Source organism: Streptomyces sp. NBC_00873 (genome assembly GCF_045207415.1).
In the GTDB taxonomy this organism is placed as follows: Bacteria; Actinomycetota; Actinomycetes; order Streptomycetales; family Streptomycetaceae; genus Streptomyces.
Genome location: NZ_CP108803.1, coordinates 5,379,611 through 5,437,281, shown reverse-complemented (window position 1 = coordinate 5,437,281; position 57,671 = coordinate 5,379,611). Strand labels below are relative to the sequence as shown.

The 57,671-nt window shown below is 69.7% G+C and carries 57 protein-coding genes and 2 CRISPR repeat arrays (2 of these 59 running past the window's edge); of the genes, 50 read left to right on the top strand and 7 right to left on the bottom strand.

Annotated elements, in window-relative coordinates:
- Positions 1–2,219: a CRISPR direct-repeat array (repeat unit 29 nt; unit sequence CGGCTCACCCCCGCCTGCGCGGGGAGGAC) (it extends 2,131 nt beyond the left edge of the window).
- 217 nt (positions 2,220–2,436) lie between these two features.
- The 15 genes from OH809_RS25230 (at position 2,437) to OH809_RS25160 (ending at position 18,659) form a co-directional block, all read left to right on the top strand.
- Complete coding sequence (locus tag OH809_RS25230; RefSeq protein ID WP_406515637.1) at positions 2,437–5,313, top strand: CRISPR-associated endonuclease Cas3''; 2,877 nt, start codon at positions 2,437–2,439, stop codon at positions 5,311–5,313.
- 72 nt (positions 5,314–5,385) lie between these two features.
- On the top strand, positions 5,386–6,948 hold the full coding sequence (gene casA, locus OH809_RS25225; RefSeq protein ID WP_406515636.1) for a type I-E CRISPR-associated protein Cse1/CasA: 1,563 nt from the start codon (positions 5,386–5,388) through the stop codon (positions 6,946–6,948).
- On the top strand, positions 6,945–7,655 hold the full coding sequence (casB, locus tag OH809_RS25220; RefSeq protein WP_406515635.1) for a type I-E CRISPR-associated protein Cse2/CasB: 711 nt from the start codon (positions 6,945–6,947) through the stop codon (positions 7,653–7,655). Before casA ends, casB begins: the two co-directional genes overlap by 4 nt.
- 55 nt (positions 7,656–7,710) lie before the next feature.
- A complete protein-coding gene (gene cas7e, locus OH809_RS25215; protein WP_406515634.1) occupies positions 7,711–8,877 on the top strand; it encodes a type I-E CRISPR-associated protein Cas7/Cse4/CasC in 1,167 nt (388 codons plus the stop codon).
- On the top strand, positions 8,874–9,749 hold the full coding sequence (gene cas5e / locus OH809_RS25210; protein WP_406515633.1) for a type I-E CRISPR-associated protein Cas5/CasD: 876 nt from the start codon (positions 8,874–8,876) through the stop codon (positions 9,747–9,749). Before cas7e ends, cas5e begins: the two co-directional genes overlap by 4 nt.
- Positions 9,746–10,411, top strand: coding sequence for a type I-E CRISPR-associated protein Cas6/Cse3/CasE (gene cas6e, locus OH809_RS25205; protein WP_406515632.1), 666 nt, complete (start codon positions 9,746–9,748; stop codon positions 10,409–10,411). The genes cas5e and cas6e overlap by 4 nt, the downstream gene beginning before the upstream one ends.
- Positions 10,412–10,415: 4 nt before the next feature.
- Positions 10,416–11,387 (top strand): type I-E CRISPR-associated endonuclease Cas1e, encoded by a 972-nt coding sequence (cas1e, locus tag OH809_RS25200; RefSeq protein WP_406515631.1) that lies wholly within the window; start codon positions 10,416–10,418, stop codon positions 11,385–11,387.
- A gap of 19 nt (positions 11,388–11,406) precedes the next feature.
- Positions 11,407–11,733, top strand: coding sequence for a type I-E CRISPR-associated endoribonuclease Cas2e (gene cas2e / locus OH809_RS25195; protein WP_406515630.1), 327 nt, complete (start codon positions 11,407–11,409; stop codon positions 11,731–11,733).
- A gap of 17 nt (positions 11,734–11,750) precedes the next feature.
- Positions 11,751–13,672: direct repeats of the CRISPR family, unit length 29 nt; unit sequence GTCCTCCCCGCGCAGGCGGGGGTGAGCCG.
- Between the two features lie 207 nt (positions 13,673–13,879).
- Positions 13,880–14,632, top strand: a complete 753-nt coding sequence (locus OH809_RS25190) for a hypothetical protein (protein WP_406515629.1) — start codon at positions 13,880–13,882, stop codon at positions 14,630–14,632.
- A gap of 113 nt (positions 14,633–14,745) precedes the next feature.
- Positions 14,746–15,156: a head decoration protein gene (locus OH809_RS25185; protein ID WP_406515627.1), complete on the top strand. Its 411-nt coding sequence runs from the start codon at positions 14,746–14,748 to the stop codon at positions 15,154–15,156.
- 16 nt (positions 15,157–15,172) lie between these two features.
- The gene (locus tag OH809_RS25180; RefSeq protein ID WP_406515626.1) at positions 15,173–16,222 is read left to right on the top strand and encodes a major capsid protein; all 1,050 of its coding nucleotides are present in this window, start codon (positions 15,173–15,175) and stop codon (positions 16,220–16,222) included.
- A gap of 1 nt (position 16,223) precedes the next feature.
- Entirely contained in the window at positions 16,224–16,553 is a 330-nt protein-coding gene (locus OH809_RS25175) for a hypothetical protein (protein WP_406515625.1), read from the top strand.
- Between the two features lie 70 nt (positions 16,554–16,623).
- Complete coding sequence (locus OH809_RS25170) at positions 16,624–16,944, top strand: hypothetical protein (RefSeq protein ID WP_389675782.1); 321 nt, start codon at positions 16,624–16,626, stop codon at positions 16,942–16,944.
- Between the two features lie 3 nt (positions 16,945–16,947).
- Complete coding sequence (locus OH809_RS25165; protein WP_406515624.1) at positions 16,948–17,772, top strand: hypothetical protein; 825 nt, start codon at positions 16,948–16,950, stop codon at positions 17,770–17,772.
- Between the two features lie 71 nt (positions 17,773–17,843).
- Positions 17,844–18,659, top strand: coding sequence for a hypothetical protein (locus OH809_RS25160; RefSeq protein ID WP_406515623.1), 816 nt, complete (start codon positions 17,844–17,846; stop codon positions 18,657–18,659).
- A 64-nt stretch (positions 18,660–18,723) separates the two neighbouring features.
- Here the strand turns inward: OH809_RS25160 and OH809_RS25155 are convergent, their stop codons facing one another.
- Both OH809_RS25155 and OH809_RS25150 read right to left on the bottom strand, forming a co-directional pair.
- The gene (locus OH809_RS25155; RefSeq protein ID WP_406515622.1) at positions 18,724–19,200 is read right to left on the bottom strand and encodes a hypothetical protein; all 477 of its coding nucleotides are present in this window, start codon (positions 19,198–19,200) and stop codon (positions 18,724–18,726) included.
- Between the two features lie 14 nt (positions 19,201–19,214).
- The gene (locus tag OH809_RS25150; RefSeq protein ID WP_406515621.1) at positions 19,215–20,462 is read right to left on the bottom strand and encodes a helix-turn-helix domain-containing protein; all 1,248 of its coding nucleotides are present in this window, start codon (positions 20,460–20,462) and stop codon (positions 19,215–19,217) included.
- A 213-nt stretch (positions 20,463–20,675) separates the two neighbouring features.
- Here OH809_RS25150 and OH809_RS25145 point away from each other — a divergent pair, with 213 nt between their 5' ends.
- From OH809_RS25145 to OH809_RS25105, 9 genes are all read left to right on the top strand, one after another.
- Positions 20,676–21,098, top strand: coding sequence for an ATP-binding protein (locus OH809_RS25145; RefSeq protein WP_406515620.1), 423 nt, complete (start codon positions 20,676–20,678; stop codon positions 21,096–21,098).
- A gap of 287 nt (positions 21,099–21,385) precedes the next feature.
- Positions 21,386–21,748, top strand: coding sequence for a hypothetical protein (locus OH809_RS25140; RefSeq protein ID WP_406515619.1), 363 nt, complete (start codon positions 21,386–21,388; stop codon positions 21,746–21,748).
- Positions 21,749–21,905: 157 nt separating this feature from the next.
- Entirely contained in the window at positions 21,906–23,021 is a 1,116-nt protein-coding gene (locus OH809_RS25135) for a radical SAM protein (protein ID WP_406515618.1), read from the top strand.
- Positions 23,018–23,215, top strand: coding sequence for a hypothetical protein (locus tag OH809_RS25130; protein ID WP_406515617.1), 198 nt, complete (start codon positions 23,018–23,020; stop codon positions 23,213–23,215). Before OH809_RS25135 ends, OH809_RS25130 begins: the two co-directional genes overlap by 4 nt.
- Before the next feature lie 79 nt (positions 23,216–23,294).
- A complete protein-coding gene (locus OH809_RS25125) occupies positions 23,295–24,110 on the top strand; it encodes a phosphotransferase family protein (RefSeq protein WP_406515616.1) in 816 nt (271 codons plus the stop codon).
- A gap of 52 nt (positions 24,111–24,162) precedes the next feature.
- Complete coding sequence (locus OH809_RS25120; protein ID WP_406515615.1) at positions 24,163–24,393, top strand: hypothetical protein; 231 nt, start codon at positions 24,163–24,165, stop codon at positions 24,391–24,393.
- Positions 24,377–24,649 (top strand): hypothetical protein, encoded by a 273-nt coding sequence (locus OH809_RS25115; RefSeq protein WP_406515614.1) that lies wholly within the window; start codon positions 24,377–24,379, stop codon positions 24,647–24,649. The genes OH809_RS25120 and OH809_RS25115 overlap by 17 nt, the downstream gene beginning before the upstream one ends.
- 91 nt (positions 24,650–24,740) lie before the next feature.
- Positions 24,741–25,574: a hypothetical protein gene (locus OH809_RS25110; RefSeq protein ID WP_406515613.1), complete on the top strand. Its 834-nt coding sequence runs from the start codon at positions 24,741–24,743 to the stop codon at positions 25,572–25,574.
- Positions 25,575–25,657: 83 nt separating this feature from the next.
- The gene (locus OH809_RS25105; RefSeq protein ID WP_406515612.1) at positions 25,658–25,891 is read left to right on the top strand and encodes a hypothetical protein; all 234 of its coding nucleotides are present in this window, start codon (positions 25,658–25,660) and stop codon (positions 25,889–25,891) included.
- 440 nt (positions 25,892–26,331) lie between these two features.
- Here OH809_RS25105 and OH809_RS25100 read toward each other — a convergent pair whose 3' ends face one another.
- The 4 genes from OH809_RS25100 to OH809_RS25085 form a co-directional block, all read right to left on the bottom strand.
- Positions 26,332–27,213 carry a GNAT family N-acetyltransferase gene (locus OH809_RS25100; protein ID WP_406515611.1) on the bottom strand — a complete coding sequence of 294 codons (882 nt, stop codon included), beginning with the start codon at positions 27,211–27,213 and terminating at the stop codon, positions 26,332–26,334.
- Between the two features lie 85 nt (positions 27,214–27,298).
- Positions 27,299–28,621, bottom strand: coding sequence for a UDP-glucose dehydrogenase family protein (locus OH809_RS25095; protein ID WP_406515610.1), 1,323 nt, complete (start codon positions 28,619–28,621; stop codon positions 27,299–27,301).
- Between the two features lie 85 nt (positions 28,622–28,706).
- Entirely contained in the window at positions 28,707–29,951 is a 1,245-nt protein-coding gene (locus OH809_RS25090; protein ID WP_406515609.1) for a hypothetical protein, read from the bottom strand.
- Positions 29,952–30,014: 63 nt separating this feature from the next.
- Positions 30,015–31,313, bottom strand: a complete 1,299-nt coding sequence (locus tag OH809_RS25085) for an aminotransferase class III-fold pyridoxal phosphate-dependent enzyme (protein ID WP_406515608.1) — start codon at positions 31,311–31,313, stop codon at positions 30,015–30,017.
- A gap of 980 nt (positions 31,314–32,293) precedes the next feature.
- Here OH809_RS25085 and OH809_RS25080 point away from each other — a divergent pair.
- The 3 genes from OH809_RS25080 to OH809_RS25070 all read left to right on the top strand — a co-directional run bounded on the left by OH809_RS25080 (position 32,294) and on the right by OH809_RS25070 (position 35,772).
- A complete protein-coding gene (locus OH809_RS25080; RefSeq protein ID WP_406515607.1) occupies positions 32,294–33,292 on the top strand; it encodes a hypothetical protein in 999 nt (332 codons plus the stop codon).
- A gap of 536 nt (positions 33,293–33,828) precedes the next feature.
- Positions 33,829–35,145 carry an ice-binding family protein gene (locus tag OH809_RS25075; protein ID WP_406515606.1) on the top strand — a complete coding sequence of 439 codons (1,317 nt, stop codon included), beginning with the start codon at positions 33,829–33,831 and terminating at the stop codon, positions 35,143–35,145.
- Positions 35,146–35,394: 249 nt separating this feature from the next.
- Positions 35,395–35,772, top strand: coding sequence for a nuclear transport factor 2 family protein (locus OH809_RS25070; RefSeq protein ID WP_024757633.1), 378 nt, complete (start codon positions 35,395–35,397; stop codon positions 35,770–35,772).
- 153 nt (positions 35,773–35,925) lie between these two features.
- Here OH809_RS25070 and OH809_RS25065 read toward each other — a convergent pair whose 3' ends face one another.
- Positions 35,926–37,047 carry an IS630 family transposase gene (locus tag OH809_RS25065; protein ID WP_406515605.1) on the bottom strand — a complete coding sequence of 374 codons (1,122 nt, stop codon included), beginning with the start codon at positions 37,045–37,047 and terminating at the stop codon, positions 35,926–35,928.
- A gap of 250 nt (positions 37,048–37,297) precedes the next feature.
- On the opposite strand from OH809_RS25065, the gene OH809_RS25060 reads away from it, so the two are divergent.
- From OH809_RS25060 to OH809_RS24950, 23 genes are all read left to right on the top strand, one after another.
- Positions 37,298–37,738 carry a DUF6093 family protein gene (locus OH809_RS25060; RefSeq protein WP_406515604.1) on the top strand — a complete coding sequence of 147 codons (441 nt, stop codon included), beginning with the start codon at positions 37,298–37,300 and terminating at the stop codon, positions 37,736–37,738.
- A gap of 4 nt (positions 37,739–37,742) precedes the next feature.
- Positions 37,743–38,162, top strand: a complete 420-nt coding sequence (locus OH809_RS25055) for a DUF6093 family protein (protein WP_406515603.1) — start codon at positions 37,743–37,745, stop codon at positions 38,160–38,162.
- 78 nt (positions 38,163–38,240) lie between these two features.
- Positions 38,241–38,624: a hypothetical protein gene (locus tag OH809_RS25050; RefSeq protein WP_406515602.1), complete on the top strand. Its 384-nt coding sequence runs from the start codon at positions 38,241–38,243 to the stop codon at positions 38,622–38,624.
- On the top strand, positions 38,624–39,052 hold the full coding sequence (locus tag OH809_RS25045) for an HK97 gp10 family phage protein (protein ID WP_406515601.1): 429 nt from the start codon (positions 38,624–38,626) through the stop codon (positions 39,050–39,052). The genes OH809_RS25050 and OH809_RS25045 overlap by 1 nt, the downstream gene beginning before the upstream one ends.
- On the top strand, positions 39,049–39,303 hold the full coding sequence (locus OH809_RS25040) for a hypothetical protein (RefSeq protein ID WP_406515600.1): 255 nt from the start codon (positions 39,049–39,051) through the stop codon (positions 39,301–39,303). The genes OH809_RS25045 and OH809_RS25040 overlap by 4 nt, the downstream gene beginning before the upstream one ends.
- A complete protein-coding gene (locus OH809_RS25035) occupies positions 39,304–39,747 on the top strand; it encodes a hypothetical protein (protein ID WP_406515599.1) in 444 nt (147 codons plus the stop codon). It begins immediately after the preceding gene.
- A gap of 149 nt (positions 39,748–39,896) precedes the next feature.
- Positions 39,897–40,382 carry a hypothetical protein gene (locus tag OH809_RS25030; RefSeq protein WP_406515598.1) on the top strand — a complete coding sequence of 162 codons (486 nt, stop codon included), beginning with the start codon at positions 39,897–39,899 and terminating at the stop codon, positions 40,380–40,382.
- 17 nt (positions 40,383–40,399) lie between these two features.
- Complete coding sequence (locus OH809_RS25025) at positions 40,400–41,008, top strand: hypothetical protein (RefSeq protein WP_406515597.1); 609 nt, start codon at positions 40,400–40,402, stop codon at positions 41,006–41,008.
- Positions 41,009–41,058: 50 nt separating this feature from the next.
- Positions 41,059–41,340 (top strand): hypothetical protein, encoded by a 282-nt coding sequence (locus tag OH809_RS25020; protein WP_356672409.1) that lies wholly within the window; start codon positions 41,059–41,061, stop codon positions 41,338–41,340.
- Positions 41,341–46,155, top strand: a complete 4,815-nt coding sequence (locus tag OH809_RS25015; RefSeq protein WP_406515596.1) for a phage tail tape measure protein — start codon at positions 41,341–41,343, stop codon at positions 46,153–46,155. It begins immediately after the preceding gene.
- A complete protein-coding gene (locus OH809_RS25010) occupies positions 46,155–47,054 on the top strand; it encodes a phage distal tail protein (protein WP_406515595.1) in 900 nt (299 codons plus the stop codon). Before OH809_RS25015 ends, OH809_RS25010 begins: the two co-directional genes overlap by 1 nt.
- A gap of 10 nt (positions 47,055–47,064) precedes the next feature.
- The gene (locus OH809_RS25005) at positions 47,065–48,006 is read left to right on the top strand and encodes a hypothetical protein (RefSeq protein WP_406515594.1); all 942 of its coding nucleotides are present in this window, start codon (positions 47,065–47,067) and stop codon (positions 48,004–48,006) included.
- 2 nt (positions 48,007–48,008) lie between these two features.
- Positions 48,009–49,097 carry a hypothetical protein gene (locus OH809_RS25000; RefSeq protein WP_406515593.1) on the top strand — a complete coding sequence of 363 codons (1,089 nt, stop codon included), beginning with the start codon at positions 48,009–48,011 and terminating at the stop codon, positions 49,095–49,097.
- Positions 49,098–49,100: 3 nt separating this feature from the next.
- Positions 49,101–51,638, top strand: a complete 2,538-nt coding sequence (locus tag OH809_RS24995; protein ID WP_406515592.1) for a hypothetical protein — start codon at positions 49,101–49,103, stop codon at positions 51,636–51,638.
- Entirely contained in the window at positions 51,635–51,844 is a 210-nt protein-coding gene (locus OH809_RS24990) for a hypothetical protein (protein ID WP_406515591.1), read from the top strand. Before OH809_RS24995 ends, OH809_RS24990 begins: the two co-directional genes overlap by 4 nt.
- A gap of 72 nt (positions 51,845–51,916) precedes the next feature.
- Complete coding sequence (locus tag OH809_RS24985; protein WP_326604269.1) at positions 51,917–52,279, top strand: hypothetical protein; 363 nt, start codon at positions 51,917–51,919, stop codon at positions 52,277–52,279.
- Positions 52,280–52,339: 60 nt separating this feature from the next.
- Positions 52,340–53,152 (top strand): hypothetical protein, encoded by an 813-nt coding sequence (locus OH809_RS24980; RefSeq protein ID WP_406515590.1) that lies wholly within the window; start codon positions 52,340–52,342, stop codon positions 53,150–53,152.
- An 18-nt stretch (positions 53,153–53,170) separates the two neighbouring features.
- The gene (locus tag OH809_RS24975; RefSeq protein ID WP_406515589.1) at positions 53,171–53,995 is read left to right on the top strand and encodes an N-acetylmuramoyl-L-alanine amidase; all 825 of its coding nucleotides are present in this window, start codon (positions 53,171–53,173) and stop codon (positions 53,993–53,995) included.
- Between the two features lie 7 nt (positions 53,996–54,002).
- A complete protein-coding gene (locus tag OH809_RS24970; protein ID WP_406515588.1) occupies positions 54,003–54,221 on the top strand; it encodes a hypothetical protein in 219 nt (72 codons plus the stop codon).
- Between the two features lie 2 nt (positions 54,222–54,223).
- Positions 54,224–54,487, top strand: coding sequence for a hypothetical protein (locus tag OH809_RS24965; protein WP_406515587.1), 264 nt, complete (start codon positions 54,224–54,226; stop codon positions 54,485–54,487).
- A gap of 148 nt (positions 54,488–54,635) precedes the next feature.
- Positions 54,636–55,199, top strand: coding sequence for a hypothetical protein (locus tag OH809_RS24960; RefSeq protein ID WP_406515586.1), 564 nt, complete (start codon positions 54,636–54,638; stop codon positions 55,197–55,199).
- A 230-nt stretch (positions 55,200–55,429) separates the two neighbouring features.
- On the top strand, positions 55,430–55,777 hold the full coding sequence (locus OH809_RS24955; RefSeq protein ID WP_406515585.1) for a hypothetical protein: 348 nt from the start codon (positions 55,430–55,432) through the stop codon (positions 55,775–55,777).
- Positions 55,778–55,804: 27 nt separating this feature from the next.
- Positions 55,805–57,671 carry the 5' portion of an LAGLIDADG family homing endonuclease gene (locus tag OH809_RS24950; protein WP_406515584.1) on the top strand. The gene runs 356 nt beyond the window's last position, so the window shows 1,867 of its 2,223 coding nt (coding positions 1–1,867); it begins with the start codon at positions 55,805–55,807; the stop codon falls past the right edge of the window.

The following is a 57,671-nucleotide window of genomic DNA, read 5'->3' as shown; positions in this document are numbered from 1 at the left end:
ACCCCCGCCTGCGCGGGGAGGACCAGGGCACCGGCCTTTACGTCCAGCCCGGTTTCGGCTCACCCCCGCCTGTACGGGGAGGACGGCGGCGTCGCAGCTCGCCGACAGCTTGCCCTCGGCTCACCCCCGCCTGCGCGGGGAGGACGTGGTCACCCCGTCCGGCGGGGTGCATCTGTACGGCTCACCCCCGCCTGCGCGGGGAGGACTACATCACCGTGGACGGAGAGAAGCGCCCCTTCGGCTCACCCCCGCCTGCGCGGGGAGGACTTCTGCTGCTCGGTCAGGGAGTCTTCCTGCACCGGCTCACCCCCGCCTGCGCGGGGAGGACTTGCTCCCCTTACCGGCGGCCGCGGCATCCGGCGGCTCACCCCCGCCTGCGCGGGGAGGACTTGTATCGAAGCACAGTGTTCGACTGGCCACCCGGCTCACCCCCGCCTGCGCGGGGAGGACTAAGAGGGTCCCGGAACTACCCGCACGTATCGCGGATCACCCCCGCCTGCGCGGGGAGGACGGTGTTGCGCGACCGCGGCCTCATCGACCAGTAGGCTCACCCCCGCCTGCGCGGGGAGGACTCGGACCGATGCATCGTGGTGTCCGAGGACGACGGCTCACCCCCGCCTGCGCGGGGAGGACGTGGTCCCTCGACGTGATGCCCGTCGGCAACGCGGCTCACCCCCGCCTGCGCGGGGAGGACTCCCACATGGTCGCCGAGAACGTCCTCACGGACGGCTCACCCCCGCCTGCGCGGGGAGGACTTCAAGGCCGTCACCGGACGCATCCCCAACGCCGGCTCACCCCCGCCTGCGCGGGGAGGACACCGGCGGCGCAAACATCCTCTCCGACCCCAGCGGCTCACCCCCGCCTGCGCGGGGAGGACGTCCTGGCCGTGGCCGCCGGATCCGCCGGCACTGGCTCACCCCCGCCTGCGCGGGGAGGACGTCGTACCGGGCGGACACCCGGGTGGACTCCAGGGCTCACCCCCGCCTGCGCGGGGAGGACACGAGCGGGGGCCGCCGGAACCTGGCTCGCCTCGGCTCACCCCCGCCTGCGCGGGGAGGACTGCTTGAAGAACGCGGTCAGGGAGGACAGGCGCGGCTCACCCCCGCCTGCGCGGGGAGGACGCGTACTCGTCCCCGCACTCCTCGCAGCCGTGCGGCTCACCCCCGCCTGCGCGGGGAGGACGTCCCGGGCCCGCTGAACGTGCACGTGGCGACCGGCTCACCCCCGCCTGCGCGGGGAGGACATGCGTCGATGTCGACACCATCGACACCAAGGCGGCTCACCCCCGCCTGCGCGGGGAGGACGACATTGTGAAGCGGCACAACCTGCCGGTCATCGGCTCACCCCCGCCTGCGCGGGGAGGACCGAAACTCGCGGTCGTGTGCGCTGCACCCCCGCGGCTCACCCCCGCCTGCGCGGGGAGGACACCAGCCATGGTTCCCCCCTGATCGTTGTCCGCGGCTCACCCCCGCCTGCGCGGGGAGGACACCTCGGTGGCGTCGTTGAGTTGCTGCTCCGTCGGCTCACCCCCGCCTGCGCGGGGAGGACGACATCGGATTCGTCCGCGACGTCGCCCTGCTCGGCTCACCCCCGCCTGCGCGGGGAGGACATGGCAGACATTACCGAGCAGGTCACCACCCGCGGCTCACCCCCGCCTGCGCGGGGAGGACGTGCGGTGGGCCAGGTCACGGGGTAGCGGCGCCGGCTCACCCCCGCCTGCGCGGGGAGGACATCCCGCCGAACCCCGGCACACACGGCGGCCGCGGCTCACCCCCGCCTGCGCGGGGAGGACCTCGTCCTCGGCGCCTCTTCCCTGTTCGCGTTCGGCTCACCCCCGCCTGCGCGGGGAGGACGTGATCGCGATGTCGGCGGCTGCCGCCTGCTCCGGCTCACCCCCGCCTGCGCGGGGAGGACCGCTGCTGACCAAGGCGCGCCTCAAGGACTGGCGGCTCACCCCCGCCTGCGCGGGGAGGACATAGCTGCCGTCGACTGGGCCCACGCCTCCGACGGCTCACCCCCGCCTGCGCGGGGAGGACGAGACCCACGGGATTGTTGCTGCGATCTTCAACGGCTCACCCCCGCCTGCGCGGGGAGGACCTCTTCACTCCAGCTGCTCATCGGCCAGGTTCCGGCTCACCCCCGCCTGCGCGGGGAGGACGACCGCACCCCGTCTGACCTGCGCCCTTCCCACGGCTCACCCCCGCCTGCGCGGGGAGGACACTTCCCGACCTGCGGCGTTAGGAAGGCTTTGCCTTTTCTTGACTACGATCATTGCGGCACATTTCGGTGCTCGGTGGTTGGCCTACATTACCGCCGACGACCGTCACGTCTGGTTGCGGTGCGGGCAAATCCGGGGTTTTTGGGTTGCGTTGTCGGTGGTGGCTGCTATCTCTGTATCCGCGGTGACTGTGCCGCAGGGGAGATGGGGGGCGCCGTATGCCGGTTTCGGCTGTGGATGTGCGGTTGTGGGGGAAGAGCAGGGGGCTGACGCGGTCGTACCCGGTGATCTGTCATCTGCTGGATACGGCGGCTGCTGCGGGGGCTTTGTGGGACATGACGTTGACCGACGAGGCCAAGGCGCAGGTGGCGCGGCGGCTGGGTGTGTCGGTGGAGGTGTGTCGGCAGTGGCTGTGCCTGTGGGCGGGGCTGCACGACATTGGGAAGATCAGCCCGCCGTTCCAGGCCATGGTGCCCGAGGCGTACAAGGTGTTGGCCGACAACCCAGCGTACGTGCACAAGCCGGGGGCAGAGCGGGAGAGGCTGCGCCATGACGTGGCCGGGCACTGGGCGTTGACGCAGATCCTGGCCGATTGGAACTACCCCCAGGCATCTCCCCCCTCCCGATCTCCGCATCATCAGGTCGCTCAGCTGCTGGGGGGCCATCACGGCTGCTTCCACCGCGCGCTGGAGGCCAAGCACCTGAAGAACCTCGAGGGATGGATGCCGGAGCTGGGCGGCCCCGGTTGGGCAGCCCAGCGGCGCGAGCATGCTGAGGCGGTGCGACACCTGGTGGGGGGCGACGGCGGGGTGCCGGCGTTGGAGCGGGCGTTGCCGGCTGATGTTGCGGTGCGGTTCCTGGGGATGATCGTGGTCGCGGATTGGCTGGTGAGCCAGGAGAGTTTGATCGAGGCCAGGTTGCCCGGCGAGGGCTGGGAGGCCGGGGAAGGAGAGTTGCAACGGCACTGGGACATTGCCGTCTCGCAGGCCCGGAGTGTCGTGGCGGCCGCCCGGCTGGGTGTGGCGCGGTTTCCTGCTCGTGGTTTCGGCGAGCAGTTCCCCTTCGCGCCCAACGCTTTGCAGGCATCTGTGGCGGAGGATCTGCCGGGGCTGACTGCTGGCGGGGGAGGGGGTTTGCTGCTGGTCACAGCGCCGACCGGTGACGGCAAGACCGAGACGGCGCTGCATGCGGCGTCGGTCATGGCACGGGCGTCGGGGGCGGGCGGCCTGTATTTTGCGCTGCCTACGATGGCCACGGCGGACGCCATGTTCGGCCGGGTGGCCGGCTTCGCCGAGTCGAACGTGGACGGGGCTCGGGCGCTGACGCTGCTGCACAGCATGGCGTGGCTGAGCGACGCCTACGGACAAGCCGCGACGACGCTTGGCTCCGCGGTCGACGGAGGTCTGGGCGCGACGGTGTCCGACGCGCACACGAGCACCGATGCCGGGCGGTGGCTGCGGGGCGCCAAGCGCGGCCTGCTCGCCCCGTTGGGCGCGGGCACGATCGACCAGGCGCTGACCGGTGTGCTGCCGGTCCGCTACAACGCACTGCGCCTGCTGGGCCTGTCGAACAAGGTGTTCGTGGTGGACGAGGCGCACGCCTACGGGCCGTGGATGCACAGCCTCCTGGTGCGGTTGCTGGAGTGGCTGGGGGCGATGGGCACACCGGTGGTCCTGCTGTCAGCGACGCTGGCGGGCCGTGCGGCGACGTCGCTGGTGGAGGCCTACCGGCGCGGTTGCGGTTTCAAGGATTCGGTGGCGGTGGAGCCGGTGTATCCGGGCTGGCTGTACGTGGACGCGGGCACCGGCGCGGTCTCGACCCCGCGGCCGGTGGCCAGCGGCAGGCCCCGCACCGTGCGGCTGCATGTCGAGAGCGTCGCATGGGACACCAGCCTCCGGGGCGCAGACCCGGTCGGGGACGGTACCCGAAGTGCGGCGCTGGCCCGGCACCTGGAGCCGGTGGTGACCGATGGCGGGTGCGCCCTGGTGTGCTGTACGACGGTGGCGGAGGCGCAGCGCACCTACCGGCTGCTGCAGGCCCGGTTCCCCGAGTTGGCGGCGGAGCCAGACGGGCTGATGCTGCTGCATTCGCGGTTTCCGGCGCAGCGGCGCAAGGAGATCACCGACGTCTGCGAGGTGGCGTTCGGCAAGCCCAGTTCCGATGACGCGCCAGGCCGGCGGCCGCGGCGGGCGATCCTGGTGGCCACGCAGGTGGTGGAGCAGTCACTGGACCTGGACTTCGACCTGGTGGTGAGTGATCTGGCCCCACTGGCACAGCTGCTGCAGCGGGCCGGCCGCTGCATGCGGCACGAGCGTGAGGGCCGCCCCGCCTGGGTGGGCCGCGATCCGCGGTTGGTAGTCCTGGAACCCACGGCGGATGGGCAGGTCGCGGTGCCGCGCACGTGGGGCACCGTCTACGACGTGGCTCTGCTACGCCGGACTTCAATGTTGTTACGGGAGTCGCAGACGACGGGGATCGCGGTGCCCGGTGATGTGCAGCGGCTTGTCGATGCCGTCTATGCGGAGGACTTCGCGGACCGGCTGCCGGCCGCGGCGGCCGCGGAACTGCGTCGGCAGGACGCCGAACGTGAGGCGTCGGAGCTGGCCGAGAAGCAGTTGGCGACGATGACGGCAGTGCCGCCGCCCACCGGCTTGGTGAACCTGGCCAAGTTGACCGACGCCGGCCTGGGCCTGCTGGACGAGGCATTGGTGACCACCCGGCTGGGCGCGGACTCCGAACGGGCTGTGTGCCTCTACCGGCAGCCCGGCGGGGAATGGACGCTCGATCAGGAAGGTGAAATCCCCGTTCCCGCCGCCGATGGTGCCGGTGACCGCACGCGGCTGGACAGGGGCGACGTCCGGGTCGTCATGCGGCAGACCGTGCCGGTCCCGGGCCGGTGGCTGGCCCAAAGCGGACCCGACCAGAACGTACCCGCGGGATGGGCAGACCAGCCGGTCCTGTCCGACTTGGTGGCCTTGCGCATGTCCCCGACCGCGCAGCAGCTGCTGGACGGCGATCCAGCCGACATCAGCTGGTCGTGCCGGGTCGGCGACCACACGCTGACGATGTCCGACATCGGACTTCGCCGCTCCTGAACCCACTACCGCTCGCGCCGCCGCTTCGTCCGGGAGCGGCGGTAACTCACCCATCTTCCCTTGGGGCACCCTATGCCTGTTGCTGACTTCTACGACCTCTGGGACCGGCCTGCGGTGCCGGTCCGCTGGGCGGAGCACGCGCCGCCCGATGACCGGCCCGAAGCGGTCGGGTTCCGGGCACTGTTGACGCGCGCTCACGAGATCGCCGGCATCGCGGTGCCGTTGCCGCCCGCGCTGTCGGCCCTGTATCGGGTGCTGTACGCGTTGACGGCCCGCGTCACCGGCTTGGACGTGTGGGACGGGTGGCACGAGCGCCGCTACGAGGTGCTGGACCAGGGCCGGTTCGCGGCGGATGCCGTCGACGCCTATGTCGGCCGCTACGGTGACCGGTTCCGCCTCTATGACCCGCAGCGCCCCTTCCTGCAGGACCCGCGACTCGTGGCAGAGTGCGACAGGCCAGCCGGGGTGAACAAGCTGGTGACGATCCGGCCGTCGGGGTCCAACCACTCCTGGTTCCAGCACGCCGTCGACTCGCGGCCCGACCACCTCAGCTCCGCGGACGCGCTGCAGCACCTACTGGTGTGGCGGTACTACGGGCCGGCCGGCAGATGCTCGGCCCGCACCGTCCGCGGGAAGAAGGAAGCGAACTCCGTCGCCGGGCCGCTGCGCAGCGCCCTGTCCTACCACCCGGTGGGCCGGACCCTATTCGAGACGCTGCTGGCGGGTGTCGTCGAACCGGACCCCTACGCGCACTCGGAGGCCGATCTGTGCCCGTGGGAGCGCGATGACCTGCCAGACCCTCTGAGCCTCAAGGACGTTGTCACCGGGCAGCTGTCCGGTCTGACCGCCCGCTCCCAGCACGCGCTGCTGCTGGTCTCCGACAACACCGGCCGCGAGGTGAAGGACGCTTACATCACCTGGGCGTTCCGCGACCGGCTGCCGCGGGATGACGACTTCCTGATCTGGCAGATCAGCCAGGCCGGCAACCCCTACGCCCGGTACGCGAATGCCGGGCGGGCGCTATGGCGGGACCTGGACGCGCTACTGCTGAAGGAGGTGCCGGGCACAGAGGTCCGGCGGCCTCGCGTTTTCGAGACGGCCGTGGACCTGGGGTTCGAGAACTTGCGGGTGCAGGCGCTGGGGATCGAGCAGGAGGGCCAGGCCAAGGACACCCAGCTGGTGTCCGCGTCGACGCCCCCGGTCCTGTCGCTGGCCGAGGAACGCGACCCAGAGACCGCCCGCATGGTCGCAAGCTTGCGGATCAGCGGGGAGACGGCCGGATCGCGGCTGAACCGAGCAACCAAGCAGGCCTGGGCGGTCTTCAGCAACGCCCGCAAGGCCGAGGACTGCGCCTGGTCGCAGACCGCCGCAGCCCGGTACTGGCCGGCCGCGGAGGCCGAATTCTGGCAGCGACTCGGCGAACGCCGCTTCGACGGCGCCGCGCGGTCCTTCCGGCAGATCGCCGAAGGCATCTACGACCACGTCACGCAGACCGCAGCCGGCACCTTGCGGGGCGCGAAGGCACGCGAGATCGCCCGCATCGAACTGTACGGGGGACGCCCCTCAAAGCCCGGAGCACCAACCCGGTCCCGCACCCCTGCCGCAACCGGCGGCGCCGAGACGGAGACACCGTGACAGACACCGACATCACCGCAGCCCCGGCACCCGCCATCGGCGCCAGCTCACCATCATCGTGGATGACGCAGGCCAGGACCTTCGTCACCCGCATCGAAGCGATCTGCGCCACCGACCCGGGCGCACGGGCCGCGCTGCGCAGCGGCCTGGGCAAACCGCTGGACGAAGTGCCGCGCATGCACCGCATCGTCGCCGCCTGGCTCCCGCCCTCCATAAGGGCCAACGACACCGACGCGCAGCGCGCCTTCTACACCGTGGCATCGCTGATCGCAGCCCAGAAGTCCGAGGTGCTGCGGACCGACCGCACCCCGCTCAACGGCAACGGTGAAGGCGGCGACCCGTCCGCTGGTCCTACCCCCTACGGCACCTCTCTCGGGCTGACGTTCGCCGCGGCGGTCTCGACGGACGGGCGCAACGGCCTGCGGGAGAACGCCGCCGAGACGAGGCTGAACCTGCTCACCCGGCAGAGCACACGGGGACTGCACCGCCACCTGCCCGCAGCAGTGCGGCAGCTGTGCGACAAGAAGACGCCACCGGACTGGGCCCAGCTCCTGGTCCACCTGCGGGCCTGGCCGCGCGACCGCAAGGAGATTGGCCGCCGCTGGCTCCAGGACTTCTACCGCGCCCGCAACAAGGCCACCCTCGACGCCGCCCGCGAAGCGGCCGACACCCTTCTGCCCGACCGCCCCACCGACGACCAGCCGTAGCCCTGCACCGGACGACCCGGACCGCAGCCCATCGCCCACGTAAAGGAAACCCGCCATGACCCAGCAGCCCACCGGCATCCCCGGACGCTTCATCTGCATCCACGTCCTGCAGTCCGTCCCCTACTCCAACCTCAACCGCGACGACACCAACTCCGTCAAGACCGTCCAGTACGGCGACCGCGAACGCACCCGGGTTAGCAGCCAGTGCTGGAAGCGCGCCGTACGCCGCTACTTCCAAAACACCATCGGCCAGCAGGCGCTGCGCACCCGCCGCATCGGCGAAGCCGTCGAGAGAACGCTGCGCGAGCAGCGGCAGTGGCCGACCGACCTGGCCCGCCGCGCTGGCCAGCACATCGCGGCCGGCTCCAGCATCAAGGCCGACCCGCCGTCCAACGACGACCCGGCCTGGAGCACCAACGCCATGGTCTACGTCCCCGCCACCGCCGTCGACGAACTCGCCGACCTCGCCGAGACCCACCGCGAACACCTCGAAGGCGCCAAGGACATGAAGAAGGGCGGCAAGAGCGTCCTGCCGGCCGCTGACATCGACCAGATCCTGCGCTCCCGCAACGGCGTCATCAACCTCTTCGGCCGCATGCTTGCCGAAATCGACGACGCCGGTGTCGACGGCGCCGTCCAGGTCGCCCACGCCCTGACCACCCACGGCACCGACGTCGAAATCGACTACTTCGCCGCCGTCGACGACATCACCGACACCTGGAGCGACACCACCGGCAGCGCCCACATGGGTAGCACCGAATACAGCGCCGGCGTCTTCTACCGCTACGCCACCATCGACCTGAACGACCTGCTGCGCAACATTGGCGGCGACGTGGCGGCAGCCCGGGAACTGACCGTCGCGTTCATCGAGGCGTTCGTGCTGTCCCTGCCCGAGGCCAAGAAGACCGCGACCGCCCCCCACACGATCCCCGACCTCGTCCACCTCACCGTGCGCAGCGACCGGCCCGTCTCCTACGCCGCCGCGTTCGAGCAGCCCGTGACCGCAGACCGCACCGGCGGGTTCGCCGCCCCCTCCCGTCAGGCCCTGGACACCTACGCGACCGCCGCAGGCCGACTGCTGGGCGGCCGAGGACTGCTCAACGCGGGCTGGGCCAGCCTGGAGACCAAGGACCTGAACGGCCTCGGCGCACGGGCCGACTCCTACCCCGACCTGATCGAGACCGCCGCCACCGCCGCACTCGCAGAGGGCAACCAGGCATGACTCCCGCCCACGACCCGGAACACGCGCCCGCCGGGATCTTGCTGCACCTGGCCGGGCCGCTGCAGTCCTGGGGCACCCACAGTGCGTTCAACGAACGCGACACCGCCCGCTTCCCCACCCGCTCCGGCATCATCGGCCTGCTCGCCGCGAGCCTGGGCCGACGCCGCGGCGAGCCCGTCGACGATCTGGCCCGCCTGTCGTTGACCACCCGCACCGACCGGCCCGGCGTGCTCCTTCGGGACCTGCACACCGTCGGCGGCGGCCTGCCCGCCAAAGGAACCGTCACCACCGCCGAAGGCAAGAAACGCCCCCCGGCCAAAGGCACCCTGTTCTCCCACCGCACCTACCTCGCCGACGCCGTGTTCACCGCCGCCCTCACCGGCAGCGACACGCTGCTGCGTGAGTGCGCCGAAGCCCTCCGGCACCCGGTCTGGCCGCCCTACCTTGGCCGCAGATCCTGCCCGCCGGAAGGCCCCCTGCTGATCGGCCTGCTCCAGGACCCGTTCCACCACCTCATCCGCCTCCCGCTGGCATGCACCAGCGGCCCCCAGCGGCAGCCGACCGGAACCTCACCGCAGCTTCCCGGCGAGCAGGTGGACTTCCACAGCGACGCCCCGCTGCACCGCCTCCCCGTCCCACCGGCCGACACCACCGCGGACCAACTCCTCGACGGCAGCACACCCGTCGGCGAGGTCACCGACGACCCGCTCGACCTGTCCCCGCGCCGCCGCACCTACCGGGCCCGCCCGGTCTACCGCCGCACCGTCCACCTGCCCGACACCCCGCGCGGCGGACTCGGCGCCGACTACCTCGCCGCCCTGCACACCTACCTGAACTCCACGACCAGCGAACTACAAGGAGGCGCGGCATGACGCTGTGGCTCACCCGCATCCAGCCCAACCTCCGCCACCGCGACGTGCGCCGCGACCTGGCCAGTGCGGTCGGCATGCACCACCGGCTGATGATGCTCTTCCCCGACGACCTGGGCCCCACCGCCCGTAACCACCTCGGCGTCCTCTTCCGCATAGAAGACGCCGGTCCCACCGGAAGCCCGCAGATCCTCCTGCAAAGCCACCAACGCCCCGACCCCAACCGGCTCCCCGCCGGCTACGGCACCACAACCACCAAAGACATCTCCGCGTTGATCGGCCTGCTCACCACCGGCCTGGCCGTTCGCTACCGCATCGACGCCAACGCCGTCCGCAAACCCGGCCACACCACCAGGGCCGCCACCGGCGCCAAAGCCGTCATCCCCCTGTCCGGCGCCGACGCCGACGAGTGGTGGGAACGCCAGGCCGAAGAACGATCCGGCCTGAAACTCACCAGCACCCACAGCACCCCACTGATCGCCGCCCGCGGCGAACGCCACCAGGACAAACGCCAGATCAAACACGCCCGCACCCGTTTCGAAGGGACCGCCGTCATCACCGACCACACCACCTTGCAACAACGGATCCTCGAAGGCATCGGCCGCGGCAAGTCCTACGGCTGCGGCCTCCTCAGCCTCGCCCCCCTCACCACCCCCGCAAGGTAACCCCATGCCCCAAGCGAGCTCGGCGCGGCGCAAACTCGCCGCGCCGACCGTCGCGATGCTCCCGCGCGTCGGCGACTCCCTGTCCTTCCTCTACCTCGACATCGTCCGCATCCACCAGGACGACACCGGCGTCTGCGCACAAGTCACCACCGAACAGCGCGGCACCGAACTGGTCTATCTGCCCACCGCAGCCCTCAGCTGCGTCCTCCTCGGTCCCGGAACCAGCATCACCGCCCGCGCCCTGAGCACGCTGGCCCGCCACGGCACCACCGTCGTCATCACCGGATCCGGTGGCGTCCGCGCCTACGCCGGCATGACGCCGGACTCCCTCAGCACCACCTGGCTCGAACACCAAGTCCGCGCCTGGGCCGACGACACCCAGCGCCTCGCCGTCGCCACCCGCATGTACGAACACCGCTTCGGCCACGGCACCGCCCCACCCGGCACAAGCCTCGCCCAGCTCCGCGGCCTCGAAGGTCAACGCGTCAAAGCCCTCTACAAACTCCTCGCCCAACAACACCGCATCGGCCGCTTCAAACGCGCCTACGACCCCCAGGCCTGGGACACCCAAGACCCCGTCAACCTCGCCCTGTCCTCCGCCAACACCTGCCTGTACGGCATCGTTCACGCCACCCTGCTCGCCATAGGCTGCTCGCCCGCCCTCGGCTTCGTCCACAGCGGCAACCAGCAGGCCTTCGTCTACGACATCGCCGACCTGTACAAGGCAGAACTCACCATCCCCCTCGCCTTCTCCCTCCACTCCAGCCACCAACCCGAAGCCGAAGCACGTCGCCGCTTCCGCGACGGCCTGCGCCTGTTCAAGCTCATGCCGCGCATCGTGACCGACGTCCAACGTCTCCTCCAGCCCGACACCAACATCGACGAACCGGACCCGGAAGAACAGCTCGTCGACCTGTGGGATCCCGTCTCCGGCATACTCCCCGGAGGAACCAACTACGCCGGGCATACACCATGACCAGCGCGGAAGGAGAGCCGTGGCCTCGATGATCACCCTCACCATGTCGGCGGTCCCCGACCACCTCCGCGGGGCACTCAGCCGCTGGCTCCTCGAAGTCACCCCCCAGATGTACGTCGGCACGGTCTCCGCAAAAGTCCGCGACCAGCTCTGGGAAGCCGTCAGCGCCTGCGTGGAAGAAGGCGTCGCCGTCATGGTCTACTCAGCCGCGAACGAGCAAGGCTTCGACCTACGCACGGCAGGCTGGCACCGCCGTATCCCCATTGACTTCGACGGCCTCACGCTGATCGGATTTCGCGAACCCGGCGTCCCCGATCCTGGCAAAGAAATGGCAAACCAGGTCTAACGCTGCAGGTCGCGAAGGTCCTCCCCGCGCAGGCGGGGGTGAGCCCTCGTGGAAGACAAAGCGAACGGCCCGGCGATCGTCCTCCCCGCGCAGGCGGGGGTGAGCCGTTGACGGCGTACCACCTGGCCTGGGACGGGGAGTCCTCCCCGCGCAGGCGGGGGTGAGCCGCAGATGGCGACACGGCGGGGTGTCTCGCCCGCGTCCTCCCCGCGCAGGCGGGGGTGAGCCGTTCCTGGGGATGTCGCGCCTCTTCGAGGTGTTGTCCTCCCCGCGCAGGCGGGGGTGAGCCGCGCTGGGCGCACATGATGGACCTGATGTCCAAGTCCTCCCCGCGCAGGCGGGGGTGAGCCGCCGGTCCGCGATCTCACGGTGATCCCACTTCAGTCCTCCCCGCGCAGGCGGGGGTGAGCCGTACGGGGGTGCCCTTACGGGTGCCCCCGTGGCGTCCTCCCCGCGCAGGCGGGGGTGAGCCGCCATAGAGGTTCCGGTGTTGAAGATCCAGGCGGTCCTCCCCGCGCAGGCGGGGGTGAGCCGAGCCCGCCCCGCACCTGGCGGCACTCATCACCGTCCTCCCCGCGCAGGCGGGGGTGAGCCGCCTGGCCGGCGCTCTGGTAGCGCGATCGCTCTGTCCTCCCCGCGCAGGCGGGGGTGAGCCGCACTGGTCGCTCTCTTTTTTGCGCGAGCAGAAGTCCTCCCCGCGCAGGCGGGGGTGAGCCGGTGGGCACTGCGATCCAGATCTACCGGCATGGGTCCTCCCCGCGCAGGCGGGGGTGAGCCGTCGTCTCCGTCATCCATGGCGACCCTGACTCTGTCCTCCCCGCGCAGGCGGGGGTGAGCCGCGCTGCCGGATCGCGTGAGCCTGCTGCGAAGCGTCCTCCCCGCGCAGGCGGGGGGGGGAGCCGAATCGACGCGCGGCGCCGGCGGGGGCGTCATGGTCCTCCCCGCGCAGGCGGGGGTGAGCCGGTGAACCTGGCGCAGCCGAAGGTCGTCGTGGAGTCCTCCCCGCGCAGGCGGGGGTGAGCCGCCGAGGAACTCCTTGAGCTCGTCGCCCAGTACGTCCTCCCCGCGCAGGCGGGGGTGAGCCGGCAGGTTCTTCGAGTACAACGGCTCCGACTGGGTCCTCCCCGCGCAGGCGGGGGTGAGCCGTTCGACGTGATGCTGTCCCACATGCCCGATGCGTCCTCCCCGCGCAGGCGGGGGTGAGCCGTGACCACGAACCCCGTCCACACCGCAGGCAACGTCCTCCCCGCGCAGGCGGGGGTGAGCCGGAGCCGATCTCCAACGACCAGGTGAAGATTACGTCCTCCCCGCGCAGGCGGGGGTGAGCCGCTGACCAGGGCGGAGATCGCGGGCATCTTCGGGTCCTCCCCGCGCAGGCGGGGGTGAGCCGGACAAGCTCTACGGGCGGCTGGCCACCGTGGAGTCCTCCCCACGCAGGCGGGGGTGAGCCGACTGGAGTGAGCCTGTCCTTGAGCGTGGTCGCGTCCTCCCCGCGCAGGCGGGGGTGAGCCGCTGAAAGTCCCGCACGTTGCGCCTGTCGGAGTGTCCTCCCCGCGCAGGCGGGGGTGAGCCATTCAAGGCAAGCCCCAGCGCCGACAGTTGGTCGTCCTCCCCGCGCAGGCGGGGGTGAGCCGTTCATGGACGGAGTCACCGGCGTCCTCCGTGAGTCCTCCCCGCGCAGGCGGGGGTGAGCCGTACAGGTGTGGCCGGTAGGGGTCGCAGAAGACGTCCTCCCCGCGCAGGCGGGGGTGAGCCGCTCGATCACGCGATCCAGCTCTACTTGTCCGGGTCCTCCCCGCGCAGGCGGGGGTGAGCCGAGGAGTGGGCTTCTGTGCTCAAGGATCAGAAGGTCCTCCCCGCGCAGGCGGGGGTGAGCCGACGTGGCGGGCGCCGAAGATGGGGTCGGTGAAGTCCTCCCCGGGCAGGCGGGGGTGAGCCGAAGGCCGCGATCGTGCCGCAGCCCTTCACCCGGTTCTCCCCGCCGACGCGGGGGTGTTCCGGCGGCCGAGGCAGGTGACAATGAAGCGGCCGAATTGGAAGGTCGGGAGCATTCTGGCCTCTACCAAGGAAGCGCCCGAATGTGGGTCAGGTATTGCCCAGTGAGGCGTGGGCTGGCTGCCTTCGAGCCGGGGGTCGTCGCGCGCGGGTGGTTACACTGATCGACGGCGCGGGGGCGCTGCTGCTGGAGGACGACACCGTTATGGCCCGCCCGCTGCCCGACCCGCACACCCCCATCGGTCACCGACGCGACGGCCGCCCGATCTTCCCGATCCTGGGCGCGGATCCGACCGACCCGTCCAACGACCTTCTCGGCGACCCCGAACAGCCGCCCTCCGCCTCGCCGACCGCGTCCGGCACCGTCGTGGACCAGGAGTCGCTGTCCAAGCTCCTCGCCCGCGAGAAGGAGCAGGGCGGCCGGTCCGCCGTCCGCAAGCTCGTGGAGCAGCTGGGCTTCGGCAAGGCCGAGGACCTGGCCGCATTCGTCAAGGCGCAGCAGGCAGCGGAGACCGCCCAGCTGACGGAGGTCCAGCGCCGTGAGAAGGCAGCCGTCGACGCCTCCGCTGCCGCTGCAGCCCGTGAAGCTGCAGCTGTCGCCCGTGAGAAGGCCGCGGTACGCCGCGCCGCCCTCGTTGCGCTCGGAGCCACCGGTACCGACCTGGCCGACGCCGAACGTCTCCTGGTCGTTGACGACGACGCCGACGAGCAGGCCGTCACCGGCGCGGCCACCGCACTCAAGGCGCGCCGGCCGGAGCTGTTCGGCAAGACGCCCACCCCGGCGGCGGCGCCTGGTGGTTCACCTGCCGGTGGGCCCCCGCAGCGCGGTAGCAACGTCCCGAAGCGGGGCGCGGCCGGCGCCGAGATGGCCCGCCGACGCGGCTACACCACCAAAACCACCTGAACTTCCCACCGGCGGGACAAGGCCGGACTGTGGGGACCACGCCCCTTCCCGTGGACGACGCCACCACCCGGTGAGCGGACGATCATCCGCCTGATCGCGTCCACGGAGGACACATGACCGTACAGCCGGTCACCACGACCCAGAACCTGACCGCCGACCGGTCCTGGCTGGCGTCGCTGCACGGCACCGCCCAGACCGACTCCATCACCCTCGACCTGACGACGTTCACCGCGAGCACCCACTACTTCGCGTCGACCGACAGCACAGTGCCGTTCAGCCGGTTCCTGTCCGGCATCCCCGTCGGCAAGATCACCGCGAGCGGCCTGTACGGCCTGTACGCCACCAGTGCCTCCGACGGCCGCCAGAACCTCGCCGGGTTCGTGTACGCCGAGGTGCTGTTCAACCCCACCCAGACCAAGGTTCCGGCCGCGCTGCTGTGGCACGGCTCGGTGAAGACCGCGAAGCTTCCCGTCGTTGTCGCCCCGGTCGTGCCGTCCGCCACCTGCCAGATCCGCTTCGTGTAAGGAAGGAGGCCCAGACATGACGATCGCAGACCTCATCAAGGGCGTCACCGTTCAGGACCTGACCACGTTCGCCCGCGAGATCCCCACCCCGGCTGACTTCCTGCTCACGCAGAAGATCTTCCCGAAGGTGGAGGTCCACGACGTGATGTGGCGGATCAAGAACCAGGGCCGCTACGTCAACGCCGCGAAGTACCGCAGCTACGACGCCAGCGTCGTACTGGCCGACCGCCAGGCGTGGACGACCAGCACCCAGGGCATGCTGCCCGCGCTGGGCCAGAAGCTGCTGGTCGGCGAAATGGAGATCCTGCTGCAGGAGGCGTCCCGCGGCGCCGACCAGGACCGCCTGATCGAGCTGCTGTACGACGACGTCGAGCGGCACGTCGAAGCGGTCAACTCGCGCCTGGAGCTTGCGGCCGGTGACGTTCTCACCGATGGCAAGTTCTCCCTGGCGGCGGAGAACGCCCTCACCATGGACGTCGACTTCCAGGTGCCGGCGGCGAACATGCCGACCGCACCGGTCCTTTGGTCCGACCCGACGTCGGATCCGATCAAGGACGAGCTCGGGTGGCTGGACTACCTCGACACCATCGGCGCCCCGTTCCCCGAGCTCGTCGTCACCAGCCGCCGCGCCTTCTCCTACCTGGGGAAGAACAACGCCTACCGGGCCGCGTACTACGGGTCGGTGAACCCGTCGACCACGCCAACGGCATCCCTGACACCGCAGCAGGTCAACGTGGTGCGCGGCAACTACGGGCTGCCGCCGATCGAGCTGTACAAGGGGCAGGTCCGAGTCGACGGCGCCACGGTGCGCCCGCTGCCGGACGACCGGTGGGTGATGGTTCCGCCGGACCGCACCAAGTGGGGCCAGACCATGTACGGCACCACGGCAGAGTCCCTCGTCCTGTCCCGTGGCAGCAACCCGGAGATCATCCGCGAGGACGCGCCGGGCCTGATCATCACCAAGGGCTCGCAGGACGACCCGCCGCAGGTGTGGACCAAGGGCGCGGCCGTCGCCATGCCGGTCCTCCTTGCGCCGGACTGCCACATCGTTGCGAAGGTGCTGTGACATGGGGCGGAGACTGGCAACAGCGGTGCACCTGGAGCACCCCAAGACGCACGAGCTCCTGATCCTGCAGCCCGGTGACGAGCCGGACGAGGACGTGGCCGAGGCCATCACCAACCCGGACGCCTGGGAGACGCCGGACGAGGTGACGGGTGACGACCTGGCGCCCGACCCCGGAACGGACCCAGAGCCGAAGCCCGATCCGCAGCCCGAGCCCGAACCCGAGCCCGAACCGGAGCCGGAACCGGCCCCCGAGCCGGAGCCGGAGGAGTCGGAGGCCCCGGCCAAGCCGGCCGCCAAGGCCCGGGCCCGCAAGGCCACCGGAGAGCAGTAACCCAAAGCCAGGCCCGGCCCGGCACCCGCTGCGGGGTGCGGGGCCGGTCCTGCTACCCGGAAGGACACCCGTGGACCCCGCAGTCCTCGCCTGGCTCCAAGCACAGCTCGGCACAGCCACCGACCCGGCCGACCTGCAGGCCCGGTACACCCGCCTCGGTGCGGCGAAGGCCGTTGCCTTGGAGGTGCTGGGCGAGCGGCGTGCCAGGCTGCTCGCGGACCCGCTGCAGCTGACCGTCAACGGTGTCGTCACCCTCGACCAGAGCAACAACCTCACCGGCCTGGAACGGCAGATCGCATCCGTTGAGGCCGCCACCGCCCCGGACGACCCCACCGGCGGCACCGAACTGGTCATCGCGCCACTGCGCCGCGCCCACCGCTGGCACCGGTAAGTCGTGGCCTACGAGTTCCCGCCGCTGACACCCGGCGACGCGAAGACTGTTGCGGCCCGGGTCGCCGCCGTCCTGCAGGACGCCTGGCAGCGCCTCACCGACCAGCAGACCGCTGTCCTGGCAGCCCTGTCGGAGTCGGGCCGCGCCCCGCACGTCGTCGCCCGCCTCGCGGAGTTCCAGGCCGCCATCGCCGACTTCCAGCAGCGTGTGGACGCCGAAGCCCGCGCGTTCGTCACCCGCCAGCTGCCGCTGCTGTACGAGCAGGGGGCGCAACAGGCCGCGAAGACGGTGGGTGGCCGGTTCACGTGGACGCTGCTGCACACCGAGGCGCTGCAGTCGCTCGCCGCTGACTCCTACGCGGATTTCCTGCGCCGCTCACAGGAGGAGCAGCGCATGGCGGCCGCGTTCTACCGCGCGGTGCGCGAGGCGGCACGACGTGAGGTGCCGCTGCTCGCGGCAGGGAACACCACGGCGCTGCAGGCCGCCAGGGCGCTCGCCGAGCGGCTGGCCGCCGAGCACCAGCTGCTGTACGTCATCTACCGGGGCGGCGCCCGAATGCCGGTGCAGGCATGGGCGGAGTCGGCGGTCCTCGCCAAGTCGGCCGTGGCCTACAACGCGGGCACCCTGAACAGGGCGCGGGAGGCCGGCGTGCAGTACATGCAGGTCTTCGACGGCACCGGGTGCGGGTGGACCAGCCACAAGGACCCCGACAAGGCCACAGGCACGCTCAGGACGGTCGAGGAGGCCGCTGCGTGGCCGATCTCCCACCCCCGCTGCGGTCGGGCGTTCGGGCCCCGGCCAGACCTGAGCGGGTCGTTGGGCGGCTGATCCTCCCCAAGGTGCGTTGGTTCGAGTGCAGCGCGAAGCTGGAAGCGGTAGAGACAACGCGGAGGCAGCTGATGGCAGCTGATGACAACGCTGATCGAAACCAACGCAAAGAACCCTCCCAAGAGGAGACCTCAACCTCAAACGCCTCCCAAGGGCAGAACGAAGACGCCGGCCGCGGTGATGAGGGAGACCCAGACGGCGAACGGGAAATCAATGCAGAACTCTGGAAGCAGCGGCGAGAGCAGACCTGGAAAGTTCCCAACCACTTCGGCTACCCGAAGTCGGTTCTTATGGCCAGCTCTGTAGGATCACCGTTCCTCGCTGGCTTCTCGCTAACCGCTGCGATCGTCTTGATTTCTGTGAAAAAGGACGACGCGCCGACTTTGGTGGACTGGTCGGTAGCGGCCTTCGTCGCTGCGGCAGGCTTGTTCATATTCGCTGTGCACGCCACCTACTGGGCTCGGGTCTACATCACGACTCCGAAGGAGATGCTGGACTGGTGGCCAGAAGGGCCGCAGCGAAACTATCTTCTCTGTCTGATTGAAGAGCAGCGAGCCCACTGGGACGGGTTCGATAAGTGGCACAGTCGCGCAAAATGGACGTATACCTTTGGCGTCCTTGCCCTATTCGCCGGATTGGCAATGGCTGCGTTTCCTGGGCGGGGTGCTACCTGGGGGTGGTGGCTGGCGTTCGTAATAGCTTGCCTTGCCTTCGCGTTCGAGGTCTTTTGGCAAATAGTCGTCGTTGAGTGTTGCCTTCGCTGGGAGGAAAAGGTGCGGACAGGTGGAGATGCACGACCATGGCATGTCAAATTCATCAGGCCCAAACCGCGTGCTCAGGAGCACATTGACGTGCCTACTCGCCTGGACGATGACGAAAGAATCTGACGTGTCGGCGTAGGTGCGTGGGGTCGAGACGCGGGCCGAGCCTGAGTCGTACAGTGCGCCGGGGTCAGTCGCGGGTGGCGCCCTCGGGCCACACGATGCGCACGGGGACGCCGACACGGTCCGCGTACGCGACGACGTCGGCGGTTCCGCCGTAACCGCGGGCCGGTTGGCCGTCCCATACGGCGATCATCTGGTCGGCCAGGCCCACCACGATCTCGCTGCCGGCCTGGTGGGCCTGCGAGTTGGACTCGCGCATCCCGGTGTGGTGGACGTCGGCGGCGCGGGATGTGAGCTCGTCGTAGACGGGGTGGTGCCAGTCGGGCAGGCTGTCGCGGTATTCGGCGGCGGGGATGACTACCTCGAGGCGGCCGCCGTGTGCGAGGACGGCCTGCGCGAACCAGGCGTCGGGGCCGTCGGCGATGCAGCTGATGCCCACCAGGTCCTCGGGTCGGCAGTCGGCGATCAGCTTGGTGAGTTCGTCGCGGACTTGGGCTTCGACCTCCGGCGACAGTCCACGGTGGCCCGTGATGCCCAGGCGCATAGCTGGCGTCCCCCTTACAGGTAGGTGTCGTGCAGCAGGGTGTCGAAATCCCGCACGATACCGGGCGGCGTGGCGGTGGCATAGGAGCGGCGGAAGGCGCGGGCGCGCTCGACGATGCGCCCGGACCGCAGTCGCACGCCGTCCTGGACGGCGCGGGTCGCCAGGGCGAACGCGGAGTCGACGCGGTCGGTGCTGAGGTGGCCGGTGGCGACGTCGAGGGTGAGCAGCGCCCGCTGCTTCTCGTGGCCGGAGGACAGGGCGGTCGCGATCTCCTGTGAGGACAGGACCCAGCGGGTGCGGCCGAGCCGGGCGCCGCACACGACACGGCAGGAGGCGACCTTCCGCTCGTCGAAGGAGAACACCCACGGCCACGGCGGCGGATCCTCGCGGGGGACGCGGGCGGTGTGCTGTTCGCAGGAGCGCAGCGCCCGTTCGGTGGCGCGTTCGTCGCCGGCCGTGGCGTGTGCGACGGCCTCGATGGAGGCGAGCCAGGCGGCGGCGATGGCGGGCAGGTCGGGGCCGAGCTGGCGGCGGGCGCGGGCGATCAGGCGCAGCCCTTCGGCGGTGTTGCCCGCTTCGACCTCGAACTGGGCGAGGCTGCCGGTCTGGTAGGCGCCGAGCAGTGGGTCACCGGCGGTGCGTGCGGCTTTGATCGCCGAGCCGTACCAGGTGCGGGCGGAACCGTGGTCGGCCATGTCCCAGGCGAGCCAGCCGACCAGCGATGCGGCCTCGGAGCCGACGGCGGCCATGCGGGCCTTGTGAGAGGCGTCGGGGGCCTGGGAGGCGACCCGCTGGATGAGCCGCAGGTGGGCCTGTGCGGTTTCGGCGAGGTCGCGGGAGCCGACGGTGGCGTCCAGGCGGCGAAACACGGTGGTGGCCACGCGCAGGGCGGCTGCCTGGCCGCTGTCCCATTCGGGGCGGGGCTGCAGTTGTGGGGGGAGGGCTGGCGTCGCGACGACTGCGGCGACGCCGTTGAGGAATTCGCGGCGTTCCACGGTGCTGTTCCCGTTCCGGTCGTAGTCGGCGAGGCCGACCAGATTCGGGGGGATACCGAGGTGGCTGGCTGCGCTCGCCAGGAGGCTCATGTTGTAGGTGCCGACGCCGCGGTCTTCGAGGCGGGACGTGGCCGACTGGGAGAGGCCGCATGCCTCTCCTAGTTGGCGTTGGGTCAGACCTAATGCTTTGCGGGCCTGCTTGATGACGCGGCCATAGTCGCCATCTCTTGCGGCGTCTCGGATTTGCTTGTTCCCGGACCAATCCATGCGTTCCCCTCCCACGCTACGTACGGTTCCACAGGACGTACCCGCCCCGTATGCGTCCTGTGCATATCCGCATGCGCTGACTGCATCGGAGATGGTGGTACGGCCCGGTGACGGGTTTCCTACAGACAGTGTCCGACGCAACGTCAGGTCGGCGCTGACCTCTTGGAAAACCCGACCGGGGCGCTGCCCCTTGAAGGGGAAGCGGTGTCCTCGATGACGACGACGCGCGACGAGTCAACGACCGACCAGCGGTGGCAGCTGTGGCTGACGCCGTTCCCGAAGACGGTGAGCGAGGCCCGCCGGCAGGTCCGTTCGGCCCTGACCGACTGGCAGGTGCCCGACGATGCGGTGGACACCGCCGTCCTGATAACCAGCGAGCTGGTCACCAACGCCATCCGGCACTGCGACAACCAGAACCTGGTGCACCTGCAGGTCACTGACGACGGTGTGGAGCTGCTGCTGGAGGTGTCCGACCCGAGCCGTAACCCGCCGCGGCCGACGGTCCCGTCGAGCCACGCGGAGGGTGGCCGGGGGCTGTTCCTGGTTCGTGCGGCCGCCTCCGACTTCGGGGCCCGGCACCGGGACCCGGTCGGCAAGACCGTGTGGGCGACCGTTCCCCGGACGCCCGCCCCTTGAGCCCCGGCCCGGTGGTGCGCCCCCCGTAGCGCCGCCGGGCCGGTTCCATCTGCCGCCCCGCGCGGCCTGACCCCAGGAACTCCGCCATGCACTTAATCAACCGAGTGGTAGGGCTCGCTGCCACCGCCCGGCGACACGCCGCCGCCCTGTTCATCGCAGCAACGTCCCTGTTCGTGCCGCCGATTGTCGTCTTGGCCGTAGATCCATGCCTGCACTCGTGCACGCCCTGATCTGGCTGTGGGCCCCTGCCCAGCAGTCTGCCCGTCCGAAAGGCAAGGGAGAGAACCGTGACCGCCGTCCCCGAGGAGCAGATGCCGTTCCGTGTGTCCTTCGACCCAGAGCGCGGGCAGCTGGTGCTGATGATGACGTTCGGCGTGCAGCCGAGGCAGCGGGTCACCAGCGAGCTGATACTCAGCGCGGAGGCGGCGGCGGTCCAGATCGCGCTGAACCGGCACGAGGCCCGGATGCGGGCGCACTTGGCGGACGCGATCGCGGAGGCGACCACGCGGTTCCGGGGGGCGGATCCTCATCGGCTGGAGGCTGCGGTGGCCGCGCTGTCGGACCCGACGTCGGCGGTGCCGATCGGTTCGATCCTCCGGGTGGACGGGGCGCCGGCGGACCCGCGCACGGTGGGGCCATCAGGGCCCTGACCTGCACTTTTATCGGGAAAAATCTTGCACCCCACCCCGAATGCAGCTAAAATAAGGGCTTAAGGAAGAGGGGAACCGCCCCTCTTCCTTCCAGCACCCGCCCGGCCGCGTCGCCTCCCCGAAGCGGCCGGGCGGGTTCACCGGCAAAGGAGGGGACATGCAGCACGCTCTGATCGCCAGCCCGTTCATGGACGGGCACCTGTTACTGCGCCCCGGCCAGCACAACGGGCTGCGCCTGGGCGCCGCCCGCTTCAAGGAGCTGGCCGACGCCCACCCGAACACCCCGGTCCCGCAGTGGGCCGCCGACGCCGTCCGCCAGGCGTGGGGCCTGGACCTGGCAGACCGCAGAATCGGCCAGTCGGTCCTGGTCCGCAAGGCGTCGCCGTACGGGTACGTCCGCGCGTCCTACGAGATCAACCTCGGCTGCAACTACGACTGCGAGTTCTGCTACCTCGGCGAGAAGCGGTTCGAGGGCATGAGCTGGGAGCAGCAGAAGCAGCTCCTCGGCATCATGGCCGACGCTGGCGTGGTGTACCTGCAGATCACCGGCGGAGAGGCGCTGATCGACCGGCGGTTCCCGCAGGTGTACGCCTACGCCTACGACCTCGGCATGATGATGCAGGTCTCCACCAACGGGTCCCGCCTGCACTCGGAGATGATCCAGGACCTGTTCCGGGGACGTCCCCCGTACCGGCTCACGATCAGCGTGTACGGGGCCACCGAGGCGACCTACGACGGCATCACCCGCCGCCGCGGCAGCTTTAAGCGGTTCGTGCGCGGCCTGGATACCGCCCGCGAGGCCGGGCTGCCGATGCGGATGAACGTGGTGGTGGCCAAGGAAAACCAGCACGAGGTCGCCGAGATGGAGGCGCTGGCCGAGAAGTACGGGCCGCACAACGTCTACGGCAACATGTCGCCGACCATCGGCGGCGACGGCTCGGTGCTGGCCACCCAGTCGATCCGGTACGAGAAGGCCCGCCGTGTCGTCAAGGGCTGCAACGCGGGCCACACCTTCTTCCACGCCGACCCATTCGGCCAGGCGTCGATCTGCAAGATCGGCCGTGATCCGCAGATCGACCTCATGACCGAAGGCGTGGAGGGTCTGCGACGCCTTGGGGGCATCGCGGACTCCCTGATGGAGCGCACCGGAGGCTGCTCCGGCTGCGCCTTGTCCGGCACCTGCCGGACCTGCAGGCCCTTGGCCAAGCTCTACCAGGAGGCCAAGGCGCCACTCGTCAGCTACTGCCAGCACACAGAGAGGGACAACACATGACCATCGTGATGGTTGAGATCGGCAAGCGGCCGCCCGAGGCGACGGCGGACGCGGACGCGGAGAGCCTCCCCCCGCTGGGGGCCGAGCTCCCCGGCACCGTCGGTGACGACGAGGTGATCATCGTGGGCGACCTGGACGGGTTCCTGGAAGCCACGATGTGCAACTGCAGCGCCAGCGACGACAACCCGTACTAGGAGTCCCGCGCGGTCGCCCCGGTGGTAGTTTCCGCCGGGGCGGCCCCGCCCGATTCGTCCGATAGGAACGGCGCCACACATGTCCATGTCGCGCATCGACTGGGAGCACCTTCCCGAGCAGGTCCACCACGCTGTGGAAGCCCATACCGGGCCGGTCCTCAAGGCCGAGACCGTGTCGGGCGGCAAGAACTCCCAGATCGCCGCGTGCGTGTTCACGGCCGAGCAGCGCCTGTTCGTCAAGGGCATGCCGTCCGATCACCCGCAGCACCCCTCGCAGCAGCGCGAGGCTGCGATCAACCCGTACGTGGCCCCCCGCATGGCGCCCACGATCCTGTGGCGCGTCCAGGACGGGGGGTGGGACCTCCTCGGGTTCGAGTACGTCAGCGGCCGTCACGCCGACTACGCTCCCGGCTCGCCCGACCTGCCGCGCGTCCTGCGGCTGGCGGGCGAGCTGGCGCAGGTCGACACCCCGCCGACGCAGGTGGTCCGCACCGTCGAGCAACGCTGGGCGGCGCACGCCGACCCCGGCACGGCCGAACGCTGGCGCGGCGGCCGGACCCTGCTGCACACCGACTTCGCGTCGCACAACGTCCTGCTCGGCGAGACGCGGGACTGGCTGATCGACTGGGCGTGGCCCACGGTCGGCCCGGCGTGGGTCGACCCGGTCGTGCTGATCCTTCGGCTGATGGAGGCCGGGCACACCGCGACGCAGGCCGACGCGGAATGCAGGGTCCTGCCGGCCTGGCAGGGCGCCGACTGTGAGGACGTGGCGTCGTTCTCGGCCGCGAACGCGCGGCTGTGGAAGAGCATCACCAAGCACGACCCCGAACCGTGGAAGCAGCACATGGCCCGCATGGCGGAGCAGTGGTGCGACTACTGGTCGGGCCTGGGCTGAACCACAGACGCCCGCACCGTTGCGGGCGTACCTTACGGAGGGGGACGAGGCAATGAAGGGGATAGGCATGCGGCTGGTGTTCGACAACGACGAGAAGTCGCCCATCCTGGAGCAGGCCGTGGAGGCCGACGAGGCGGGCAAGCCGCTGCTGGCGGCGTCGCTGCGCGGCATCGCCGAGAACGGCATCGACCTGTCCAGCGACTGGGAGACCAAGCGCATCGAGCTGTTCGCGGCTCACGGCATCGACGTGACCGGGACCGGCGGCGATGCCCGTGTCGCCTAAGCACACCCCCGGCCGACGCGCGCAGGTCGCGTTCACCCCGGAGTGCGAACCCGGCCTGGCAAAGCTGTCGGTGTCGGATCTGGTGCGCCTTGACCGGGCCATCGTCACGATCTCAATGGACCCGAAGATCGGGCCCGAACGCCCCACCCGTGAGGGCCACGTGCCGTTGCGGGAGTACACCGAAGGCACCACCCGCGTGGTGTACCACGTAACGGTCCTCGGGGCGATCGTCATCGTCGCCTACTTCGAGGTCTGACCAGCCCCAGCGCCGCCCCGCCTCCCGGTCCCCCCCCGTCCGGGAGGCGGGGCTCTTTCGTCCTGTGCCTCTGGCTCGGAAAGGAACACGAATGCCCTTGATGCAGCCGTCGGTGGCCTTGGCCAGCTGCGAACGATCACTGCGGGACCTGCTGACCATTGCCCTGCGGAACAAGATCGGCGCCGACTGGATCAGCCAGGTCTTCGATGCTGACGTCGTGACCAAGCTCCGCGACAAGCAGACGGCCGAGCAGAAGCGTCGTACCAGGCGTGGCGTGGTCGCGGTCTCTGCCAACTTGATCGAATACGCCGAGTTCACCCAGCTCACTCGGCTGATCAACACCCACTGGGAGAAGCTTGACGGGGCGCTGGGCGCCAAGAAGGAGATCACCGTTCTCCTGGACCGCTTCGAGGCCCTGCGTAACACTGTCGCCCATAGTCGCGAACTACTCCCTTTCGAGGAGGAGTTGCTGAGCGCGATAGCCGGAGAGATCAGGAACCGAGTGACCATACACATCAGCGGTCAGGACCCCGTGGGCGAGTACTTCCCGCGTATCGAACTGGTGCGGGACAGCTTCGGCAACAGCAGCGAGACTGCAAGCGAAATACAGCCGCACATGCTCGGCGTGATTTCCGATACGACGCTGCGGCCCGGTGACGTCGTGACGTTCACCTGCCGAGGGGTCGACCCGCAGAACCGGCAGTTGAACTGGGCGTTTCAGACGCCGGACGGCACCCGCCATACCCCCGACGATGCTCACGGCGACGCCATGGAGTGGACCTGGGAGGTCAAGCCGTTGCACATCCGCGCACGGGCGGGCCTGACCGTGTCTCTCAGTAGCGACGGGGAGTACCACCGTTTCGGCGGCACCCAGGAAGACGCTCTCGTGGTGTTCCGCTACGAGGTCCTGCCGCCCCTGACCTGACCTGAGGCAGGCTCTTCGTCGTCGAGGCGGCGTGAGCTGCGCGGCTCCGGTCGGTTGTCAGTGGCCCCGTTTACGATCCGGCCGTGGCAATCGACATCCCTGAAGATCTGATCTTGCTGGAACGGTCCGCGGTCGCGGAGCAGCGCAAGGCCCTCGCCGAGCCGTACACGGAGGAGGCGTGGGCGCCCTGGCGGGAGGCTGCTGCAGCGTTCCAGGCCGCGGTGACCGCGCATGCCGAGGCGGCCGGGGTGTCCCGGTACGAGCTGGAAATGGCCGTGAAGCAGGCCGTCCTGCATCCGGAGCCGGAAGACGACTAGCGCGGCCAGTGCGAAGCCCCGCCGGCGCTGAACGGGCGGGGCAGGTCCGAGTCGCAGCAAGCAGCCAGCAAGCGGGATGGGGCTTGGAGAAAACCCCATCACCGCAGGTCAGCGGCTAGCCGCTAAGACGGCCTGGAACGCACACTCCCTGATCTGGAAACGCTCAGCGGATCGCTGCAGGTCAGCGCGGATGATCTCGCCATTGTTCACAACGCGCCATCCCGATTGAGCGAGAACACCGCCCACTCAACGCACCGCCTGCACAGCGGTGTCGGCCTCCCCCTCGGGGCTGCCAACCGGTCATCTGTCCGCGCGCCGCGCTTGACCTCGTCGTACGGACGTCTGCACCCCTTGCAGTACACCTCCAGTGCCTCGACGCGCTGCCCGGCAGTGGCCTTGAAGGAGCCGCGGAAGTCTGCGAGCGCCCGCGCTCCGATGTTTCAACCACGGCCGAAGTCGTACAGGGCGAAGGTGGCGACGGGTCGGTAGCCGATCCGTTGGACGGCGGCGTTGCTGGAGGGGTTGGCCAGGTTCGTGAAGAGGAGTACCTGCTGGGGGCCGGCGGCAAGGGCGCCCCGGGTTACTTCGGCCATCGCGGCGGTGGCGTAGCCGCGGCCACGGAAGTGGGTCGGGGTGTAGGCGATGGCCAGGCGGATCTGCCTGGCGACTGTGGGGTTCACGCCGACGATGGAGACGGGGGTGCCGTCCGGGGTCTCCCAGAACGTGATCCCTCCGGCGGCGATGCGCGTGTCCGCCCATTGGCCGGGGTCCCTGGAGGGTGCTTCTCCGATGGCCTCGGAGAAGTCGCTGTACCAGCGGGCGACTTCCTCGCGGTCCCGCTCGCTCGCGATTCGGGCGTGGCCTTTCGGGAGCGGCTGGGGCGGGGTGAGGGTGTCGAGGCGGTACAGGCACTGGCGCTCATAGAGCGTCGACATGGCGCCCGTGTGGCGCTGCCATGCGTCGGCGAAGGCGGTGGCGGTGTCGTGGTCCGCGTAGACGCCGGGCAGCTGATGGTGGGAGTCGGCGAGGTGGGCGGCGAGAGTGTCGGCCTCCTCGGGAGTGAGGGGGGTGAGGTTGAGTCGGTGCGGCGCGGCGCGGAAGAAGGAGGCGCGAACTTGGCCCGCCCGTTCCAGCCACCCCAGGGCGGGAGCCTGCCCGTACGCGTTCGGTCCGCAGGTACGGACCGTGTCGGTCAGCGTCAGGATGAGGGTGTGCAGCGCGGGCTGCGAGTGCAGGAAGGTTCCGGTCCGGGTGAGGAAGGCGTCGAGGTCGTCGGTGAGGTGCCAGGTTGCCGGGTGGGGTCCGAAGTCGCTGCTGGCCATGATCGGCTCCGTTTCGAGGTCGTCGGGAGGCGGCGGTCCGGACGGTGTGATGCGGGGTGTCCCACCCACCCGGTGTCCAGAGTTGCTACTTTCCGGGGCGTCCGAGCTGGCGGACGGTCCAGCCGGCCGCGCGCCAGGGCTCGGCGTCGAGAGTGGTGCGGCAGTCCACGAGCAGGGGTGTCTCGGGCCGGTCCACGAGGGCGTGGGGGTCGGTGTGCTGGTACTCGGGCCACTCTGTGGCCAGCACGACGATGTCGGCGCCGTTGAGTGAGGCGGGCAGGTCGTCGGTGTAGTCGAGCTCGGGGTTGCGGGTCATGGCGGTGGCAACGGCCTGCGGGTCGTGGACGGTGACGATGCCTCCGGCCTCCTGGAGGGCGTGGGCCAGGGCGAGGGCCGGGGACTCGCGGACGTCGTTGGTGCCGGGCTTGAACGCGGCACCCCACACGGTCACCCGGGCGCCCTGGACAGGCCGGTCGCCCAGGGCACGGGTGATGAGGTTCATGGCGACGCCGGTGCGGGCTTCGTTGATGTTCTCGGCGGCGCGCAGGAGGGTGGCTGCCGTGGCGGCGCCCAGTTGCTGGGCGGAGGCGGTGAACGCGCGGACGTCCTTGGGGAGGCAGCCGCCGCCGTAGCCGATGCCGGGCTTCATGCCGCCGGACCCGATGCGGGGGTCGATGCCGAGGATGTCCACGATCTGGGAGATGTCGGCGCCGGCGGCATCGCACATGTCGGCGACGGCGTTGATGTAGCTGATCTTCAGGCCGAGGAAGGTGTTCGCGGCGCCCTTGGCGAGTTCGGCGGTCTGCGGGTCGGTGACGAAGAGGGGGACGCCGGCGTCCAGGATCGGCGCGTAGACGTCGCGGATCGCCTTCTCCGCCGCGGCGGTGGTGAGTCCGGCGATGAGGCGGTCCGGGCGGAGGGTGTCCTCGACCGCCTGCCCCTCGCGGAGGAACTCCGGGTTCCACACGACGTCGACGTGTTCGCCGGCGGGGGCCAGGCGCTGGGCGAGGGCGGTGACCTGGCGGGTGGTGCCGACGGTGACGGTGGACTTCCCGACGATCGTGCACGGGCGGTTGAGGTGGGGGGCGAGTTGGCGGATGGCGCCGTAGACCTGTCCGGTGTTGTAGGAGCGGCCGTCGGCGTCGATGGGGGTGCCGACGCCGATGAAGTGCAAATCGGCGAAGTCGGCAGCCTCGCGGATGTCGGTGGTGAACCGCAGGCGCCCGCTCGCGGTGTGGCGGGCGAGCAGTTCGGGAAGGCCGACCTCGTAGATGGGGCATTCGCCGGCGTTGAGTCGGTCCACCTTGGCCTGGTCGACGTCCACGCCGATGACCTCGTGGCCGATCTCGGCCATGCCCGCCGCGTGAGGGATACCGAGGTGACCGAGGCCGATTACTGAAATACGCATCCTTGACTCTCACTCTGGGAGGGGGGCCCGCGTGCGGGGCCGGGGAACAAGCTCAGAGGCTACTGCCGTTCCCTGGCCCCACAGTTCAACCGTTGTCCGCGCCGAGGTGCAGCATCCGCTCCAGGTCGCCGATCGCGTCGGCGGCCGTCTTCCGTACGACGACATCGCCGGTCTGCGGCGCCTCCAGCGGGTACTCGAACCAGGACCCGTCCGGGCGCGGGAATCCCTCCGGGTCGACGTGGAACACCTTGAGCCCGGCCGCACGGGCCCGCTTGGCCACCCACCGCCGGTCGGCGTGCAGCCCGACCACGACCAGGGCTTTCGCGTCGGGGTGGAAGGTGACCGGCGGGATCCGCTGGTCGTAGCGGCGCATGAACTCCTCCTCGAACCCGGCGCGGGCGCCGAGCGCGTCGAAGTTGTTTGTGATGAACGGGCCGACCATGTGCCCGGCCTCCTCCATGCGCTTGAGCGCGTGCAGGGCGGGGGTGACCGCGGCGTTGAAGCAGGCCCGGTACATGTCCGACAGCTCGCTGACCTTGTCCTCGGTGTTGAGGAACATCTCCGCGAGCAGCGGGTCTTGGCCCGGCGCGAGGACGAACGTGAAGCCCTTGCCGAGCAGCTCGTCCTCGATCTCGTTGACGTGGTACATCTCGTGGAGCCGGTGCAGCGGGGGGATCCCGGCCTCGTAGGAGACGCCACAGCCGACCTCGACCTGGAACGGCAGGAAGTCCGTGAGCTGCGCCAGGTTGTCGGCGTAGACCGGCTGCCCGGGGGTGTCCTTGACCCGGACACCGTGGGCCAGAACCTCCCACGGCCGGCGCCGGATCGTCCGCGTCGGGAAGGTGTTGACGGAGGTGAACGTGGTGTCGATGACCTCGTAGTCCGCCGGAAGCTTGCGGCCCGCCCGCAGATCCTCCGGGTGCTCCTCGACGCGGATCATGTGGACGCGCAGGTCACTCAGCTCGAACCGGCCCGGCCCGACCTGCTTCCAGCCGCCCTCGGCCAACATGGCGTGGTTCTGCTCCCACGCCACCTCGATCTCGGCCTGCGGCGCCGCCACCGAGTGGTACAGGTACATCTGCTGCATGGCCAGCGACGGCGCCGCCGTGGTGTCCACGAGCCCGTACTGGTGCCAGTAGTGGACGATGCGGCGGCGCGCGTCACCCTCGCCCGTCCAGCCGGAGTTGGAGGCGGTCTCCTCCTGCTGGGTGCGCCGCCAGATGCCCTCCTCCTCGAAGCGGGGTCGGTCCGCGTTCACCCCGTAGAAGTCGTGCCACTTGCGGAGCTGGGCCTCATCGAGCTGGTCGATGACCGTGACGGGAAACTGCATGTCGTGTCCCCAATCTCTGATTCGAAAACGGTCCGCTCCCTTGGAGAAGGAGCGGCGGGTGGGTTAGCTGAGGGCGGCCACCGCGTCGGTGAGCGCGGCGGTCAGGAAGTCGATGTCCTCACCGCTGGAGTTCAGCGGGGGCGCGACGACCAGGCCCTCGCTGCGCGGGTCACCGGCTCCGGTAAACGGGTAGAAGAAGACGCCTCGCCGCTCGCACTCCTCCATCAGGCGCCAGAGCAGGCCAGGCGTGACCTCCACCCCGTACAGGTGGCCGACGCCACGGACATCCCGCACCGGCGCCCATCCGGTCAGGGATCGCAGAGACGTTCCGAGACGATCTCCGCGAGCCGTGAAGGCGCCGAAGTCCAGGGACTCCAGCTCGTCGAGGACACCGAGGCAGGCCGCCGCCATGAGGGGGTGGGTGGCCATGGTGCCCATCGCGGGCAGCGGGTCCACGTTCTTGTGCCGCAGCAGCGGCGCGATCTCCGGCGATACCAGCACCGCGCCCACACCGACGTAGCCGGCACCCAGGCCCTTGGACAGGATGACTAGGTCGGGCTTGCACCCGTCCCAGTGATGACTCGCCAGAGGCGTGCCGGTGCGCCACAGCCCGGTCAAGACCTCGTCGTGGATGACCAGGACGTTCCGCTCCTGGCAGATCTCCGACACCCGCCGCAGGTAACCACCCGGGGGTACGAAGGCGCCGCCCGTGGTCCCGTTGATGGGCTCGATCAGGACCGCGGCGACGTTCTCCGCGCCCCTGCTGTCGATTGCCCGCGCCACCTCGTTGGCACAGGAGGCATCGCACCCGTGCCCTTCATGGGCGTGGCCGTGTGTCGGCGGGTAGGGCGCTGGGAAGGCGGGGCCGAGGCCGTACCGGTCTTCTGGACGGGGGTTCCGGATCTGGTTGCCTGCGACCCCGAGGGTGAACACGCTGTTGCCGTGGTAGCTCAGGTTGGACGTCAGGATGTCCCCGCGCAGCTTCCCATCGCGGGCCCGCGTTATGTTCCGCGCCAGTCCCACCGCGACCTCCACGCCGAGCGTCCCGCACGTGGTCAGCGCGACGGAGTCCTCCGGGCGTCCAACAGCGTGGCAAAGGCGTTCCATCAGCTCCATCTGGATGTGGGGCTGGACGACGGCGGCGCCACCGAACGAGTAGCGGGAGAACTGCTGCTCGATGCGGGAGAAGACCTTGGGGCTGCCTTGGCCCACGTTCACGCAGATGAGTCCGCTCGATCCGTCGAAGATCCGGCGGCCGTCAGCGCAGTGGAGCCAGGGCCCGTTCGCAGCCACGACATCGAAGTCCGGCAAGGGCCTGGATGACGTCAGCAGCCGCTCGCGGTGGGGTAAGTATCGATCCACGGAGAAATCCCTCCTGGTGGTCTGTCTGACCGGGTGACGCTGTGTGGACGGTGGAACCCAGCCCGCCGCCGAGCGTTCCGGGCGGCGGGCCGGGGGTTCAGCGGCGGTCGCCCATTGAAGTGCCGGGGAACACAAGGAAAGTGGGTGGACCGCCCCGGCGCGGGCGAGGGGAGGACAGCTCGGGCCGGGGCGGGGCCTACGGCGCTCCGGTCAGGGGCGTGTCTGGGCTCTCCGCCACAGGCATCACAGGCAGGGACGCGGCGGGCCTGGCTTCAACTGCCATCCACAGCAGTGCCAGGGCCGGCACGTGCGCGGCCACCCAGGCAACTTGCAGGGCTGCGTCGAAGCGGCCCAGAGCACGGTGTCGGCCCGATCGGGGCCGGAGCAGAGGGACAGACATCTGGTTCATGGCGGCTGCGTCATCTCCCGGAGCCAGGGTCGGCACGGCCCGCTCGGCGCCACGAAGGAAGGACGCCACTCGGTGCCGTGCCGCACCACGGTCGCGCAAGGAGCCCCGAAAACCTCTTCCGGGCGCCTCAGCGCGAGGACCCGCTCAGTGAAGCCGCACCTATGACGGGCGATAACCCCACGGTGGGACCCCCACCATGGGTACCGTGCGTTGACATACCGTCACGAGGGGGCCGCTGTCCGTGGACTTACCACCGTCACCCGCACAGGTTCCACGCCGTCTGCTTTACGACGACCCGGTATTCGTCCATGCGCTCAAAGACCGCGACTTCACCGTGGTCTTCGCCAAAACGCACGGGGCTGGCATCAGCTACAACCGGATCAGCGAAGCCTGTGGCATGAAGACGGATCGGGTCTCCAAGGTGGCCCGGGGCGAGGCAACAGTGACCTCACTGGACACCGTCGAGCGGATCGCGGACGGACTTTGCATTCCCGGTGTTCTCCTGGGCCTTGCTGCGCGACCCTGGGAACACAGCTTCCCAATCACAAACTTCGACGATGGAGACGACCCAATGAAACGCCGCCAGCTGTTGCGCGGCGCGCTCGCCACCGGCCTCACCGGCACGGCGCTCACCGCCCTGACCACCGCCCGTCAGTCACTAGACCAGGCACTCGTCGCCGACCCCTTGGCTGACCTGTCCGACCTGGAGGCCGCCACTGAAACGTACGGCTACGGCTACCACGGTCAACCACCCACACGAGTTTTGGCCGACCTCGTGACCGACTTTGCCGAACTCCGGCCACTGCTGCTCACCACCCCACAGCCGGTCGCCACCCGCGTTCGGGTATGCCGCACCGCAGGACAGATGGCGGGCATGGTCGCGATCGTGCTCCACGACCTCGGCGCCCGCAAGGAAGCCCGCAGCTGGTTCACAACCGCCGGCCGGGCCGCCGCCGAGTCGGGTGACCGTCAGCTACGCGCCTGGCTGTGGGCCCGGGAAGCGATGGTCCCGCTGAACTACGGCGCCCCCCGGGCGGCGGCCACCCTCGCCGAGCAGGCCCGCCACGCTGCCGGTAGTCACCCAACCGCCGCAGCGACCCTGGCTGCCGCCGTCGCCGCCCGCGCCTACGCACTGTCCCACCAGCCCGACCAGGCCCGAGAAGCCCTCGCGGCCACCGACGGGTTCATGGACCGGCTCAACGCCAGCGAACGGGCGGACACGTGGCTGACCCACGGCGAGCAAAAGCACCACGTACACCTCAGCCACGCCTTCACGGCGCTCGGTGACACTCAACGAGCCCGCGAGAGCCAGAAGCGGGCCCTGGAACTGTCGGCGCCAACCAGCAGCATGACGCGCACGCTACTGAAGATCGACGCTGCAGCCTGCGCCCACCACGACGGCGATACCGAACAGGCGTGCCATCGCGCGATCGCCGCCCTGACAGCCCTCCCGGCCGACTATCGCACCGGGCTGGTCCGCAGGCGCGCGATGGACCTCTACAACTCGATCCCAGCCCAACACCACCGGTTGAGCGCGGTGCGTGAACTACGCGACATCCTCGCCCCCTGACAAGCCGTACGGCCTCAGACTCACGCACGAGGCCGGCTCGACGCAGTCCACGACGGCGGGCTCGCCCTGCAGGACTGGCGCGTATATGCGCCGAAGACGATCCGCCTTGCGGCCGTCTGACGACGCGGCATCACGCCCGACCTCCTCGTAATCCGGGGCTGTCCTGTGCCACTGATCCTTGACCGATTGCCACTGAAGTTGGACCACTGTGTGGTTCGTGCCATCGACTCCTTGACCAACTTGGTCAGGATGATTCCCTACCTGCCGATGGTCCCGTCCCGCCAGACGGCTCGGATGGGTCTCAGGAACCGGGGCTGAACCGGGCGGCGATGTTGGGTCCGCGGGTGGTGCGCCGGTGGTGCTGCTTGACGCGAAGCGCCGAACGCGCGTCCGTTGCGGGCGACTTGAGCTCCTTGAGTTATTGACACCGGGTTGAACCGGTGTGCTACTTGATGTATTCGCACCGCTATGTCGTCGGAGGAAGAGCTGGTTCGAGACGCGCTCCGTCCGTCGGCGATGGACTCAGGGGAGCCCCTATGCCAGTCTCGCCGAACCAAGGATCCACCGGCGGGGGCGACGCGGTGACCCTCACCGGCAGCCACTTCACCGGCACCACCGCCGTGCACTACGGCACCCGCCAGGCGACGAGCTTCACGGTCGTCAGCGACACCACGACCGACACCATCACCCCTTCCGGTCACGGCGCCGTCCCGGTCTCCGTCACAACCGCCGGCGGAACGGGGATTGTGGGCACCTTCTTCTACCTGCCGCCGCCCTCCTTCCGCATCGACCCGCCTCCCGCAGGCCCCCTGGGAGGCGGAAATACGGTGATCTTCACCGGCCTCGGCCTCTCCACCACGAGCGAGGTCAGATTCGGCACGCAGACCGCCGTGTTCACCGTCGACTCCGACGGCCAGCTCACCGTGACCGTCCCAGCGGCGGCCTCCGCGGGTCCGGTAGGGGTCACCGTCACCACCAGGGGCGGAATCGCCAGCGGAGTCATCTATACCTATCTCAACTCGCCTTCCGTAACCGTCGTCACCCTCGACTCGGGACCAGTGGACGGCGGCAATCTCGTCGTCATCACCGGGACCGCGTTCGCCTACACCACCAGCGTCACCTTCGACGGCACCCCCGTCCTGTCCTTCCGGGTCGCCTCCGACACCGAGATCGACGCCGTGGTGCCCGCCGGGGCGCTCGGGCCGGCCGATGTCTCCGTCACCACCCTCGGCGGCACCACCACCGCTTCGAACGCCTACACCTATCTGGGGCTCTTCGCGGTTCTGGGCGGAGCGTCGGTCACCAACACCGGCCTCTCCAACGTCACCGGAGATCTCGGAGTGAGCCCGGGAGTGTCCATCACCGGATTCCCGCCCGGCCAGGTCAACGGAAGCATCCACAACTCGGACGCCGTCGCCGTCGCAGGCCATGCCGACCTGGTCACGACGTACAACGACGCCGTCGGCCAGATCCCGGACGGCAGCATCACCGGCGACATCGGCGGCCTCACACTGACCCCCGGTGTCTACAACGCCGCCTCTTCCATCGCGCTCACCGGCACGCTCACGCTGGATGCCCAGGGAGACCGCAACGCCGACTGGATCTTCCAGATCGGATCGACCCTGACGACGGCAACCGCGAGCCATGTGCTCCTCATCAACGGCGCCACAGCCAGGAACGTCATCTGGCTGATCGGCAGTTCAGCCACTCTGGGCACCGGCACCGACTTTGCAGGAAGGGTCCTGGCCCAGACCTCGATCACCGTGACCACCGGCGTAACGGTCAACGGCCAGGTCCTGGCCATCGACGGCTCTGTCAGTCTGGACACCAACACCATCACTCGCCCGTGGTGAAGTTCGCCGTGCAACCGAGGCGCACGCCAGCCGTGTCCCCAGAGACTCGACCGGCACCCCGGACCTCCAAACAGCCGATCAACACGACTGCCGAACATTCCAAGGCCGCAGAAGACCAGGTCAAAGCCTTGGTTCGCGATCAGCATGGCCAGATCATCCAGCTAGTGCTGTGACCGGGATGGTTCACCGTGGTCGGGAGACGGCTCACGGGACGAGCGCGGTCCGCGAGGCGACTGGTATTACTGGTGCATGCAGGAAGAGACCGCGCGGTCCGCGATCGACACGTTCATCTCCGCGTTCAACGCCTCGGACGACAGCTATGTGACTGCGCTGCTCTCCCAGGCCCTAACCTCGGACGTGGTCTTCTGGGGACCGTTGGGCCGCAGTGAGGGGATCGAGGCGGTCGAGCGGTTCGTGCTGGACATCCGGCGCCACCCCGCGGGGACCGGCACGATGGTGCGCTGTTCGGCGGTGGACATGCCGGACGAGTGGGCCCGGTACCAGTGGGTCTTCACGACGCCGGATGGAGGCCCCCGCCTGGCGGGAACGGACGTCGTCCATCTGCGGCGGAGCCTCATCGACCAGGTCATCGTCTTCGCGGGGGAGATCGAGCCGTCCGCCTCCTGAGTCATTCTCCTCTGGCGCCGTCCTTCTCCTGAACCGGCCCCGTTCGGGGCTCCGGGGCTGCCCAGCCGAGATCATCTTCACAACGCTTCGGCCGTCCGCGCTTGGCCACGAGCGGACCGATGATGCGCTGTGGCTGTGTAAGTTCGCGGTTGGTCAGGCTGCGGTGTTGAGGGGGCGTCCGCCCCAACGGATGCCCTTCTCGCTTCGGATGCGTGCGCGTTCCTTGCGTTCGGCGGCCAGGACGTCGCGGTGGCGGGCGTTGGCGTTGCGCCAGCGTAGATAGGCGTGCAGGGCTAGTGTCTGCACGGGGTGGTTGGGGTGGTTGGAGTTGGCGATGGTGAACTGCCTCAGCGGTCCGAAGTGGGCCTCGATGGGGTTGGCCCAAGAGGCGTAGGTCGGGGTGAAGCACAGCTCGACCTTGTGCTTTGTAGCCCAGCGGCGGATGTCGGTGCCTTTGTGGGCGGACAGGTTGTCCAGGATCACGTAGATGGGGGCGCCGTCGGGCCGGGCGGCGCGGATCGACTTGAGCGCGGCCAGCGTGTTCGCGGCACCTTTCTTGCGGCGGTTGACGCCCCACAACATGTCGTCGCCGACCGAGTAGCAGCCGTGGAAGTACCGGACTCCATGGGTGCAGTGGTAGGTGGCCGGCACCCGGTCGGAGTGTTTCCGTTCGGCCCAGCCCGAGCCTGCGGTGGGCCGGATCCCGAGTGGGCCGAACTCGTCGAACGCGAAGACCCGGTCGGGGAAACGGTCCAGGACGTGCTCGATCCGGTCCAGCTTCGCCTCGCGGTCGGGGTCGGTGGATTCCTTCCAGGTCTTGGTGCGCTGGAAGGTGACTCCACGGCGGGCGAGCAGGCCGCGTAACGCCTCGCGGCCGATACGGATCACTCGTCCGTGGACTGTGCGCAGGTAGGCGACGAGTTTGCGTAGCGACCAGCGAGTGAAAGGCTGGCCGAGCTTGGTGGGGCGGGTGGTGGCCGTCTGGACGACGAAGTCCGCGTCGTCATCGCTGAGCAGGCGGGGACGGCCTCCCGCCCACCGAGGGTCCAGGCAGGCCAGGCCGATCTCGTTGAACCGGTGGATCACATCGCGCACGGTGTCCTCGTCGGCCGCCACCAGCTGGGCGATCACCGGCACCCGATTCCCGCCGGCCGAGGCCAGCAGCATCATCGCGCGCCGATAGCGCACCGAGTTGGTGCTGCCCCGGCGCAAGATCTGCTGCAGCCGCTGCCCCTCCTGGTCGGTCAGTCTGCGCACACGGACAGGCTCGGCCACCGCGCCTCCAGCGGTCGGATCGGACGTCACCGCACATCCAACCGCCACGACGACCAACCCGGCGAACCTATGCGGTCACAGCACTAGGTCAGACACAGCCCAGTACGGCTCTGACCAGGGTGGCCAAGGTTCGATGGCACGAACCACACGGTGGTCCAACTTCAGTGGCAATCGGTCAAGGATCAGTGGCGCAGGACAGGGGCGCTTTGCTGCCAGGGGGTTGTCCGCACAGCGGCCTACGCTCGAACGTATGAGCACTCCTCCGCCCTCTGAGGGGCTTTCGCTTGCCGCCGTCGCCCCCATCGTCGAGACGCGCATCCTCGTGGACACTGTCGAGATCTTCCGCCCCGGGGAGCCGGTCCTGGACCCGGACTCCGGCGAATACCACCCCGGCCCGGACCAGATCCTCTACGCGGGTGCGGGTGCGATCTTCTCCGCCGGTGGTCCCGGCCTGGTCCTGTCTCTGGAAGGGCAGGCGTACGCCGACGACACCCGAAACCGCTACCGGCTCCTGACTCCCCTGGACGTCCCGCTCGCGTCGCGTGAGGACAGGGTGCGCGTCACCGTCGCCACGCAGGACCCGGGCCTGATCAACAGGGTGTGGCGGGTCATGGACATCTCCGACGCCAACTCGCTCGCCGTCGTCCGTACGACGTGGCTGGACGAGTCCACCCAGACCACGGGGGCGTGAGCCGGTGCCGCTGGATCTTTCACAGGCCAGGGCCGATCTGGAGGCGCAGCTGACCGACACGGTGCGGATCTCCCGCACCGCCGGTCAGCCCATCCTGGACCCGGAGACCGGGGAGCCCGGCCAGACCCCGACCACCGTGGTGTACGACGGTCCGGGTGCGGTGCTGTCCACGCATGGGCAGATCGTCCTGGGCCAGGTCCTCGGCCAGGACTGGCTGTCCGAGGGCTCGGCCTGGTACCGGCTCGTGACGCCCGTGTCGGCGCCGGTCGCGCTGATCGGCGACCTGGTGGAGGTCCTCACCGAGACGGGCGGCCTGGCCGGCCGCATCTGGCTCGCCGACGACGTCACCGAGGCATCCACGGTGGAGATCTGCCGCTCCACCAGGCTGATGGAACGCATCACCACCGCGTCCAGTGCCATCTGACCCACGGCCTCTTGGCGGCCTCGCGCACCCCTGCGCGGGGCCGCAGTGCTGTCCGCGCCTTTTCGTAGGCTGAACGGCATGGATGATCAGGCGCACTGGGTGCGGATTACCGCCCACCACACCACCGGGACCGTGGCACTCGACGGCCGCGACATCTCTTCCCAGGTCTCCGGGTACGACCTTCGCCAGCGCGCGGGTCAGCCGGCGGAGCTGCTGCTGTTCCTGTCGCCCTTGGTGAAGGACGAGTTCGACGGTTTGGCCCGCGTCGCCGTCGGTGTCTCCCCGGACCCGGGACCGGCCGCCGCGGCGTTCTTGTCGGCGATCGACGCGGGCGAACTGGAGCGCAACGCCCTGGCCCGGCATGACCTGATGGACGGCGGGCCGCACGAGATGACCCGGGCCGTGCTGCGGCTGCTGCAGGACTGGGCGTCCGGACGGTGGCAGCCGGAGGTGACCGGATAGTGGCTACCCCCAGCCCCCCGCGCCCTGGCGGCGGCGCGTTCAGCAACGCGGACGAGATCGCCGCCCAACTGCAGGCCCGCGCCGCGCGGATGCTGCCGTCGGCGGTGTCCGTCGTACGGCACTACGCGATGCTGCTGGAGACGCAGATCAAGGCCAACGCCTCGGGCAGGCCCGGCCCGAACGCGCCGACCGGGGACTACCGGCGCTCCTGGACGCATGAGGTGCACGTCACCGGCGACGCGGTGACGGCGATCATCGGCACCGCCAAACCGCAAGGGCGGCGCCTGGAGTTCGGGTTCGTCGGCCCCGACAGTCTCGGCCGGGTCTACGACCAGCCGCCGTACGCCCACGTCGGCCCGGCAGTTGAGACGGTCAGCCCCCTGTTCGTGCAGGCCATCGGCCGGATTGCCGACGGGAACCCGGCGTGAGCACCCCGTCGGAGGACCTGCATCGGGCTGTCGCCGACGTCATGCAGGCCCACGGCTACGGCATGGTGTCGCGGCTGGTGTTCGTCGTCGAGCTCATCGATGAGGAGACCGGCGGCCTGGGACTGCTTCGGGCATCGAGCCCGTCCGACATGCCCGTGTGGTCCGAACTCGGGCTGCACACCTACGCTATCGCGGACATTCAAGCCGTCGTCACCGCAGACCGGATGACGAACAACGACGAGGAGGACTAGATGAGCGTGTCGGGGCGCCAAGTGGCGCTCGCAGCACAGACCATGCTGCAGACGGCGACCGGCCGGTCCTGCGGGTACGGGACGGCGCCCACGGCGACGTCGTTGCCGACGGGCATCACGATCCCGTACTGCGTGCTGTACGAGCTGGGGCAAGTCACCGGCCTGGGCCCGGCCTTCGGGGACAGTGACGCCGACGCCCGGGTGCTGCTGCAGGTGTCGTCGGTGGGTACGACCGCCGAGCAGGCGAGCTTGCAGGCCGACAAGGCCCGGCAGGCGTTCTTGGCCCGGGTGCCGGGCAGCGGCCAGTACCTCAACCCGATCACCGTGACCGGGGCGACCGTGATCGGCCGGGAACTGGACCGGGAGGAAGGGACCAGTGTCGTGAGCTCCACCTACACTTACGTCCAGCGATTCGTCTTGACGGTGTCAACACCGAACAGCTGACACCTGATCGCACCTCACCGCGGAGGCCCCCGCGCGGACGCCCGGCCACACCGGTACGGGCCGCACCCCTGGTTCGCAGTCCTGCGACCTGTTGGGGACGGGCCTTCGTATCGCCGGAGGCCGGGGTCCCCGGAGAGTGAGCACCCCCCTTGGGTACCACCCAGCAGCGGTTCATGCGCCGCGGCGTCACGAAGATCTACTTCCTGCCGGAGATCGCCGCGGCGACGAACGTCCCGACTCGCGCGGAGCTGACCGGCGGCACCGAGCTGTCCGGCGCGATCTCCGACATCGCGGGCTGGTCGCTCGGCAACAGCCCGATCGACACCCCCGACCTGGGCTCGTCGCTCACCACGTCGATCCCCGGTGAGGACAAGGCCGACGCGTCGACCCTGACCTTCTACGAGGACAAGGCGGGCGACACCATCGAGACCCTGCTCAGCAAGGGCGAGGAGGGGTTCGTCGTCATCCTGCGTAAGGGCGACGTCCCGGCGTCGAAGTCCATGGACATCTTCCCGGCGCGTGTCGCCTCGCGTGCCCCGGCCTACTCCGCCGGATCGGACCCGGCCAAGTTCACCGTCACTTTCGCGGTGTCCGACAAGCCGACGCTCGACGCCGCCGTCCCGGCCACTACCTGATCCAGGGGGGATCCCGCATGTCCACGAACACCACTGAACCGCCGGCGGCCGTGGTCGCCAAGGACGCGCACTGGTCGGCGAAGATGGCCCGCCTGCGGGCCCGGAAGCTGCCTGAGCGCACCCTGTCGATCTGTGACGACCAGGACGCCAAGACCGCCGTCACCGAAGCGGCCCTGGCTCTGGCCAAGGCCCGCGCGGGGGCGCTGGCCGAATGCACCGAGCAGGGCATCCGTGAGGAGCAGCGCGACGCCTGGGTGGCGTCGAACCCGCAGGTCCTCGCAGCCGACGCCGGACTGGTTAAGGCGCAGGACGCCCTTGCGGACGCCACGTTGGCCCTCACCTTCCGGGCGCTGCCCCGGCCGGTGTGGGAGCAGCTGCTGCGCGACCACGCCCCCAGTGAGGTGCAGGCCGACCAGGGCATGGAGTACAACGTCGAGACCTTCCCCGCGGCGCTGATCTCCGCCTGCCACGTCGAGCGTGACGCCGGCGGGGCGGAGATCGAGGGCATGAGCGCGGCCGACGCGCAGGAGCTCCTGGACACCTGGGCGGACGCCGAGGCGAAGGCCCTGTTCACGGCCGCTCTCGTCATCAACCAGACGCTCCGCGCGGACCTGGGAAAAGGCTGATCTCTGACCCGGCTTTCCGGGCGGAGATGGAGCTGTGTCACACCTATGGAATGCCGCACAGTCGGTTCACGGGGGCCGGTGACGGCCGCTGGTCGGCGCTGGACCGGGCGAAGGCCCTTGCGTGGCTGGCGTACAGCCGCGCGGTGTGTACCGGCTGTGGCACCAGGGCGGATGAGTGGAAGCCGGATCTGGGCGGGGACCGGTTCGCGTACGTGGCCGATGCGAGCACCTGTCCGGGGTGCGAGCTGCTGGAGATGGAGCGGGAGCAGGTACCGGACGGACCGGATGGGCGCGGGGTTAAGATCGGGCTCACGCCCAGACGGGAGCAGTAGGTGGGCGCCAGTGCCTACAACCTGTACGTCAACCTGCAGGCGCAGACCGCCGGACTGACCAGCGGTCTGCGGTCCGGTGCCACGCAGCTGCGCCAGTTCGACGGGCAGCTGCAGCAGGTCAACCGCAGCCTGATGGAAACGTCATCGGCGACGCAACGCCTGGCCCGCCTGCAGGCGTCCGCGTCCGTTGACGCGGTCCTCGGGCAGACCCGTGTCACCGCCGCCGTGCAACGCAGCCAGGCCGCACAGACGGCCGCCGCTACGGCAGCCGAACGCAACGGCCGGGCGCAGGTCCTCGCGGCGAACCTGGCCGCGCGGGCGGAGACCGAGCGGGCGGCAGCGGTGACGGCCGGGGAGCGTGCACTGCGCGCCCAGGCCCTCGCCCAGACCATGGCCGCCCGCGCGCAGGCCACCACCGGCCGGGGCGCGATCGCCGCACAGAACACTGCGGCGGCCGCCGCCCGGGCGGCCACGCAGGCCGCGCAGGCGCAGACGCTGCAGGAGGGGCGGGCTGCTGCCGCGCAGGCGGCCGCCGCTCGTGGCGCGGCCCTGTCCACCCGCACGCTGCAGGCGCGGCAGGCCGCCGACGCGCAGGCCCTGACGGCGGTTGCCGCACGGTCCGAGGCCGAGGCGGCAGCGGCGCAACGTGCGGCGGCGAACGCGGCCGCCGTACGCCAGGCGCAGGCCGCCGCGGACGCCGAGACCCGGGCCACCACACAGGCCCGCGTCAACGGCTACCTGAAGACCGGTCTGGTGCTGACCGCGGTCCTCGGTGCCGGTGTCGCGCAGGCCATCGCGCTGGAGAAGCGCATGGCCAACGTCATGACGATCTCCCAGCAGATCAACCAGGCGACGGTCGGCTCGTTCACCGACCAGATCGTCGAGCTGTCGAAGGACCTGACGCAGTCGTCGAACCAGCTTGCCGAAGGCCTGTACGAGATCGTCTCCACGGGCTTCGACGGCGCCGACGCCATGACGATCCTTGGAGTGGCAGCGAAGGGCGCCAGCGCGGGCCTGACGACCACCGAGGCGTCCTCGCGGGCCCTGCTGGGTGTGCTAAAGGCGTACGGGCTCACTGCGGGTGACGCCGGCAACGTCATGGACATCATGTTCCAGACCGTCAACAAGGGCGTCATCTCGTTCGAGGAGCTGGCACAGAACCTTGGCGACGTGGTGCCGATGGCGGCCGCCGCGGGCGTCGAGTTCGACGACCTGTCGGCGGCGTTCGCCGCGATCACCCTCGCCGGTATCCCCGCGGCGGAGTCTGCGACCGCGCTGAACGGGATGATGACGCGGATGGTGGCGCCCACCCGCGACCTGAGTAACGCGATGCTCAAGCTCGGGTACGACTCGGCGGCGTCCGCGCTGCAGCAGGACGGCCTGTACGTGGTCGTCAACAAGCTGGCGAGGGCCACGGGCGGCTCGTCCGAGGCCATTACCAAGCTGTTCGTCGACGTGCGGGCCACCCGCGCGGTGCTGGCGCTGGCCGCCGCCGACGGCAAGAACTACGCCGACACCTACGCGGGCATCGCCAACGAGGTGGAGCGCGCCGGGGCCACCCAGCGGGCGTTCCAGATGCAGATGGACACCACGGCCGGGCAGTGGCAGATGTTCGTCAACCGCAGCAAGGCGCTGGGCATGGACCTGGGACGGGCGCTGCTGCCGGCCCTGCAGGCCGTCGGCGAAGCCGTGTCGGTGTTCGCCGGGGCCCTCGCGGACGCTCCCGGCCCGCTCAAGGAGATCGGTGCGGGACTGCTCGCGGTGACCGCCGGGGGCATGCTGGCCCTTGCTGCGGTCACCAAACTGACCACTCAGTGGCGCGAGTTCCGCATCGCGCTGGCCGCCGCGCAGGCGGGCCAGTCGGCCATGCCCGCGGTCCTGAAAGGCGCGGGCCTGGCCGTGTCGGGCCTCACGGCACTGCTCGCGATCGGCGTCATCGCGTACTCGGCGTACTCGGCGTCGAAGCAGAAGGCCAAGATGGCCACCGACGAACTGGTGGAGGCCCTGCGCGCGGAGCACGAGCAGGGCGACGAGGGTGCGGGCCTGCGGGCCCTGACCGAGTCGCTGACCAAGTCCGATGACGCGGCCAAGCTCAAGAAGGCCGGCATCGACATGGCCGACGCCCTGACCGCCATCACGACCGGCGGCCAGATGCTCGCGGACCTCAAGACCAAGCTGTGGAACGACAACTCGCTCACCCTGGTGGACCCCGCGTCCGAGATGGTCAGCACGGTGCTGACGCGTGAGGGTAAAGCGGCGATGGGCGTCCTCGACAAGCAGCACGACGTCTGGTCGAACGCGGTGAAGAAGCAGGCCGAGCTCGCCGCCAACATGGACATCGTCAACGCCAAGGTCCGCCAGGCGAGGATCAACACGTCGAAGATCTGGTCCCTGGAAATGCTGGTGCCGCCCGGCAGAGACGGCATGCCGCAGTACACCGACGAGATGAAGGCCATGGCGCAGGCCCTGGGCGGCATCGTCGACCCGGCCAAGGCGTGGGCCGCGGCGCAGGACAAGGTCGCCAAGTCCAACAAGAACGCCAAGGCGACGCTCAAGGACTACATGGACCAGCTGCAGAAGCAGCTGAAGTCGCAGCGGGACTTCCAGAAGAACCTGTCGGCGCTCGCCATGTCCGGGTACACGGGCCTGACCGACCATTTCGCCAAGCTCGGGGTGAGTTCCGCCCCGATCCTGGACGAGCTGGTCAAGCAGCTGGGCAAGGGCAAGACGAAGGTTGCCGACGAGCTGCAGGGCATCATCTCCGAGTCGTCGTCCCGGTCGTCGGAAGCGTTCCGCGCGGGCCTGGACCAACTGCCCGTGATCGCCGCCCGCTACGGCAAGAAGATCGCGCAGAAGTTCGCCGATGCCGCAGAGACCAACGATGCGGGCAAGTTCGGGCGGGTCCTGCAGGAGATGGCCGTCACCGACATGACCCGGGCGGTGAAGAAGGGCAGCGCGGCCGCCAAGGTACAGATGCAGCGCGGCATGGGCCTGCTGGCGCAGGTCGCGCAGGAAAAGGGGGCGGACGCGGCGAACGCCCTGCAGCAGGCCCTGCTGTCCGGTGACGTGAAGGGCGCCATGCAACAGCTGCAGGCGATCTGGGGTGCGGACCTGCCGATCAGCGAGGCGGACCTGCAGGGCGTCGTTGGCGCGTTCAAGAAGGCGGGCCAGCAGTCCCTCACCGAGTGGACGGGCATGCTGACGCTGATCCAGCAGGTCGCCAAGGCCAAGGGCAACGAGGCCGCAATGGCTTTGACGTCGGCGCTGCTGTCCGGCGACATGGGGGCCGTGCAGTCGCAGTTGGATGCGATCGGTGCGAGCGTGCGGCAGATCCCCGGCACCAAGACGATCTCCGTCAGTGTGAATCCGCCGTCGCCGGTGTCGGTGACGGTGATCCCGCGCGTAGCGCCCGGCTCGAACGTGCCCTGGGCGAACAAGCCGCTGACGCAGGCCGACGGCGGTCTGCTGTCGTTCTACGCCGGCGGCGGTGTGCGCCGGGAGAACCATGTGGCGCAGATCGCACCTGCGGGGTCGTGGCGGGTGTGGGCGGAGGACGAGACCGGGGGCGAGGCGTACCTGCCTTTGGCCCCGTCGAAGCGGGCCCGGTCCAAGCAGATCCTGTCCGAGGTCGCGCACCGGTTCGGTGCGAGCGTCGACTTCCATGCCGAGGGTGGCCTGTCAGGGTGGACGTACCAGCCGGCCGGTGGCTCGGAGGGCCTGTTCTCCCTGTCGTCGATCGCGTCGGACTCGATGAACAAGAAGGGCACCGCCCTGGACCTGGGGAAGTTCTCCAAGAACCTCCACAAGTCCGTTGCGGAGGCGAAGCGTTGGCGCCGCGATCTGGCGACGGTCGCCAGCCGTGCCGGGCAGGACGTCGCCGACGCCCTGGAAGCCATGGGCGCCGACGGCGTCGCCCTGACGCACAAGATGGCCACCGGCAGTTCCAAGTACGTGCGCAGCATGGCCAAGGACCTGGAGAAGCTGGCCGCGACCGCGAAGGCGTCGCTGTCGGAGTACACCAGCCAGCTCGGCGGCGCGGCCAAGCAGACGGCCACGTTCCAGCAGAACCTGGCGACGCTGGCGGCCCAGGGGTACGGGGACCTGGCTTCGCGGCTCGCGGCGCAGGGCGACCAGGCCGCGCAGGACCTGGCCGCGCAGGCCGTCAAGAGCAAGAAGGGCGCATCGAAGGCCAACACGGCGTCAAAGTCTGCGTCGGCGACGCTGTCCGATCAGGACCTGGCGGACCTGCTGTCGATCATCTCGGCGGTCAAGTCGAGCAAGACCGGTATCCACCAGGTTGCCGATGCCACCGAGCTCGGCGAGGACCGCATCATCGAGGTCGCCAACGCGGGCCTGTCCCGGCTGAAGAAGGCCCTCGGGAAGCGGTCCACGAAGTTCGTCGCCGACCTGGGGCGGGCCAACAAGGGCCTGTCGTACGCGCAGGGCGGCGTCCTGACGCCGGGCCTGTACGCGACCAGCAACGGCCTGGTGCGGTTCGCGGAGCCCTCCACCGGCGGTGAGGCGTACATCCCGCTCGGGCAGTCCAAACGGCCGTCCGCGACGGCGGTCCTCGAGGACGTCGCCCAGCGGTTCGGCTACACCCTCACCGCGCACGGGGTGACGGGCCCGATGCGTGTGGACGCCCGGCCGGCCGGTGGCGTGCAGGTCGTCGTCGTGAAGGAGAACGGCGGGCCTCTGATCGGCCAAATGCCCGTGACCGTCACGGCCGGCGGTGGCGGCCGCGGGGCTGCGCAGGAGATCGGCGCGGAGGTGATGCGGCGCCTTCGTGCCGCGCAGCGAGGAGGCAAGCTCTGATGGCAACCCTTGGGGACTACCAGTTCGACGTCGGCCAGGGCCTGGTGATCGGCCGCAGCACGCTGGTGCCGGTCGGCGAGGTCAGCGGTCTGGGCGCGCCGGAACTGCGTACGGCCGACGTGGACAACCCGACCGATGACGGCGGCTTTCCGGGCGTCGACCTGTTCGGGACGCGCACCGTGTCAATCGAGGCCGGTATCCGCACTCCCGACGATCCGGGGGCCGCGCTCGATCTGCTGGCCCGCCTGCAGCAGGTCACCGGCACGGATGCCACCCGCCGCACAGCGGGGGCGCTGGCGGTGCTGCGCGCCAAGCTGCCCGGCCGGGACACCAAGCGCCTGTATGGCAGGTGGCGGCGGGTGGAGACCGCGACGGTGGCGCAGGCCGTCCACGGCTGGATTCCGTTCATGCTGGACTTCGCCGCAACCGACCCGCGCTGGCACGCGGACGACTCGCAGTCGCTGACGCTGCCGCTGGACATCTCCAACGACGAGCAGGGCTTCACCGCGCCGGTCGAAGCCCCGATCACCACAGGGGTGTCGAACCCGGACGAGCGCCCCGGGTGGGTCCTGAACTCCGGTGACCTGGCGGCGTGGCCGACGGTCCGCATCGACGGGCCGGTCACCAACCCGAAGGTGTGGGTGGTGGAGACCGGCCGCTACCTGCAGCTGCAGATCAGCCTCGCGGCCGGGGAGCGCATCAACATCGACACCCGGCCCGGCACCCGATGGGTGCTGCGCAACGGGTCCGGCAACGCGGCCCCGGCCCTGACGGCGGGCAGCCGCATGGACCTGTTCCAGATCCCGCCCGGCAAGAGCGAGATCCGCTGGACCGCCACCGACTACACGAACACCTGCCGCCTGACCCTGTCGTGGCGCGACGCCTACACCGCCCTGTGAGGACACCCCAATGACGCTGATCCAGCCCCCGATGATGGTCAACGGCGGCATCCACCCCGCCCGCACCATGCGCATGATGATCCGCGACCTGTCCCGCGGGGCGCAGGGCGTGACCGAGTACAACGACCTGAAGGTCACCCCGCTGACGACGCCCGGCGCGGGCGTTCAGATTGCCGACGGCTCCGGTGTGGTCCGGGGAGCCGCCTGGGGCCAGGGCTCCTACACCCAGTACAACGTCGGCTCGGCGACGGTGAACATCGCCCCGACCGGGGCGACGGGGCGCACCGACATGGTGGTGCTGCGCGTCCTGGACCCCGAGTACGAAGGCTCCCGCGATCCGGCCAAGGACGACATCGGTTACTTCTACGTCGTCTCCAACGTGTCCTCGACCGCGACGCAGCCGCCGGCGGGGATGACCGCGATCCCGCTCGCACGGATCACGATGGGGCCGAACACCGCCACGATCACCAGCGCGATGATCACCGACCTGCGGGGCATCGCCAACCCGCGCCGGGACCGGCAGATCTACACCGCGTCCCCGACCGGTGATCAGAACTGGGGCGGCAACCCCAAGGGCACGCTCGTGTCGTGGCCGACTGCGGCCCGCTGGAACATAGCCGTGCCCGTGTGGGCGGTGCGGGCCCGCATCGTCTTCACCGTTGCCGCGGTGCAGGTCCTGACCGGCAGCGTGTACGGGCAGGCCGCGTTCAAGCTCGGCACCGTCCAGGGCCAGAGCATCAGCTTCGACACGGGCGCGTTCACCAGCGGCGACCGGTCCCAGCGCGTGAACCTGATCTCCGCCGACACCGTCAGCGTGCCCGCGTCGCTGCGCGGCACCACGCAGCTGCTGCAGGCCATGGTCGCCATGAACATCTCGGCCGCCGGAACGCTGCAGGCGGACGTGGCCACGACCGCCATTGCGGACGTGGAGTTCGAGGAGGGCGTGTTCTAACGGTGCGCTCCTACCGCTATTTGACGTGCAGTGCCCTGACGGGGCAGGTCCTGGCATGGGACCTGCCGCTGTCGGATGTCGCCTACGGCCCGGAGCTGAACGGGCCGGGCAGCCTGTCGGCGACGCTGGAACCGCACCTGGCGCATGTGCTGGACAGCATGGTCGACCCCGGCAACACGCTGATCTTCGCCGAGCGGGACTCCAAGCTCATGTGGGGAGGCCTGATCTGGCGGGCCGAACCGGAGGGCGGCCGGTACCCGATCGAGGCTGCCGGGTTCACGTCGTACCTGGCTCGCCGCCACGACGTCCACGGCAACCTCAACGCGCGCGGCCCGTACACGTACGGCGACCCGTGCAAGCTGATGCGGGACGTGTGGGCGTACTGCCAGGAGCAGCCTGACGGGAACCTGCAGGTCCTCGTCGACGGCACCACATCCAAGGCGAAGATCGGCACCCCTGAGGAGCCGTACGCCTCCGGCTGGTGGGAGACCCGCACCCTGGCGGACCTGATCGTCGACGCGGTGGGTACCGACGGCGGCCCGGAGTGGACCGAGCAGGTCGACTGGGTGGGCGACGTGCCGCAGCGCAGGTTTCGGATCGGCTGGCCGCGCCTTGGCACCCGCCGCACCGACGTGTCGTTCACCACCGGGGTGAACATCGCCGCCTCCGAGCCGGTCATCTACGACGGCGACACGTACGCGCAGGTCGTCGTCGCCCTCGGCTCCGGTGAGGGCCGGGCGCGGCTGCGCACGATCGACGCGGTCCGTGACGGGCGCCTGCGCCTGGAGGAAGTCCTGGACCTGCCCGCGGTGAAGGGCAAGGACCAGCTCGCGGCGAAGGCCCGCACCGAGCGGATCGCCCGCCAGATACGCGGCGACATTCAGCAGATCGACATCATCGACCACCCCGCCGCCCGCTTCGGCTCCTTCGCCGTCGGCGACGACGTGTGGGTGCAGGTCCACGACCAGTGGACCGACTACGACGGCTGGGCGCGAGTGACCGGATGGACACTCACGCCGGCGCAGGGGGACCAGCAGGAACGGATGACGGTGCGCCTGGCGCGCGCCGACTCCTTCACTTACGGAGGCTGACCCTTGGCTGACACCCTCGCTGTTCTGGCGGGCAGGATCGCCACACTGGAACGGCTGGTGCGGGACCTGTCCCGTACGAGCCGCCTGGCGAACTCCTCGATCGAGAACGGCGCCATCGCCGTCTACGACGACGGCGGGACGATACGCGGCAGCATCGGCCTGCAGCAGGACGGCACATTGGCGGTCGCGGCCGTCAACGGGCCCCCGCCGCCCGCGCCGGGCGCACCCACGATCACCTCGGTCCTCGGCGGTGTCGCCGTGGTCTGGGACGGCTCCTTCGACGGCGGCGCCCAGGCCCCGGCCGACTTCGCGTACGTGGAGGTGCACTTCTCCACCGCCCCGGACTTCCCCGACGACGGCTCCCTGTTCTCCGCGTTCTACTCGACGCAGGGCGGCACGATGACCGTGCCGGCGGGAACCCCGGTGTGGGTGCGCCTGGTGTGCGTCTCGACATCCGGCGTCGTCTCCGACCCGTCACCGGTTGCGGGACCAGCCGGGCCGGCGCCGGTCGTCGCGCAGGCCGTCCTGGACGGCATCATCAACGAGCTCGCGCTCGCCGACGACGCCGTCACCCAAGCGAAGATCGCAGCGGGAGCGGTCGGCAGGACCGAGATAGCCGACGACTCGATCACCACACCGAAGCTCGTCGCCGGATCGATCAACGGCGACCGGATGGCGGTGGGGACCATGGCCGCTAACATCTTGGTCGCCGCGAGTATCACCGCCGCTCAGGTCAAGGCCCTGAGCCTGACCGGCGACCGGATGGCGGTGAACACCCTCACCGCCGACAAGTTCGTGACGGGCACGATCACGGCCGCGTCCGGGGTGATCTCCTCCATCGACGCCTCCAAGATCACGGTCGGGAAGCTCTCCGCGTCGCAGATCGACGCGACCAACCTGGTGATCTCCGCCGCGAACGTCAACGGCACGGTCGCCTCCGCCTCCACGGCCACCACCGCGGGCAGCGCGACGACCGTCACCGGGTCCATCGGCGCCGGGGTCACGGTGCCACCCACGCAGATCGGCACCGGCCAGATCCCACAGACCACCACGATCAACGGCGGCTCGATCCTGACCGGCACCCTGGACGCCGCTGGCATCAAGGCCGGGACGATCGCCGTGGACCGCCTGTCGGTCGGGCTGCAGGGCCAAGTCGGGCAGAAGTTCTACGACTTCGGCGACGCCGCCTCCAAGTGGAGCAAAACCGGCGCCGGTTCCATGACCACCGTCGCCGTCACCGATGCCCTGTCCGGCGGCAGTGTGATGCGGTGCGTGGGCTCCATCGCGTCCGGTTACCGTCCCGACGTCAAGATCCCGTTCGATCCAGGCGTCACCTACCGGGTGAGCGCCAGGGTCCGGCAGACCGTCGCCAACAGCACGCCCGGCACCAACCAGAAGTTCTACGCGGGTGTGGCGGGCCTCGCGGCCGACGGGGTGACCTGGGTGAACCTCACGGGCGCGAACTCGGCCTCCAGCCACTTCTATGTTGCGGCCAACGCCCAGGACCTGACAGCCGGCGCCGGGTTTGTGACGTACACCGGCTACATCAAGGGCACTTCCGCCGCTCCCGTCGGCGGCGTCAAACCGAATGCGAACGCACCCGGTCAGCTGCACGCCAATGTCCGGTTCATCACCCCCTTCGTGTACGTGAACTACAACGGGGGCAGCGGCACCGCCGAGATCGACATGGTCGCGATCGAGGTCGTGGAGATGGGGGCGCTCACGGCGAGCAACATCGTCGCGGGGGCGATCAACGGGCAGACGATCACCGGGGCAACGCTGCAGACCGCCGCCACCGGGCAGCGTGTCGTCATCACCCCGTCCGGCACCCCCGGCACCAACTCCGTCCGGTTCTACTCCGGCACGGCCGCGGAGACAGAGCCTGGCGAGGTTCTGGCCACGGTCGACAGCAACTCGGGACACGAGCGACCCCGCCTGAATCTGTGGTCCCCCACCGTGGAAACCGGCACCAGTGCCGAACTTGCCCTGATCGCCGGCGGCGGCACGCAGAACGACCAGGGCGAGTTCCGGCTCAGCACTGGCGACGGCTCCGGTTCCACCACATCCCTCTACGCCTACGCGGCCGATGGGGGATCAAATCTCGGCCAGCTCAGCGTGACCATCGAGCAGCCGGGCATCACTCCGAACGGGCTCGGAGACCTGACCATCACGGCCGACACGTTCGATTGGACGGACGCCCGAAACAAGGGGTTCACCTACTCGTCGACCGCCGGTTCGCGCACGGGCCTATCCGTCGTCGGCGATACGACCACGTCCGGGAGTCTCACCGCCGGGAACATGGTCTTCGGGTCCGTGACTATCACCCCGAGCGCGGCCAACACCCCGACGAGCGCCACAGTGAGCGGCCTGCACGTGGCCGGGACGACCTTTCGCGCGTACGTCACCGCGAACTCCACCGTGCCGGGAACCAGCGTGACCGGTGTGGGTGCGACCAGCGTCAGCGGCACTGGTCTGACGGTGTGGCTCACCCGTGCGAACACGACCGGCACGACGGTCTACTGGATGGTGGTGGGATCATGAGCGATCTCGTTTTCGAGCCGGGCAAGTTCTACGACGCGGTGGCCCAGTGCATCACCGAGACGTGCGAGAACTACGGCGAGCCCCCGTTCGACGTACCCGAGTTGTACTCCAACGCCGGGATGCCCAGCATTCAGTGCGGCCTGTGCCAGCAGAGGATGGAGATCGTGTCGGCGATCCTCATCGACCCGCAGCCCGAGATGGCCTGACCCCGCTGTGGTGTCGCCCCGTGCCCGTAAGATCGGATGCGGCGCGGGGCACGCCAATCAAGGGAGTGCGCGGTGACGCAGCCGCCGAACGCCGATCCCACTTTGTGGGAGCTGCACCGCACGCTCCAGCAGCTTCGCGAAGACCAGAGCGACGGCATCAAGCAGCTTCGCGACGACCTGCGCGGCGATCTCGCCGCGATGAGCCAGCGGTTCGAGCAGATGGTCACCAAGGACGTCTACCAGGCCGACCAGCGTCTGGTGAACCAGCGGATCCAGGCGGTTGAGGATGCGCAGGAGGCCGCGGTCCGGCAGCGCGAGAGCGACCAGCAGCAGGCCGCCAACACCCGTAAGTGGCTGGTGGCGGTGTTCGTCGCCCCGTTACTGCTGGGCCTGGTGCAGCTGTGGTTCACCAGCAGGATCGGTGCAGGCCCGTAGCGGGGTCTGCGCCTTCGGTAGTACCCATTCGTCCGGCGCGGGGGAGAGACGGCACCGGACGTGCCCCTTGATCACGGCACCCTTGTCCACCGCTACGCGCGCCACACCAGGCTCGGCCGCCACCAGGTCCTCGACGCCCGTTCGTTGGCGTGGGTCCACACGCATACCGGCGGCACGCTCAAGCCGGCCGCGCACACCCCGCGCATCCCGGTCCTGGACCAGGAGGACCTGTTCGCGCAGGGCATCCGCGTTTCCGGTGTCGTCGCCGGCGGCGAGGACGTCGATGCGCTCGGCTCGTGCACCGGAAACGCCGGTGCCGCTGCGGTGTCGGTGCTGCTGACCGACGCCGAGGCGAAGACCGCCGGGCTGGACGTGTCCAGCGCCAAGCGGGCCGAGGAGTGGGCGATCGGCCTGTACGCGCAGGCCAGCGCACTCGACAACGCCGACGGCGTCTTCCCGCCGGACGACTCCGGTTCGTCGGGCCTGGGCATCGCCAAGGCTCTCAAGCGGCGCGGCCTGGTGGGCCACTACCAACACGCCACCACCGCCGCCGCTCTCGCTTCTCTCCTGCAGACCGGCCCGGTTCTCCTCGGAGTGCCTTGGTTTAAGGCGTGGTTCGAGCCCGACCGGCACGGCTTCGTCGACCACGGCGACTGGGCGGCCTCTCCGGTCGCCGGCGGCCACGAGATCTGCGTGATCGCCCTGGAGCAGGTCGTGCAGGACCACGCGGGCCACATCGAGGCGGAGTCCACCGTCATCCGCTTCCGCAACTCCTGGTCTTCGTCGTGGGGCGACCACGGGGACGGCCTGATGACCCTCGCCACCTACCAGCAGCTGCGCCGCTACATCGACGCCCTCCAGCTGCGCGCCTGACCATCGAAGGAAGCCCTCATGCACCTCGTCACCCGCGCCCAGTGGGGCGCCAAGCCATCCAAGTACGACCTCGTCTACATCGCCTCCACCCGAGGCGTGAAGGTCCACTACGAGGGCGCCCCGGTCCCGGCCAGCCTGGCTGACCACCACGATCAGTGCGCCGTCCGGATGCGAGCCATCCAGGCCAGCCACCTCGCCAACAAAACCGAGGGCTACTCCGACATCGCCTACAACTTCGTCGTCTGCCCTCACGGGTACATCTACGAAGGCCGTGGTCTGCACAAGAGAACCGCCGCGAACGGCAACCAGTCGCTGAACATCGCGCACTACTCGGTGTGCGGCATGGTCGGCGACTCCGGTCTCACTCAGCCCACCGATGCACAGCTCGGCGGCATCCGCGACGCCATTGAGCACCTGCAGTCCCAGGGCGGCGCCGGTACGGAGATCAAGGGGCACAGGGACGGCTACGCCACCGCCTGCCCGGGGGGGCCGCTGTACGCGTGGGTGCAGCGGGGCGCTCCCCGCCCGCAGGACAGCACCCCAACCCCTGCCCCGAAGCCGCCCGCGCCGAAGCCGTATGCGCCGCCGCCGTTCCCCGTGGGCCTCGCGCCAGGCAAGTCCCGCCCGTCGGCGAAGGAGCTGCAGAAGGCGCTGCGCAAGGCCAAGTTCCTGACCATCAGCGACCGGGACCTGTCCGACACGTACGGGCCGCGCACGCAGGCCGGTGTGGGCAAGTTCTTCGCCGCGCACCCGCAGTTCCGGGAGAAGGGCAAGCCGCACGACGTGGCGATCGGGCCGCGCGGCTGGGCCTACCTGTTCACCCTCGCCTACGGCCGGAAGTGAGGGACGGATGGACGCCGAAGAGATCATCCGCCGGTTCACGTTCCACCCGGCCGACACCGCCGCGCGCCGCCAGGCGCACGAGGACGTCCGCACGGTGTGCCTGGACCTCGCGCTCACGCTGAACGCCGAGCTGCCGGCCGGGGCGGAGAAGCAGGCCGCCCTGTTCCGGCTCGAAGAGGTCATGTTCTGGGCGAACGCTGCGATCGCCCGCCAACCCAAGGAGTGAGAATGCTCTACAACTACCTTCTGTCGCTGGTGCGGACCCTCGCGCCGATCCTCGCCGGATGGCTGATAACCCAGGCCCTGCGCCTCGGCGTGCACCTGGACGGCACCGTGCTGGTGTCGCTGGAGACGTCGGCGTTCGCGGGCGCCTACTACCTGGTGTTCCGCTGGGCCGAGCTGCACCTCAGCCCGCGCTTCGGCTGGCTGCTGGGGTACGCGCAGCCGCCGCAGTACAAGGACCCGGAGCCGCAGCCGACACCGCTCGGCTGACCCAGGTCGGCAAAGACCAAGGCCCCCACCGTGCGGTGGGGGCCTCGACCTCTTGGAGCAGTCAGCCTAGCAGCTGGTGAGCTCGCCCACTTGGCCCGCACTGGTTAGAATCTAAGGGCAATCATGGAACGCGATGAGGGGGTCGGCGATGTCGAAGAAGCCTTTCCTGGCCGGTAGGCAGGAGTTCGGCGCCCTGTACGGGGTGAAGCCGACGCAGGTGACGCAGTGGTTGACGCGGGGGGCGCTGAACTACGACCGTGCGGTGATCGTGTCGGGCTCGCCGTATTGGCTGCTGTCGTTCGTGCGGGGCTTCGGGCAGACGACGCCGCGGCCCAAGGAGCTGGACCAGGCGGTGCTGCAGCGTGTCGTTGCCGCGCAGGAGCCCGGGGTGTGGGCGCAGAGCGTGGAGGAGATCCCGCCGCTGCTGGGCCTGCAGGAGGTGACGCAGCTGTTCGGCGTGGCCAGCCAGCAGAGCATGGCGGCGATGGTGCGGAAGGGGCCGTTTACGGTGCCGGCGGACTACCAGCTGTCGGGGTCGAAGCTGTGGTTGCTGGACACCCTGATCGAGGCGGCGCCGGAGATGCAGGCGAAGTCCCGCGTCCTGCCGTGGGCGATCAATACGCAGGTTGCGGCGGCGCTGCGGCAGAAGCGGTACACCGGCCCCGGTTCCGTGATCGTGCCACGCGGCCTCGCCGCCGCGAAGGCCGCCTGACCTGCGGAAACCGCTGGCCACACCCCCAAAATGGAGATAGAATAAGGGCAGTGCCGCAGAGGGCGGCGCTGCCCTTTCTCTTGGGAGGAATGCATGCACGCCACCACGGGTGTGGCCCGTTCGCCGACCCGCCGGTGCGGGCCCGGGGATGTCTCGCTGGTTGATCATGCGACCCGCATCCGTAAAGATGTGCCACACCATTCGAGCGTGAGCGCACTTTCGGGGGTCTTGTGCCCTTCCAGCAACAACTGCCCTGCCTGGACGACATCCAGCCCGTCCAGCAGCCCGCCATCCACCCCGGCCAGTCCATCCAGCAGCGGCTCGAGGCGTTTCACGACCTCAACCCGTGGGTGCTGCGGCACCTGGAGGCACTGACCACCGACTGCGTCGCCAAGGGCTTCAAACGCGTCGGCATCGGGACGCTCTTCGAGCTCCTGCGCTGGCGCTACGGCGAAGCCACCCAAGGCGATGTCTTCCGGCTCAACAACAACTTCCGCAGCCGGTACGTGCGGCTCCTCATCGAACGGAACGCCCAGTGGGCGCCGCTGTTCGAGACCCGGGCCCTGCGCGCCGCATGAGACCAACGACCTCTTGGAGCAGTCCCGATGGCCATCAAGCTCAAAACCCGCAAACCCACGGGCATCGTCCCGTGGCCCCTGATCCTCCTCGAAGGAGAAGAGGGCGCCGGAAAGGCGCAGCCGCTTGACTCTCTCGTCGCCACCCCAACCGGGTGGAGCCGCATGGGAGACCTCACCGAAGGCAGCGCCGTCATCGGCCTCGACGGCCGAGCCACCACCGTCACCGGAGTCTTCGACCGTGGCGAGCTGCCGATCTACCGCGTCACCGCCTCGGACGGGGCCACGGTCGAGGCCGCCGGGGACCACCTGTGGCGGGTGTGGACGACGCAGGACCGGCACCGCCGGCGCAAGAACGGCGAGCACCGCAACCACGAAGGCCGAGTCCTGACCACCGACGCAATCGCGGAACTGATCAAGGCTGGCCGGGTCATACACCTGCCGGTGGTGCAGCCCGTGCAGTACGAGGGGTCCGGCACCCCGCTCCCGTTGGACCCTTACCTGCTTGGACTGCTCATCGGCGACGGCGGCATGACGCAAGCCGTCAGCTTCTTCAGCGCCGACCCGGAACTCCACGCGGCTGTCCAGGCCGCCCTGCCCGAGGGCGACATCCTGCGTCCGGCCGCAGACGACCCGCGAAACGCCTACCTGCGGGGCGGAGCGACGCTTGCCACGCTCCGTGCACTCGGTCTCCAGGGGCACCGCAGCGAGGACAAGTTCATCCCTGAGCCTTACAAGCGGGCGAGCGCCGAGGACCGGATCGCACTGCTCCGTGGCCTGATGGACACCGACGGCGGGATGGAGAAGACGGGGGCGCTCTTTTACACGAGCTCTTGGCAACTCGCTGCGGATGTCAGGGAGTTGGTGGAGTCTCTGGGCGGCACCGCTTCCACCTCGTCCAAGACGCCGAAGTACCGCACGGCGCAGGGAGGGGTGCGCGAGGGCCTGCTGGCGTTCCGGTTGCGGGTGCGCCTGCCCGAAGGAGTCTGTCCGTTCGCCCTCCCACGCAAGGCAGAGCGTTGGCTGCGCGGGCGCCCGAAGCAGATGGCAATGAAGCCGTGGAGGATCATCAAGGAGATCACGTACGTCGGCGTGAAGCCCGCCCGGTGCATCAGGGTCGCCGCCGAGGACCACCTGTACGTCACCGAGCACTTCATCGTCACGCACAACACCTACTCCGCCGCCGAGTTCTCCGCCTCCACGCGCATCGGCCAGATGTACTGGATCGACCTCGCCGAAGGCAGCGCCGACGAGTACGCGGCGATCCCCGGCGCCCGCTACCTGATCATCGAGCACGACGGCACCTACCGGGACATCCTGGAGCAGATCCGGGCCGTGTTCCTCGAGGCCCGCCGGGCCGCGGCCGCCGGCGAACCGCCGGTGGTGCTGGCCGTCGACTCGGGCACCGCGCTGTGGCGGATGCTCAAGACCTGGACCAACGAGCGGGCCCGGCGCAGCAAGAACAACGCGCAACTCCTGGAGGAGAACCCGGACGCCGCCATCGACGTCGGCATGAACCTGTGGAACGACGCCACCGACCGTTGGCTGGAAGTCATCCACCTGCTGCAGACCTTCCCGGGCATCGCCATCATCACCGCCCGGGGCAAGCAGATCTCCGCCATCGACGACAACGGCAGGCCGGTCAAGGACCGCGGCCGCGTCCTGAGGGAGTGGAAGGTCCAGGCCCAGAAGGACCTGGCGTTCGACTGCTCGGTGTGGGTGCGCATGCGCCGAGGCAAAAACCCGCAGGTCATCAAGGCCCGCTCGCTGCAGCTGCGCGTCGAGGACGGCAAGCCGCTCAACCTGGAGGCCTTCACCGTCGAGGACCTGGTGTTCAACCGGCTCGGCTGCTCGATGGACTCCCAGCCGCGCCAGATGCCCGCCCTGGTCGGCGACC

Bases quoted from the DNA above. Each gene is read 5' to 3' on its own strand.
- OH809_RS25110 (WP_406515613.1), top strand. From the start codon at position 24,741: ATGCCCTTGATGCAGCCGTCGGTGGCCTTGGCCAGCTGCGAACGATCA.
- OH809_RS25095 (WP_406515610.1), bottom strand. From the start codon at position 28,621: ATGCGTATTTCAGTAATCGGCCTCGGTCACCTCGGTATCCCTCACGCG.
- OH809_RS24965 (WP_406515587.1), top strand. From the start codon at position 54,224: ATGCTCTACAACTACCTTCTGTCGCTGGTGCGGACCCTCGCGCCGATC.
- OH809_RS25155 (WP_406515622.1), bottom strand. From the start codon at position 19,200: ATGCGCCTGGGCATCACGGGCCACCGTGGACTGTCGCCGGAGGTCGAA.
- cas6e (WP_406515632.1), top strand. From the start codon at position 9,746: ATGACGCTGTGGCTCACCCGCATCCAGCCCAACCTCCGCCACCGCGAC.
- OH809_RS25050 (WP_406515602.1), top strand. From the start codon at position 38,241: ATGGATGATCAGGCGCACTGGGTGCGGATTACCGCCCACCACACCACC.
- OH809_RS25070 (WP_024757633.1), top strand. From the start codon at position 35,395: ATGCAGGAAGAGACCGCGCGGTCCGCGATCGACACGTTCATCTCCGCG.
- OH809_RS25025 (WP_406515597.1), top strand. From the start codon at position 40,400: ATGTCCACGAACACCACTGAACCGCCGGCGGCCGTGGTCGCCAAGGAC.
- OH809_RS25160 (WP_406515623.1), top strand. From the start codon at position 17,844: ATGGCAGCTGATGACAACGCTGATCGAAACCAACGCAAAGAACCCTCC.
- OH809_RS25020 (WP_356672409.1), top strand. From the start codon at position 41,059: ATGCCGCACAGTCGGTTCACGGGGGCCGGTGACGGCCGCTGGTCGGCG.
- OH809_RS25185 (WP_406515627.1), top strand. From the start codon at position 14,746: ATGACCGTACAGCCGGTCACCACGACCCAGAACCTGACCGCCGACCGG.
- OH809_RS25090 (WP_406515609.1), bottom strand. From the start codon at position 29,951: ATGCAGTTTCCCGTCACGGTCATCGACCAGCTCGATGAGGCCCAGCTC.
- OH809_RS24975 (WP_406515589.1), top strand. From the start codon at position 53,171: ATGCACCTCGTCACCCGCGCCCAGTGGGGCGCCAAGCCATCCAAGTAC.
- OH809_RS25230 (WP_406515637.1), top strand. From the start codon at position 2,437: ATGCCGGTTTCGGCTGTGGATGTGCGGTTGTGGGGGAAGAGCAGGGGG.
- OH809_RS25130 (WP_406515617.1), top strand. From the start codon at position 23,018: ATGACCATCGTGATGGTTGAGATCGGCAAGCGGCCGCCCGAGGCGACG.
- OH809_RS25125 (WP_406515616.1), top strand. From the start codon at position 23,295: ATGTCCATGTCGCGCATCGACTGGGAGCACCTTCCCGAGCAGGTCCAC.
- OH809_RS25005 (WP_406515594.1), top strand. From the start codon at position 47,065: ATGACGCTGATCCAGCCCCCGATGATGGTCAACGGCGGCATCCACCCC.
- OH809_RS25060 (WP_406515604.1), top strand. From the start codon at position 37,298: ATGAGCACTCCTCCGCCCTCTGAGGGGCTTTCGCTTGCCGCCGTCGCC.
- OH809_RS25145 (WP_406515620.1), top strand. From the start codon at position 20,676: ATGACGACGACGCGCGACGAGTCAACGACCGACCAGCGGTGGCAGCTG.
- casA (WP_406515636.1), top strand. From the start codon at position 5,386: ATGCCTGTTGCTGACTTCTACGACCTCTGGGACCGGCCTGCGGTGCCG.
- OH809_RS24990 (WP_406515591.1), top strand. From the start codon at position 51,635: ATGAGCGATCTCGTTTTCGAGCCGGGCAAGTTCTACGACGCGGTGGCC.
- OH809_RS25080 (WP_406515607.1), top strand. From the start codon at position 32,294: ATGAAACGCCGCCAGCTGTTGCGCGGCGCGCTCGCCACCGGCCTCACC.
- OH809_RS25100 (WP_406515611.1), bottom strand. From the start codon at position 27,213: ATGGCCAGCAGCGACTTCGGACCCCACCCGGCAACCTGGCACCTCACC.
- OH809_RS25075 (WP_406515606.1), top strand. From the start codon at position 33,829: ATGCCAGTCTCGCCGAACCAAGGATCCACCGGCGGGGGCGACGCGGTG.
- OH809_RS25180 (WP_406515626.1), top strand. From the start codon at position 15,173: ATGACGATCGCAGACCTCATCAAGGGCGTCACCGTTCAGGACCTGACC.
- OH809_RS25120 (WP_406515615.1), top strand. From the start codon at position 24,163: ATGAAGGGGATAGGCATGCGGCTGGTGTTCGACAACGACGAGAAGTCG.
- OH809_RS25010 (WP_406515595.1), top strand. From the start codon at position 46,155: ATGGCAACCCTTGGGGACTACCAGTTCGACGTCGGCCAGGGCCTGGTG.
- OH809_RS25115 (WP_406515614.1), top strand. From the start codon at position 24,377: ATGCCCGTGTCGCCTAAGCACACCCCCGGCCGACGCGCGCAGGTCGCG.
- OH809_RS24970 (WP_406515588.1), top strand. From the start codon at position 54,003: ATGGACGCCGAAGAGATCATCCGCCGGTTCACGTTCCACCCGGCCGAC.
- OH809_RS25035 (WP_406515599.1), top strand. From the start codon at position 39,304: ATGAGCGTGTCGGGGCGCCAAGTGGCGCTCGCAGCACAGACCATGCTG.
- cas1e (WP_406515631.1), top strand. From the start codon at position 10,416: ATGCCCCAAGCGAGCTCGGCGCGGCGCAAACTCGCCGCGCCGACCGTC.
- OH809_RS25150 (WP_406515621.1), bottom strand. From the start codon at position 20,462: ATGGATTGGTCCGGGAACAAGCAAATCCGAGACGCCGCAAGAGATGGC.
- OH809_RS25135 (WP_406515618.1), top strand. From the start codon at position 21,906: ATGCAGCACGCTCTGATCGCCAGCCCGTTCATGGACGGGCACCTGTTA.
- OH809_RS25175 (WP_406515625.1), top strand. From the start codon at position 16,224: ATGGGGCGGAGACTGGCAACAGCGGTGCACCTGGAGCACCCCAAGACG.
- OH809_RS24960 (WP_406515586.1), top strand. From the start codon at position 54,636: ATGTCGAAGAAGCCTTTCCTGGCCGGTAGGCAGGAGTTCGGCGCCCTG.
- cas5e (WP_406515633.1), top strand. From the start codon at position 8,874: ATGACTCCCGCCCACGACCCGGAACACGCGCCCGCCGGGATCTTGCTG.
- cas7e (WP_406515634.1), top strand. From the start codon at position 7,711: ATGACCCAGCAGCCCACCGGCATCCCCGGACGCTTCATCTGCATCCAC.